The sequence below is a fragment of the Mycolicibacterium alvei genome (assembly GCF_010727325.1).
Taxonomy (GTDB): Bacteria; Actinomycetota; Actinomycetes; order Mycobacteriales; family Mycobacteriaceae; genus Mycobacterium; species Mycobacterium alvei.
The window spans coordinates 2397202-2451853 of the sequence record NZ_AP022565.1 but is presented as its reverse complement, the minus strand read 5'-3'; the positions used below and the strand labels follow the sequence as shown (position 1 = coordinate 2451853).

Genomic DNA, 54652 nt, shown 5'->3' with positions numbered 1-54652 from the left:
TGGTCGGTGTCGGCTACGGCAAGGCCAAGGAAGTTCCGGCCGCGATTGCCAAGGGTGTCGAGGAAGCTCGCAAGAACTTCTTCCGCGTCCCGCTGATCGGTGGCACCATCGTCCACCCGGTCCAGGGTGAGGCGGCCGCTGGTGTGGTCATGCTGCGCCCGGCCAGCCCTGGTACCGGCGTTATCGCCGGTGGTGCGTGCCGCGCGGTGCTGGAATGCGCCGGGGTGCACGACATCCTGGCCAAGTCGCTGGGCAGCGACAACGCGATCAACGTGGTGCACGCCACCGTTGCCGCGTTGAAGATGATCCAGCGTCCCGAAGAGGTTGCGGCCCGTCGCGGTCTGCCCCTCGAGGACGTGGCGCCGGCCGGCATGCTGAAGGCCCGGCGCGAGAGCGAAGCGCTGGCTGCCGCAGCAGCGCGTGAGGGATCGGCGTAACCATGGCAGAAGTCAAGATCACCCAGGTGCGCGGGACCATCGGCGCACGCTGGAAGCAGCGCGAAAGCCTGCGGTCCTTGGGACTGAAGAAGATTCGTCAGTCCGTGGTTCGTGAGGACAATGCGCAGACCCGCGGTCTGATCAAGGTCGTACATCACCTCGTCTCGGTTGAGGAGGTCTAGGAATCATGAGCGTTATCAAACTGCACGACCTGCGGCCCGCCCCAGGAGAGAAGAAAGCCAAGACCCGCGTTGGTCGTGGTGAGGGCTCCAAGGGTAAGACCTCCGGTCGTGGTACCAAGGGCACCAAGGCGCGCAAGAACGTCCCCGTGACGTTCGAGGGTGGCCAGATGCCGATCCACATGCGGCTGCCGAAGCTCAAGGGCTTCAAGAACCGCTTCCGGACCGAGTACGAGCCCGTCAACGTCGGCGACATCGCCAAGGCGTTCCCGAAGGGCGGCACCATCGGTGTCGACGAGCTGGTTGCCAAGGGTCTGGTTCGCAAGAACCGCCTGGTGAAGGTGCTCGGCGACGGCAAGCTGGCCGTCAAGGCTGACGTCACCGCCAACAAGTTCAGCGGTAGCGCCCGTGAGGCGATCACCGCTGCCGGCGGTACGGCCACCGAGCTGTAATTTCTCTGCGCGAGCAGACACAAAAGTGCCCCTTTTCTCTTGAAAAGGGGCACTTTTACGTCTGCTCGCCAATGTTGGGTGACCGGTAGGCTCGGTCCATGTTCGCCTTTCTCCCCGGGCTTCCCGGCCAGGACGATCTCAGGGCATTGGCCCGGCGGGTAGACACCGCCCGGCACAACGGCGTTCCCATTGGGTGCGTGCTGGAGTTGGATCTGACCTCGCTACCGCCGGAGACCACCGGGTTCGACCCGCTGGCGGTGATCGCCGGAGGCGGCCGCCCGCTGGTGTTGCGCCAAGCCGTCGCGGCGATCTACCGGGCCGCCGAAGATGATCGGGTGGCCGGGCTGATCGCGCGGGTGCAGTTGCCCGCCGCCGCACCCGGCCCGGTACAGGAACTGCGTGACGCCATCGCGGCGTTCAGCGATGTCAAGCCGACGGTGGCCTGGGCTGAGACCTACCCCGGCACGCTGTCCTACTACCTGGCATCGGCCTTCCGCGAAGTGTGGATGCAGCCGTCGGGCACGGTCGGGCTGGTCGGTTTCGCCACCAACGCGATGTTCCTGCGCGACGCGCTCGACAAGGCAGGTATCGAAGCGCAGTTCGTCGCGCGTGGTGAATACAAGTCCGCAGCAAACGTTTTCACCGAGGACCGCTATACCGACGCGCAACGTGAGGCCGACGGTCGGATGATCGAAAGCCTGCAATCGCAGGTCTGGCAGGCCATCGCCGAATCCCGAAGCCTGACCGTCGAGGCGGTCAACGCACTGGCCGACACGGCGCCGGTGCTACGAGACGACGCCGTCACCGCCGGTCTGATCGACCGTATCGGGTTTCGTGACCAGGCCTATTCACGCATCGGGGAACTGTCCGGCGGGCCGGCCGGGCCGGATGCGGATGCCGACAGCCACCCTGATGCCCTACCGCGGCTTTATCTTTCGCGCTATGCGCGGACCACCCCGAAGGTTCCTGTACCACCGATACCGGGCCGCAAATCCAAGCCGACGGTCGCGGTGGTGACCCTGCACGGCTCGATCGTCAGCGGCCGTGGCGGGCCACAGGTGCTGCCACTGGGTAATTCCAGTGCGGGCGGCGACACCATTGCCGCGGCGCTGCGTGAAGCCGCCGCTGACGATGAGGTGTCGGCGATCGTGCTGCGCGTAGACAGCCCCGGCGGTTCGGTGACCGGATCGGAAACCATTTGGCGCGAAGTGGTTCGCATCCGTGAGCGCGGCAAGCCCATCGTTGCCTCGATGGGTGCGGTGGCCGCCTCGGGGGGCTACTACGTGTCGATGGCCGCAGACGAGATCGTGGCCAACTCCGGCACCCTCACCGGATCCATCGGGGTGATCACCGGCAAGTTGATCTCACGCGAACTCAAGGACAAGTTGGGAGTCGGATCGGATTCCTTGCGTACCAACCCCAATGCCGATGCCTGGTCGTCGAACGCACCGTTCACCGATGAACAGCACGCCCACATCGAAGCCGAGACCGACCTGTTCTACACCGATTTCATTTCACGGGTGGCCGAGGGGCGCAAGCTCACGGTCGAACAGGTGGACGCGGTGGCACGCGGACGGATCTGGACGGGTGCCGATGCCTTGGACCGCGGCCTCGTCGACGAACTCGGTGGACTCCGTACCGCAATCACCCGGGCCAAGGTCCTGGCCGGGCTGGATCCCGACACCAAGGTGCGGGTGCTGAACTATCCGGGCTCGTCCTGGCTGGACATGTTGCGACCCAAACCTTCCTCGCAACCGGCAGCGGCTTCGTTGCCGCAGGCAGTGGGCGGTCTGCTCGGCCAGTCGGTGCTGTCGATCCTTGATCAGGCCGAACGCACCGTGACCGGCGCGAATGCACTTTGGCTGGGGGAGCACCGGTTCTGAGGCAGACCCGCCGGTGGCGGCGGTGGTATTTCGCGTCGTGGGTGCGGCACGGTAACGTCGGCCGAGGAGCAAAGGTAGCCGATAAAACTACGTTCTGGCCCTGCGGTGTTGATCTGAATCAGCCGACGTCGACGATGTGATTCGACGGGAGCAGTGTCGTCAGACACGAGGAGGGTCCTGTGGGCACCACGCACTCGGACAGTACGAGCAGTTCCGGCAAGACGTCGGATTCGCCGGAAACGGCTGAGCCGGTAAACGTCGAGGAAACGCCGCCCGAAGTGCAACGGCGTGCCGTCGCCGCATCGGCGATCGGCAACGCCACCGAATGGTTCGACTACGGTATCTACGCCTACGGCGTGACCTACATATCTGCGGCGATATTCCCCGGTAGCGCGCAGCACGCGACGCTGTTGGCGCTCATGACCTTCGCGGTGTCCTTCCTGGTGCGGCCACTCGGCGGTTTCGTCTGGGGTCCGCTCGGAGACCGGATCGGCCGAAAACAGGTCCTGGCTTTGACGATTCTGTTGATGGCCGGCTCCACCCTGTGTGTCGGGCTGGTTCCGACCTACGCCTCGATCGGTGTCTGGGCGCCGGTGCTGATGGTGCTGCTGCGAATGGTTCAGGGCTTCTCGACGGGCGGGGAATACGGCGGCGCAGCAACTTTCATGGCCGAGTACGCCCCGTCGCGACGGCGCGGATTCCTCGGCAGCTTCCTTGAGTTCGGCACGCTGGCCGGGTTCTCGCTGGGTGCGTTGATGATGTTGGGCTTCTCGACGGTCCTCACCGAGGCCCAGATGGGTTCGTGGGGTTGGCGATTGCCGTTCCTGGTCGCCGCACCACTGGGGCTGATCGGTGTCTACCTGCGCACCCGGCTGGCAGAGACCCCGGTGTTCCGTGAGCTCGCTGAGGCAGGGGAGGAGGAACAGCAACCCTCCACCGAACTCAAGGATCTGCTGCTGCAGTACTGGGGGCCGGTGCTGCGGTTGGGCGGTCTGGTGGTAGCGCTCAACGTAGTGAACTACACCCTGCTGACCTATATGCCGACGTACCTCAAGACCACCATCGGCCTGTCCACCGATATGTCGCTCGTGGTGCCGATCATCGGGATGCTGGCGATGATGGTGTTCCTGCCATTTGCCGGGCACCTCTCGGATCGTGTTGGGCGTAAACCGATGTGGTGGTTCTCGCTCATCGGCCTGTTCGTGGCGGGCATACCGATGTTTCTCCTGATGGGTACCAACGTCATCGGTGCCATCGTCGGCTTCGCCGTGCTCGGGTTGCTGTACGTACCCCAGTTGGCCACCATCTCGGCGACCTTCCCGGCCATGTTCCCCACCCACGTCCGGTACGCGGGATTCGCGATCGCCTACAACGTGTCGACGTCGATATTCGGCGGCACCGCGCCGGCGGTCAACGACTGGTTGGTCAACCTGACCGGCGACGGCCTGGTGCCGGCCTACTACATGATGGTGGCGTGTGTGATCGGCGCGGTGGCACTGGTGAAAATCCCGGAGACCGCTCGATGTCCGATCAACGGTACCGAGATTCCCGGCACGCCCGAGGCCCCGCCGCCCGTCGAATACGACCCTGAGGGGGAGAACTCGACGGACAAGGCGGCCTGACCTAAGGTCCGAGGATCAGTCCAGAGTGCCACTGACGTAGACGATTTCACCCATCGGGTCGTTCTCGTCGCGGTCCGGAACCGGCAGACCGTGTCGGGCGAACAGTTCTGATCGGGCGACCCCTTTCATCTGCCAACCCTTGGCGCTCAGATACTCGGCGGCCGAACGCCTCTCGCCGTGGTAGATCAGCGACGGCATGTCCATGTTCAGACCCATCTGGCTGAACACCGCGGTGGCGGCCTGGGCCTTCTCCGGGTCGAAATCCTTGAGCCCGGGCACGAACTCGGTGGCCACCGCGCTGCCGGGCGCGCTTAGTGCGGCAATGTTGTCGAACAGCCGGTCCTGCGCCTCGGGCGGTAGGTAGATCAGCAGCCCCTCGGCGCACCATGCGGTCGGCTTTGCCGGGTCGAACCCGGCCGCCTTGAGTGCGGCTGGCCAGTCGTTACGCAGATCGATCGGCACCGTGCGACGTACCGTGGTCGGCTCTGCGCCCAGATCGGCCAGCGTGCGCGTCTTGAATTCGATCACCTCGGGCTGGTCGATCTCGTAGACCACCGTGCCCTCGGGCCAGGGCAGTCGGTAGGCGCGCGAGTCCAGACCGGAGGCCAGGATCACCGCCTGCCGGATGCCGGCCTTGCCTGAGTCGATGAAGAAGTCGTCGAAGAACCGTGTGCGCACGGCCATCTCGTCGATGTTGGAGCGAGCGCGCTCGGCCGCATCCGGTGCAAGCTGGGCCAGCGTATCCAGACTCAGCTCACCATCGACCATCTTGGTGAACACCTCGATGCCCACCGCGCGCACCAACGGCGCAGCGAACGGATCGTCGATCAGCCCGTGGGAATCCTGGCTGGCGATCGCCCGCCCAGTCGCCACCAGCGTTGCGGTGGCGCCGACGCTGGAGGCCAGATCCCAACTGTCGTCATCAGTACGTGCCATGGCGTGGCCTTCCGGGTCGTCTAGTTCGATGTATTCAGGATCGCAGAAAGATAACCAGAATCACCTGCCAGATCGGCAAGCTCGTCGGGATACGGGAAGCCGTGGGACTCGTAGGCCGCCCGGGTGGGTTGCACCGTGGCGTCCCATCCCAGCGCAGTGAGGTGATCGCGGGCCGCGGTGCGCTCACCCGAGTAGAACAAGTCCATCAGATCCACATCGGACCCGACCTTCTTGGACCATTCGGTGACCCGCTCGGACCACTTCCCGGTGAGCGAGGCGGCGTCCATGTGTTCGGTGGCCAGTCGGCTGCCCGGGGCGCTGAGTGCGGTGATGTTGTCGAGCAACCGGTCCTGGGCTTCCGGCGGAAGGTAGATCAGCAGACCCTCGGCAATCCAGGCGGTCGGGGCCTGCGGATCGAAGCCATTGTCACGCAGGGCTTTCGGCCAGTCGTCGCGAAGGTCGACCGGCACCGTGTGCAGCTCGGCGGCCGGCTCCGCCCCGAGCCCGGTCAGGGTGCGGGTCTTGAACTCCAGTACCGCAGGCTGGTCCACCTCGAACACCACGCTGCCGGCCGGCCAATCCAGCCGGTAGGCGCGGGTGTCCAGCCCGGACGCCAGGATCACCGCCTGGCGGATCCCGTCTCCGACCGCGGTGGTGGAATTGCCGTCTCCGACGGCGGTGGCGAAGAAGTCGTCGAAAAACCGGGTACGGACCGCGATCTGTTCGCACATCCGCTGCTTGTCGAGCATCAGATCGCCCTCGACGCACACGTCGCCGTCGGCGAGCCGGATGCTGTGTTCCAGGCCCACCGCCCGAACCAGCGCGTCGGCGAACGGGTCATCGATGAGCGGTTCGGGTTGTTTGGTGGCCAGCGCGCGGGACGCGGCGACCCCGGTCGCGGTGGCCCCGACGCTGTTGGCCAGATCCCAACTGTCGCCTTCGGTGCGTGTCATGGACGGTTCCTAGTCTCGTATGGCGATGACGGCCAGTGAATTACGTTGCGGCGCGGCGGCTTCTCCGGTGGGGAAGGCGCGGCCGTATTCGGCGAACAGTTCGGGCCGGGTCCGTGCCGTCACCGACCATCCGCTGCCGGAGAGATACTCGACCACTGAGTTGCGCTCGCCGTCGTACCACAGGTTGGCCAGGTCGAGGTCGAGTCCGTGTTGGCGCCACTGCTCGCTCATCGCGTCGCCGCGCTCGCGCAGGTTTGCCGCGATATCGGGATGGAACTCGGTGGCCAGCCGGCTGCCCGGGGCGCTGAGTGCGGTGATGTTGTCGAACAACCGATCCTGGGCGTCCGGCGGCAGGTAGGCGAGCAGTCCCTCGGCGCTCCACGCGCTCGGCGCCGTCGGATCGAAGCCGGCCCCCCGCAGTGCTGCGGGCCAGTCGTCGCGCAGATCGACCGCGACGGTGCGGCGCTCGGCCGTGGGGGCGGCCCCGATCTGCGTCATGGTGGCGGTCTTCGCGCCGATCACCTCGGGCTGGTCGATCTCGTAGACCACGGTGCCGTCCGGCCACGGCAGCCGGTAGGCGCGCGAGTCCAAGCCGGAGGCCAGGATGACCGCCTGCCGGATACCGGCGTCGCCGGTCGAGGTGAAGAAGTCGTCGAAGAACTTCGTCCGCACCGCCATGATCCCGATCATCAGCTCGGCGCCGGCCGCCAGCTCACCGTCGAGCGCGATCTCACCGTCGACGAGCTTGGTGAAGAACTCCACCCCGACCGCGCGCACCAGGTCCGCCGCATACGGGTCGTTGATCAGCGGCTCGGGTTCGGCGCTGGCGATCGCGCGGGCCGCGGCAACCATCGTCGCCGTCGCGCCCACGCTGGAGGCCAGATCCCAACTGTCCGCGTCGGTCCGTGCCATGGCGCCCCTACCTCACTTCTCGGCGCTGATGTAGAGCACCGACGCCGCGTGGGCCGCATCCTCGACCGGAGGCAGGCCCGTCCGGATCAGCAGGTCATTCGACGAGATGCCGGTGGTCTCCCAGTCATGCCCTTCCAGGTACGTCGTCACGTCGGCACGGTCGCCGAAAAAGATCAGCTCGTTGAGGTCCATGTCCAGGCCGTGCGCGCGCCACCGGTCGGTGAACTCCTGCATCTTGGCCCGGATGGTCTCTTCGTCGTTGGACTCGGTGGCGGGTACCCCCTCGACACCGAAGCGGCTGCCGGGCGCGCTGAGCGCGGTGACCTGGTCGAGCAAACGGTCCTGGGCATCACCGGGCAGGTAGCCCAGCAATCCCTCGGCGATCCACGCCGTCGGCACCGACGGGTCGAAGCCGGCCTCGGTCAGCGCCGAGGGCCAGTCGAAGCGCAGGTCGATGGCCACGGTGCGGCGATCGGTGGTCGGCACCGCGCCCAGGCCGGCCAGGGTGGCGCTCTTGAACTCGATCACCTCGGGTTGATCGACCTCGTAGACGACAGTGCCGGCCGGCCACGGCAGCCGGTAGGCGCGCGAGTCCAGCCCGGCCGCGAGGATCACCACCTGCCGGATACCGGACCGACAGGCATTCAGGAAGAAATCGTCGAAGAAGCGGGTGCGGGCGGCCATGCCGTTGGCGAATCGGATCAGACCGGTCGCGGCCTCGTCGTCGAGCCCGTCGGTGGTGAAGTTCTCGTCGGCCAGCTTGGTGAAGAAATCCATCCCGACGGCGCGGACCAGCGGAGCGGCGAAGGGGTCGTCGATCACCGGATCATCGGCATGGGAGGCCATTGCGCGGGCTGCCGCGACCATCGTCGCCGTGGCACCCACACTGGAAGCCAGATCCCACGAATCGTCAGCAGTGCGGGCCATGCATCCCCCTTGGTGGTCAGTCTTTTCAACCTGTTAGTTAGGTGGTGTAACGAGCTGTCGCCGACTGTACGCTCCGATTCTGAAGGGAGGCTCTGCCCGCAGGCCTGCCGGATCGAGGCGGGCCGCCGCGGGTGCATGGCGAGGGTGTCAGGCGGCAACTGTTACTCTCGTAGACTGATTTGACGGCTGAGTTCGCAGGCTGCGCGCCTGCAGGGCGGCCGGACATGACTTGACCATTGACGCTGGCTCCACCAGCCCGTTTGGCACGCCGCGCTGAGAGGTCGGCTGCGCAGGAGGAAGAGTGCTTTCGGCTTTCATCTCATCGCTGCGGACGGCCGACCTCAGACGCAAGATTCTGTTCACTCTCGCAATGGTGATCTTGTATCGGGTCGGCGCAACGATCCCGTCCCCGGGCGTCAACTATCCAAATGTGCAGAAATGCATCGAGCAGGTCAGCGGTGGCGATTCGGCGCAGGTCTACTCGCTGATCAACTTGTTCTCCGGTGGTGCACTACTGCAATTGAGCGTGTTCGCGGTGGGTGTCATGCCCTACATCACCGCCAGCATCATCGTGCAGCTGTTGGTCGTGGTGATCCCGCGTTTCGAGCAGCTGCAGAAGGAAGGCCAGGCAGGTCAGGCCAAGATGACGCAGTACACGCGTTATCTGTCGATCGCCCTGGCCATCCTGCAGGCCACCAGCATCGTGGCGTTGGCCGCCAACGGCGGCTTGATGCAGGGCTGCAGCCTGGACGTCATCCAGGACACCTCGATCTTCGGCCTGATCGTTCTCGTGCTGGTGATGACCGCGGGCGCAGCACTCGTGATGTGGATGGGTGAGCTGGTCACCGAGCGCGGTATCGGCAACGGTATGTCGCTGCTGATCTTCGCGGGTATCGCTGCCCGCATCCCCTCCGAGGGCCAGATGATTCTGGAGTCCCGCGGTGGATTGGTGTTCACCCTGGTCTGCGGTGCTGCGCTGCTGATCCTGATCGGCGTCACATTCGTCGAGCAGGGCCAACGCCGTATTCCGGTCCAGTACGCCAAGCGCATGGTGGGCCGCAAGATGTACGGCGGCACGTCGACCTACCTGCCACTGAAGGTCAACCAGGCCGGCGTCATCCCGGTGATCTTCGCGTCATCGCTGATGTACATCCCGATGCTGATCACCCAGCTGATCCGGAGCGGCAGCTCCAACCCGGGCACCGGCTGGTGGGACACCTTCGTGGCCGAACACCTGACCAACCCGGCCGATGCCGTCTACATCGCCATCTATTTCGGTTTGATCATTTTCTTCACGTACTTCTACGTGTCGATCACGTTCAATCCCGACGAGCGTGCCGACGAGATGAAGAAGTTCGGCGGGTTCATCCCGGGCATCCGCCCCGGTAAACCGACCGCCGATTATCTCCGGTACGTGCTCAGCCGCATCACCCTGCCGGGGTCGATCTACCTCGGTGTGATCGCGGTGATGCCGAACGTCTTCCTGCAGATGGGCAGTGGGGCCACACTACAGAATCTGCCATTTGGCGGCGTGGCCGTTCTCATCATGATCGGTGTCGGTTTGGACACCGTCAAACAGATCGAGAGCCAGCTCATGCAACGTAACTACGAAGGGTTCCTGAAGTGAGAATCGTTCTACTCGGACCTCCCGGTGCGGGCAAAGGGACGCAGGCAGAGAAGCTGTCCGAGAAGCTCGGCATCCCGCAAATCTCCACCGGGGACCTGTTCCGCAAGAACATCGGTGAGGGCACCCCGCTCGGACTGGAGGCCAAGGGCTACCTGGACGCCGGCGACCTGGTGCCCGCCGAGCTGACGAACCGTCTGGTCGAGGACCGTATCGACCAGGCGGATGCGGCTGCTGGTTTCATCCTGGACGGGTACCCGCGCTCGGTCGAGCAGGCCGGTGCGCTCAAGGACATGCTTGCCGCCCGCAACACCCAGCTCGATGCGGTGGTGGAGTTCCAGGTGTCCGAGGACGAGCTGCTGACCCGGCTCAAGGGCCGTGGCCGCGCCGACGACACCGACGAGGTCATCCGCAACCGCATGAAGGTCTACCGCGAGGAGACCGAGCCGCTGCTGGAGTACTACCGCGACGACGTGAAGACCGTGGATGCGGTGGGCGCCCTCGACGAGGTGTTCGCCCGCGCATTGCAGGCACTGGGTAAGTGATCAGATTGCCGGGGTTGCGCAAGCGCAAGGTCGTTTCGCAGCGCAGCGCCGGAGAGCTGGACGCGATGGCCGTGGCCGGGGCGCTCGTCGCCTCGGCGCTGCGTGCGGTGCGCGTAGCCGCCGCCCCTGGCGTGTCCACCTTGGAGTTGGATCAGATCGCCGAAGCCGTCATCCGTGACGGTGGCGGTACCCCGTCATTCCTCGGCTACCACGGATTCCCGGCCAGCATCTGCGCGTCGGTCAATGACCGTGTGGTGCATGGCATTCCCGCGGCCGGCGAAGTGCTGGCCGCCGGCGACCTGGTGTCCATCGACTGCGGAGCGATCGTCGACGGATGGCACGGCGACTCGGCCGTCACCTTCGGGGTCGGCACGCTGATCGCCGCCGATGAAGCCCTTTCTGCGGCAACCAAATCGGCCATGGAGGCCGGCATCGCCGCGATGCTGCCCGGAAATCGGCTCACCGACGTCTCACACGCGATCGAGGTCGAGACCCACGCCGCCGAGGCCCGCCACGACCGCAAGTACGGCATCGTCGACGGCTACGGCGGCCACGGTATCGGCCGCCAGATGCACATGGACCCGTTCCTGCCCAACGAGGGCTCGCCCGGTCGCGGTCCGTACCTGGAGCCGGGCTCGGTACTGGCGATCGAACCCATGCTGACCCTGGGCACCACCGCGACCAAGATTCTCGACGACGAGTGGACCGTCGTCACCGCCGACGGAACCCGTGCGGCGCACTGGGAGCACACCGTCGCCGTCACCGAGGACGGGCCCCGAATCCTCACGCAGTAATTAACGCCAGCAATCACTATTCGAATCGCGCGCCGTCGCTGGCGTCAGTCCGCGCGCAAAGGTAGTAATTGAACCGGATCGCCTCCAACGCCGTATCACAGACGGAGGTGGGAAGTGGATGATCCGGAGGCCGCCATGATGCGGGTGCTCTACGACGAGCATGCCGCCGCGCTGTGGCGCTACGCCCTGCGGCTCACGGGTGACCGGGCCCGGGCCGAAGACGTGGTGCAGGAAACGTTGCTACGTGCGTGGCGTCACCCCGAAGTCACCGCCGACACCGAACGTTCGGCACGGGCATGGTTGTTTACGGTGGCGCGAAACATGATCATTGATGAACGTCGGAGTGCCCGTTTTCGGAACGAAACCGGGGTGTCCGACCCCGAACAGGTGGCAGAGCATTCCAAGGCTGCCGCCACTCCCGACCAAGTGGACAACGCGTTGGATCGAATCCTACTGACCACGGCACTGAGCCAACTCTCCGACGAACACCGGGCGGTGGTCCGCCGGGCGTACTACCAGGGCTGGACCACCGGGCGGATCGCCGACGACCTGCAGATACCCGAGGGCACCGTGAAATCACGGCTGCACTACGCGGTACGCGCACTGAGACTGAACTTGCAAGAAATGGGGGTGACACGATGACGCAGTTCGGTGGGCCCCACACTCCTGATCCGGTGGAACTCGACAAGTACCGGGCCTGGGATGCGGCCTATGTGCTCGGTTCGCTGGAAAGCAGCGAGCGACGCGAGTACGAGGCGCATCTGGAGGGTTGTGCGCAATGCCGTTCGGCGGTGTCCGAGCTGACCGGCATGCCCGCGCTGCTGGCGATGCTCGAGCTCGACGACGTACTTGCCCTCGAAACCGAACAGCCCGATCCGCCGCTGCGACCCGAGGTGCTGCAGTCCGTGCTGGCCAAGGTCAGCTCGGGTCGGCGCCGGTCGCGGTGGGTGACCACGGCCGCGGTGGGCATGGCCGCTGCGCTGCTGGCGCTGGGGGTGGTGGTCGGCGTTCGTCCCGAGGTGTTCGGCCTACACAGTGGCTCCGAGCAGCAGAGCGCGCAGATGATGGCGATGAGCAAGGTCTCGGATACACCCATCAACGCCAGCATCGCGATGACCAGTTACGCCTGGGGTACCCGCATCGACATGGCCTGCAGTTACGGGAGCTGGGGCAAGCAGGATGCGCCCCCGCAGAACCTCGGCATGGTGGTGGTCGGCCGGGACGGCAGCCGCGACGAGATCGCGACGTGGCTCGGGTTGTCCGGCGCCACCGCGCTGCCGAGCGGCAACACCCAGATGCCGATGTCGGATATCGCTACGGTGCAACTGGTTACCTCGCCCGAGGGCAAGGTGCTGCTGGAAAAGCAGCTGTGAGGACCGCGGGCTCAGTCACCCTTGTGGGCGCTCAGCAGGAAGCCGGACATCACGATGTGGCCGGCACCGTCGCGCTCGACGCCGGGCACTGAGGCCGGCCCGGCGGCTCTGGCCGCGGGACTGTCGTTGCCGTACAGCTTGGCCGGGCGTACCTCATCCACGGTCCACCGGGTGGCGACGGTGTCGTGCAGCTCGTCGGCGGTGAAGCCGTTGGGGCCGGGAGCGCCATCCCCGAACGGCCTTGTCGCAAACGCCAGGATGTACAGACGCGCCTCCGGCGCCGATGCCCGGTGGATGGCCTCCAAGTAGGCCTGGCGTCCGTCGATCGGCAGCGCGTGTAGAAGGCCACTGTCGAGCACGGTGTCGAACCTGCCGTCGTAACCGGTGAAGGTGGTCATGTCGGCCTGCGCGAAACTCACTGTGGTCAAGCCACGTTCGACCGCGCCGGCGGACGCCGCTGCGATTGCCGTCGGGCTGGCATCCAGCCCGACAACGGTGTACCCCCGCTCCGCCAGTGCCAACGAGAGTGCGGCATGGCCACACCCGGAGTCGAGGACCTCCCCGTGCACCTTGCCCTGCTCGATGAGTCGGACGAACTCGGGCTGTGGGGCACCGATGCTCCACGGCGGCGGGCTTTCCTGCCGATATGCGTCGTCCCAGTCGATACCCGGCTGTGTCATCTGATGCCCTCCGATCACGGGGTCCCCGAGATCGTCGGTGAGGACGACCTCTGCCTCCACTATGCCCAGTTCGGGTTGATCTTGATCGTGCCTGGGCATTTCCTGCGCTTCGGCGGTGAGGTTGCACGAATCGGTTGCGAAGGTGAACCACCGTCGTCCACGCGTCGTGTCACTGGCAGAGCACGGAAGTAGGTGACACATGGTCAAGGCGCACCGGGTGGTGGACCACATCGTCGGCTATCTGGCCGCGCATGGGATCTCGCACATCTTCGGCGTGGACGGCGCCAACATCGAGGATCTCTATGACGCGGCCTACTTTTGTGACGACATCACCGCAGTGCTGGCCAAGCACGAATTCTCCGCTGCCACAATGGCCGACGGCTACAGCCGCAGCGGCGCGGGGATCGGCGTGGTGGCGGCGACCTCCGGCGGCGGCTGCCTGAACACCGTGCCCGGCCTGGGGGAGTCCCTGGCCAGCCGGGTTCCGGTGCTGGCACTGATCGGCCAGGCACCGATGACGCTCGACGGCCGCGGCGCCTTCCAGGACACCAGCGGCGACAACGGGAGCCTGGACGCGCATGCCCTTTTCTCGGCGGTCTCGGTGTACTGCCGCAGGGTGTTGAAACCCGAAGACATCCTCACCGCGCTGCCCGAGGCGCTGGCGGCCGCCCGAACTGGCGGACCCGCGGTCCTGTTGCTGCCCAAGGATGTTCAGCAGGCCGAGGTGCATGCCGCGGCCGCAGGATCGGTCAACGGGCGAGTGAACGGGACCGTCCGCAGGGCCGGGGCGGGCGTAGGCTTCGGCGATCCTCAGGTGCTGGAGCGGGCGTTGCGGCGGGCCGACGGGCCGATCACGATCATCGCCGGTGAGCAGGTGGCCCGCGACGACGCTCGCGCCGAACTGGAGCGGCTTCGAGCCACCTTGCGCGCGCGGGTGGCCACGGTGCCCGATGCCAAAGACGTGGCCGGCACTCCGGGACTCGGCTCGTCCTCCGCACTGGGGGTCACCGGTGTGATGGGGCATCCCGGGGTCCCCGTCGTCGCAGGCCAGAGCGCATTGTGTCTGTTGGTGGGAACCCGCATGACGGTGACCGCCCGGGCCGGTCTCGACGGCGTGCTGGGCACGGTGGCGACCTATTCGATCGGCGCTCAGGTGCCCTATCCGTCGTGCACTCACGTCCACTCGGGTGACCTGCGGGAATCGTTGACGCAGCTGGCCCGCGCATTGTCCGGGCCGGGCCGTCCGCCCCGGGTTCGGGTGCCCGATCACCTGCCGCGCACCCAACTGCGGCCACCGGACCATCACGGGCCGGGTATCCGGTACCGCGATGCGATGTCCGCGCTCGACGCGGTGTTGACCGACGGAACCGACATCGTCGTCGATGCCGGCAATGTGGGGGCCTCGGCGATCCACTACCTGCCCGCCCGGCGTGACGGCCGCTTCATGGTGGCGCTGGGAATGGGCGGCATGGGCTACAGCTTCGGTGCGGGGATAGGCATGGCGTTTCACCGGGCTGCGTCCGGCTCTGGCCGACGCACGGTGGTGATCGCCGGTGACGGCTCATTCTTCATGCACGGCATGGAGATTCACACTGCGCTGCAGTACCGGCTGCCGATCACCTTCGTACTGTTCGACAATCACGCGCACGCCATGTGCGTCACCCGTGAGCAGCTGTTCTACGAGGACCGCTACTCCTACAACAGGTTCGGCCCGAGCCGGCTGGGCGCCGGACTGGCCGCGATGTTTCCCGGCCTGCCAGCCTATGACGTCGCCGATGTCCGGCAACTGCCCCGGGCGCTGGGCATGGCCCTGGACAACGACGGACCGTCGGTGCTCAGCATCGAATGTTCGGCCGACGAAATACCCCCGTTCGCAGCATTTCTCACCACCACAGACAGCGTCCCTTCCGATACAGAGGAGAACAGGTCCCATGTCACTGCCCGCGCTTGAAGACATCACGGTCCATCGGGGTACCCGTGCCCCGATGGACGGACTCATCCGGATCGAGACCTCGCCCAGGGAGCAGGCCACCCCGATCATCATGGACATGATGCGGTCGGTCTACCCGCACGACCAGGTGTTCGGTCAGTACTGCACTGTCAACGACTACATCGAGTGCCCACCCGACGAGTTGTTCGACTACCTTTCCGACACCCGCTGCCTCGAGGAATGGACCTACAGCCTGCGCGGTTTCACCCAGACCGAGGAGCCCGGGCTGTGGCTGGCCCATGACCGGCTCGGCGCCGGCCCGTCGGGGCCGGGCAGCGAGATCTACACCCGCACCGTGGCCAACCGCGACGCGCTCACCGTGGACTACCACTGCGCCTGGGACCAGGGCAAGCACCTGTGGATGGTCTACCTGATGCGGATCGTCGACGCACAGGTGGTCCTGGACAAGCCGGGATCGGTTGTGCTGTGGACGAATTGCCACCATCCGTTCTACGACGAGAACCCCTACCCGGAGACCGCACCCCCGGCGCGACCGGTCTGGGTGGGGGACTTCTGGGACATGTTCGGTCCTGGCCACCTCCTGGAATTGCGAAACCTCAAGGCAATCGCCGAGTACCGGCACCGCAACGGCCTGTCGGTCACCCCGGCCTGGATGAAGTGAGGCCCGGCCATGACTGAGCAGCTACCCGTCAGCCTCGTCGACTTGTCGACCTATCTGCCCGGTGACCCGATCACCGCCGACTACTACGCCGGGTTCGCCGAAACCGACGAGCTCGCCGAGAACGTGATGTTCCGGGCGCCGCGGTTCCGTCATCACGTGGCGCCCGAGGAAACCGCGATCGACATGGTCGAGCGGGCCGCCGCAGGGTTGATCGAGCGGCACGGTTGCGACGTCATCACCGGGGCCGACGTGTTGATCACCCACACTCAACTGCCGGATATGCCGTTCTACGGCGGCGGTGGCGGCATGGCCCACCGGCTGGGGATGAAACCCAACTGGGTGATCGACCTGCACAACGGCGGGTGTGCGGCATTCGTGCTCGGGCTCAAGGTGGCTCGCACTCTGTTGAGCGCGGGGGAGGGCCGGACCGCGGTGATCGCGATCGCCCAGAATGCCGCGGGTACGGTCTTCGACCAGCCGACCGTCCGGCGCAAAGCCCAGGCCGCGGTCCCCGGTGACGGTGCGGCGGTCGCGCTGGTGACGCTGTCGGACTCCTCGCCCATCCTGGACATCGAATGCCGCACCTACGGCGAGTATGCGGGTGATATGACCCTGGCAATCGACCCGCCGGCCAAATGGTGGCAGGCCCGCACAGGGGAGGCCAGCATCGGGTTCACCGAGAGCAAGATCACCAAGGTGCTGGCCCGGGGCAACCGACAGGTTCCCGAGGTGTCCTATGCGGTCTGCGACCGGATCGGTGTGCAGCCCAAGGACATCGACCTGTTCGTGACCAATCAGCCCAACCGGGTTTTCCTGCGGAACTGGCGCGAGGCCCTGGAGTTGCCTCCCGAACGTCACGTCGACACCTTTGAGGACTGTGGAAACCTGTTCGCCGCAGGTATTCCGGTCAATTTCGACCGGGCCGTCACCGACGGGCGGGTGAAGGCCGGCGATACCGTGCTGATGGCCGCCTTCGCCCACGCCGGTGATTTCGCCGGGGCCGCCGCGGTGCGGTGGGGTGGCCGCGGCGACTCGGGGAACGTGTGATGGTGGCTCCCCGAACGGCTCTGCCCGACGCCGTCGGTGCGCTTCCGCAGGCGGTCAACCCGTTGGCGTTGTCGCTCAACGAATGCCCCTTTCCGCCACTGCCCGCGGTGCGTTCGGCATTGCGGGCGTGCGATGAGGCTGCCAACCGGTACCCGGAATTCCTGCCCCAGCGGTTGCGTTCGCTGATCGCCGATCACGACGGGGTGGCCGAGGGGCAGGTGATCGTCGGTGCCGGCGCCACCGGGGTCATCATGCAGGTGCTCCATGCCGTCACCAGTCCCGGCGACACCATGGTGACGGCGGACCCCACGTTCGACGGGTATCCGATCTTCGCGCAGATGGCACGGTTGCGGACGGTCACCGTTGCGCTCGACGAACACGGCAGGCACGATCTCGACGCGATGGCCGAGGCCGCGAAGACCGCGAGGGTTGTCGCGGTCTGCCGGCCGCACAACCCGACGGGCACCATCGAACCGGCCATCGAGATCGAGCGGTTCCTGACCCGGTTACCCGAGGACACCGTCGTACTCCTCGACGAGGCGTACGTGGAGTTCCTGGCCGCCGAGCAGCGTATCGACGGGCCGCGCCTGGTGGCCCGGTTCGGCAATGTCGTGGTGGTGCGCACCTTTTCGAAGGCCTACGGCCTGGCCGGACTGCGGATCGGCTATGGGTTCTGCGCCCCAGATCTGGGCGGTCAGCTGTGGCGGATGCAGCTGCCGTTCGGAGTCGGGCTCAGTGCCCAGGTGGCCGTGGCGGCCTCCTATGATGCTGAAAGTCAACTGCGCCAACGTATTCGGATGATCGCAGCGGAGCGGCGCTACCTGCAGATGCGGTTGCGGGCGCTGGGTGTCTACAGCACGGACGGGCAGGCCAACTTCCTCTACCTTCCCGCCGGGTCCTCGCCGTGGCCGGAGGTGTTCGACGGCACCGGCCTTCAGCTCCGCTACTACGCCGACGGCGGGGTGCGGATCACCATCGGATCGCGTCAATCCACCCGGGCAGTCTTGAGTGCGGTGACGGCGGCGGGCTGAACCGCAGATTGCGCGCAGAATTCACGGGGGTGCGCGCTGATGCGGTAAGAAGAGGCGTGCCCTCGCCACCGGACAAACGTGACCCCATCGCGCAGGCCCGCGCGAACTGGGAGTCCGCCGGTTGGGGTGACGTGGCCGGCGGCATGGTCGCGGTGACGTCGGTGATGCGGGCCCACCAGATTCTGCTGGCCCGGGTGGAGTCCGCGCTGCGACCCTACGATCTGAGCTTCTCGCGGTTCGAACTGTTGCGCCTGTTGGCTTTCAGCCGGGCCGGTGCACTGCCGATCACGAAGGCCTCCGATCGCCTCCAGGTGCATGTCACCAGCGTCACGCACGCCATCCGGCGACTGGAAGCCAGTGGGCTGGTGGAGCGCATCCCCCATCCCACCGACGGGCGCACCACGCTGGTGCAGATCACGAAGCTCGGACGCTCGACGGTCGAGGACGCCACAGTGACCCTGAACGAGCAGGTGTTCGCCGACGTCGGGATGTCGGAGGAGCAGTCCCAGGCTCTGGTGGCATCGATCGAGACCCTGCGCCGACACTCCGGTGATTTCTGAGACCGGTTTCCGCGGTCAAACCCGCCTACCCTCGAACCCAGTTGAGGGGAGTGTCGATGAATGCCAAACGGGTGGGTGCGGCGCTCGGCGCCGTCGCTGTCGTGTTGACGGCGGCCTGCAGCACCACGACCACCGGGGTGGCCACCGCCCCCGATGACGTCACGCCGTTCACGACGACGTCCAAGGCGCCCAACCGGATTCCGACAAGGAGCCCCAAACCACCCGCCGGATCGCCGCGCGGTTCGGCGGGGTTGCCGCCGCAAGCGTTCGCCGAGGTCCGCGCCGCCGGCATCCAGGGCGCCGACAATGCCATCGGGGTTCAGCTGATGATGGCCTGCATCATGGCCGGCGGCAGCTTCAACAAGACCAAGCAGGATGTCGTCGACGTGCTGACCAAGATGGGCAGCAAGCTCCCACCCGACGCGCTCATGACGATCGTGAACGTGGCGTTGAAATACGAGTGCCCTGAACTTGCCGGGAAACTCGGCGGCTAATCCGCAAAACGGAGGCTGAGGAACTCGGGAGCCTTGATCACCCGGCGCAGCATGAAGCGGATGAACGCGGGCATGTCCGTGGCCTCTTCGTCGCGGTATACCTCGGGCGCGACCAGACGGTAGGTATGGCGTCGCGCTTCCAATTCGCATCCGCCGGCGGCCAGTACATTGCGCACCCAGTCGGCCTGTGGGCCGTAGGTCAACGCGATGACGTAGCCGTGCTGCCGCCGGAACGCCCACAGCGGTGTGCGGAAGGTCCGACCCGACTTGCGTCCCCGGTGGATGACAACCGCCCATCCCGGTGCCCATGGGGCGATGAAGCGGGTGAGCTTGTTCAGGCTGATCTTGTTGGCGTGTGCGACCCATCGCGGAGCGGGCATCGGATAACTCCTCGTTTGTGGAATTAATGATCTCGAGCGTAATCCCGGCCTCGGAAAGAAGTCAACGACTGTAGAATTTCGGAACTATGCCGCCACGTGGACGTCGACCGGGACAGCCCGGAACCCGCGACGAGCTGGTGGCCACCGCCAGGCGGATGTTCGCCGAGGGCGGCTACGACAAGACCTCACTGCGCGACATCGCGGCGGCGGCGCGGGTGGACCCGGCCCTGATCCGGCACTATTTCGGCAGCAAGGCCGACCTGTTTCGGACCACCGTCGGCTGGCCGTTCGATCCCGAACAGTTCAGCCGACTGCTCCTCGACGACGGCACCGCCGACCTGGCCGAACGCCTCACCGCGGCCTTCTTCGAGTTCTGGGAGCAACCCGACACCCGCTCGCCCCTGTTGGCGATCCTGCGCGGCGCGGCCACCCATGAGGAATCGGCGAGCCTGGTTCGTCAGTTCATCGAGCAACGGCTCTATCCGCAGATCGCCACGGCCTTGGGTGGTGCCGACGCCGAACTGCGGGTGGACCTGGCCATGGGGCAACTACTGGGGATCGCCTATCTACGCCACATCCTGCGAATCGAGCCGATCGCATCGCAATCGACCGAGGAGCTGATCGCCCGTGCGGTGCCCGCCGTCCGGGCGCACCTGGTGGAAAGCTGAGGACTCGATCTCCTACTCGATCACAGAAGGCAGCGGGATCGACGCGGTCACCGTGGTACCCGCACCCGGTCTCGACCGGATATGCAACCGGCCGCCGACGATCTCGGCCCGCTCGGCCATGGACAACAGCCCGTAACCGCCCATCTCGTCACCGCCCAACGGATGCTCGAAGGTATCGAATCCCTTTCCGTCATCGACGATTTCGAGCCGGGCCACTCCTTCGCCGACCGAGAAGGTGAGCCGCGCCCGGTCCGCCTCGGCGTGTTTGACCACGTTCTGCAGGCATTCCTGGGCGATGCGGTACAGCGCCAGCTCGATGTGGTCGGGCACTCGCGTCTCGGCCAGGTCGACGTCGATCGGGATCCGCGGGATCGAGCGGGCCAGGCTGGCCAGCCCGCCCGACAGGCCGAGATCGTCGAGCACCGGAGGGCGTAGCCCGCTGATCGCAGCCCTGGCCTCCTGCAGCGTCAGCGCAACCAGCTCACGTGCCGCCGCCAGCTGTTCGGCCACCGTCTCCTGATCGACCGCCCGCGCCGCGGCGTCGAGCCGGTACGACAGCGTCACCAGCCGCTGCGAGATGCCGTCGTGAATGTCGCCGGCCAGCCGACGCCGCTCGAGCTCCTGCGCCTCGATCACCTGCTCGACGAAATTCTCGTGTGCGCGCTCGCGCGCCACCAGCTGGCGGTGCAGCCGGGCCTGGTGCAACGCGCCGGCGATGAGCCGGCCGATCACCAACAGCAACTCCACGTCGCGCGGTGTGAACTCACGGCGGTCGACGGTGTGCACGTTGAGCACTCCGACCAGCCCGCCCGGCCCGGTCTCCATCGGGACCGACACCATCGAGGTGAAGTCACGTCCGCGCAGCGATTCGAAGGGCATGTAGCGGGGATCGGACTCCTTGTCGTGGCTGATCACCACGGGCTGACGATGGCTGGCCACCCAACCCGAGATGCCCTGTCCGAGTGGCAGCCGGATCTTGCCGATCTCGGCGTCGAACGGTGGCGTGGCCCCGGCCAGTGTCAGGGCCCGCTCGGAATCGTCGAGCACGTGCACGAAGCACACATCGGTGGCGGTCGACGCAGTGATCATCCGGGCCGCCGCAGCGGCCAGCGGCTCCACCCCCGGACCACTCGATGCGGCCCTGATGAGCTCGCGCAGCAGCGCCAGTTCCCCCTCGGCGGTCAGCTCGATGGGGCCCGGTTCGGAAGCCACGTCGCGTCCGGCTTTCTCTGGCTTGGCACTCACTGGTAGATCCCCTCCCGCAGTGCAGTGGCCACCGCCCCCGCCCGGTCGCTCACCCCGAGCTTGCGGTAGATGGAGCGCAGGTGGGTCTTCACGGTTTCCTCGCCGATCACCAGCTTGTTGGCGATCCCGCGGTTGGACAGGCCCGCGACCACGAAGGACAGGATTTCGCTCTCGCGCTGGGTCAGCCCCTGCCGCACCCCGGGCCAGAACTCGTCGCGTTGCAGGCGGGCGGCGGTACCCGCCGCCCGGGCCGCCATCCCCGGATCGATCGCGGTCTGTCCGCTGTGGGCGAATTCGATCTGACGGACCAGCTCGTCACTGCTGATGCTCTTGAGCAGATACCCGGACGCGCCCACTCGCAGCGCCTGGAACAGGTATTGCTCATCGTCGTAGACCGACAGCATGACCACCTTGCGGTCCGGATCGCGCTCACGCAGTACCCGGCACAGATCCAGTCCGCTGGAACCCGCCATGCGGACGTCGCACAACACGATGTCGGGGTCCAGCGTCTCGATGACGCCCAACGCCCGCTCGGCGCCGACGGCCTGCCCGACCACCTCGACCCGGTCGTTGAACGCAGCAAGCATGGCCTTGAGACCCTCGATGACCATTTCATGGTCGTCGACCAGCACAAGGCGCACTGGATTGGAGGGCGCCATGGCATCACCCTAGAGGTGGTACCGGGTGCCGAGGGTGGGAGCAGACGAACATCAACTCGCCCAATCCCCCGTACGGGGGACGCGCAACGCCTGTGACGTGGGCCACTGTCATGGGGTGTCGTCAACACAAGAGAAGTCATGGCGGGCCGGACGGTTCTGGTGGGACTGTTCGCAGCCTGAAACGAGTGCCCATCCGCTGCGTGCGGTAATCCTGGACCTCGATGCGTTGTCGGATCTGGACGTCGACGGTCATCGGGTCGTCTTCAACGCCGCCTTCGCCGCGCACGGTCTGCCCATCGAATGGGGTGTTGCGCGTTATCAGCAGCTTCTCGCGCTGCACGACGAGCACCAGCGGGTCACCGCCGAGCTGCGCAAGCGGTGTGTCGGGCCGGACTGCGATGTGCTGACCGCTGTGCTTGCCGACGAGATCTGCATGACCAAGGACCTGATGTTCGACGAGATGATCCTCGACGCCGGCCTGACGCCGCGGTCGGGTCTGGAGGATCTGATGAACGACGCATTCCTGGCCGGGCTGCCGGTCGGGGTGGTCGCGGCCGGCCGTCGGCGCTGGGCCGAACCGCTGGTGCGCCAGCTGGTCGGGGACGGTCTGGTGGAAACCGTCGTCACCACCGATGACGTGAGTGCCGCCGGTGCCGACCTGTACCGGCATGCCTTGGCCGAGCTTGGCGTGGCGGGCCACGACGCATTGGCCATGGTGGGCTCGGCCAAGGGTCTGCGCGCCGCCAACGCAGCCGGAATGGCCGGCGTGTTGATCGACCCCGACGCCGGTGCAGTGTCACCCGGTGCGGTCGCGGTACGCCCCGACTTCGCCGGTGCCGACGCGCTGCGTCTGCCGGTATGTCAGCGCCTGCACACCCAGTGGTGGATGCAGCGCAGCCCGTCGGCCGCGTAGGTCATCTGTCATGCCGCGTTCGTGACCCGGTGGCGGCGCAACTCGAATTCCGGCGCCACCGGAGTTACGAATGTGAGCCCGTCAGCTCCGGAGCGTCTCGATCACGGCGCTGAAGTCCTTGTCGGCGTTGGAGGCCGCGAACTTTGCGTAGATCTCGGCCGCGTGTGTGCCTAGCGGGGCCGACGAACCGGTGGATTCCACCGCGGCCATCGCCAGCCCGAGATCCTTGTTCATCAGCGCGGTGGCGAACCCCGGCTTGAAATCGTTGTTCGCCGGAGAGGTCGGAACCGGGCCGGGCACCGGGCAATTCGTGTGAACGGCCCAGCAGTTTCCGGTCGCGCCGGTGATCACGTCGAACAGTGCCTGCTTGTCCAGGCCGAGATGCTCGGCCAGCACGAATGCCTCACCGACGGCGATCTGCTGCACGGCCAGCACCATGTTGTTGCACACCTTGGCGGCCTGGCCCGCGCCCGCGGCACCGCAGTGAATGATCTTGCCCGCCATGGGTTCCAGCACTACGCGGGCCGCATCGACCGCATCATCGGAGCCGCCGACCATGAAGGCCAGCGTGCCGGCCACCGCGCCCTTGACCCCACCGGACACCGGGGCGTCGAGCTGGGAGAAGCCGTGCTCGAGCGCGATCTTGTGCACCTCACGCGCATCGTCGACCGAGATCGTCGAGCTGTCGATGAACAGGGCCCCGTCGGTGGCTGCGGGCAGCACCTCGGCGTAGCAGCTCTTCACCAATGCGCCGTTGGGCAGCATGGTGATCACCACGTCGGCGCCGGTGACCGCCTCGGCGCCGGTATCGAACACGTTGATGCCGTTGGTCTTTGCCGCTTCCTGCGCGGCCGGCACCGGGTCGAAACCGCGTACGGTGTGCCCGGCCTTGACCAGATTCGCGGCCATCGGCCCGCCCATGTGTCCAAGACCCAAGAACGCGATCGTGCTCACGTACATCTCCTATGCAGAGTTGCGGGCGCGTGCTGATTCGGAGCGTCCGATCACCACACGCATGATTTCGTTGGTTCCCTCAAGGATGCGGTGCACCCGCAGATCCCGGACGATTTTCTCCAGACCGTACTCGGTCAGATAGCCGTAGCCGCCGTGCAACTGCAGCGCCTGATCGGCCACCTCGAAACACGTGTCGGTGACATACCGCTTGGCCATCGCACACAGTGTCACCTTGTCGGGGTGATCCGCGTCAAGGGCGGAGGCCGCCCGCCACAACATGATTCGTGACGTCTCCAAACCGGTGGCCATATCGGCCAGGGTGAATCGGATGGTGGGCTCGTCGATCAGGGCGCCACCGAAGGCCTGACGGTCGGCCAGATAGCCCAACGTCTTGGCGTAGGCGGCCTGAGCTCCGCCCAGTGAACAGGCAGCGATATTGATGCGCCCGCCGTTGAGGCCGTTCATCGCGATCCCGAACCCGGTGCCCTCGGTGCCGCCGAGTAGGGCGTCGGCCGGGACACGCACCCCTTCGAAGATCACCTGTGCGGTGGGCTGGGCGTTCCAGCCCATCTTCTGCTCCTGTGCACCGAAACTCAGCCCGGGCGTGTCCTTCTCGACGACGAAGGCCGAGATGCCCTTCGGGCCGTCGGCGCCGGTGCGGGCCATCACGACGTACATATCCGAACTGCCCGCGCCGGAGATGAACTGCTTGACCCCGTCGAGGACGTAATGATCGCCGTCACGAACGGCCCGGGTCCGCAGTGCTGCCGCGTCCGAACCGGCGCCCGGTTCGGTCAGGCAGTAGCTGGCGATGGCCTCCATCGAGGCCAGCTTCGGCACCCAGGTCTTGCGCTGCTCCTCGGTGCCGAAGCTGTCCACCATCCACGCACACATGTTGTGGATGGACAGGAATGCCGCCAGCGTGGGGTCGGCGGCCGCGAGCTGCTCGAAGATGCGTACCGCGTCCAGTCGGCGCAGCCCGCTACCGCCGGCGTCCTCACCGCAGTAGATCGCGCCCATGCCGAGTTCGGCAGCCTCGCGCAACACATCGGTGGGGAAGTGGTGCTTCTCGTCCCACTCCAACGCGTATGGAGCGATGCGCTTTTCGGCGAACGCAGCCGCCGTGTCGGCGATCACGCGTTCGTCGTCATCCATCTCGAACATGGTGGTGAACGTCCCTACTTGAAGGTCGGGATGACGAACTCGGCGCCATCCTTGATGCCCGACGGCCAGCGCTCGGTCACGGTCTTGACCTTGGTGTAGAACTGGATCGACGCGGTCCCGTACTGGTTCAGATCGCCGAAACCGGAACGCTTCCAGCCACCGAAGCTGTGGTAGGACACCGGAACCGGGATCGGCACGTTGACGCCCACCATGCCGACCTGCACCCGCGAGACGAAGTCGCGGGCAGCGTCGCCGTCGCGGGTGAACACCGCCACGCCGTTGCCGTACTCGTGCTCCGACGGCAGCCGCAGGGCTTCCTCGTAGTCGTGCGCACGCACGATGCACAGCACCGGTCCGAAGATCTCGTCGGTGTAGATCGACATGTCGGTGGTGACGTTGTCGAACAGGGTGGGGCCGATGAAGTAGCCCTTGGACAGATCGTGATCGCCGAAGGCCAGATCGTCGCTCGCCCGCTCGCGACCGTCGACCACCAGCTCGGCGCCGGACTCGACACCCTGGCCGATGTAGTCGCGGACCCGCTCGAGGGCGGCGCCGGTGACCAGTGGGCCGTAGTCGGCCTTGGGGTCCAGGCTGTGCCCGACCCGCAGCTGGTTGATCCGCTCGACCAGCTTGTTGCGCAACCGGTTCGCTGTCTCTTCGCCCACCGGCACGGCGACACTGATCGCCATGCAGCGTTCGCCGGCACTGCCGTAGCCGGCGCCGATCAACGCGTCGACGGCCTGATCGAGATCGGCATCGGGCAGAACCACCATGTGGTTCTTGGCGCCACCGAAGCACTGGGCGCGCTTACCGTGGGCGGCCGCACCGGAATAGATGTACTGCGCGATGTCCGAGGATCCGACGAAGCCGATGGCCTTGATGTCAGGGTGCTCGATGATGGCGTCGACGGCTTCCTTGTCGCCCTGCACCACCTGCAGTACGCCCGGCGGCAGGCCGGCCTCGGTGAACAGCTCGGCCAGCCGCAGCGGAACCGAGGGATCCCGCTCGGAAGGCTTGAGGATCAGGGCGTTACCGCACGCGAGTGCCGGGCCGGCCTTCCACAGCGGGATCATCGCCGGGAAGTTGAACGGGGTGATGCCGGCGACCACACCCAGTGGCTGACGGATCGAGTAGACGTCGATGCCGGTGCCCGCGCCCTCGGTGAACTCGCCCTTCATCAGGTGCGGGATGCCGACGGCGAACTCGATGACCTCGATGCCGCGCTGGATGTCGCCGAGTGAGTCGGGGACGGTCTTGCCGTGCTCCTTGGAGAGCAACTCGGCGAGCTCATCGGCATTGGCGTTGACCAGCTCGATGAACTTCATCAGGACGCGGGAGCGGCGCTGGGGGTTCCAGGCGGCCCATTCCTTCTGGGCTTTGACGGCCGAGGCGACCGCGGCATCGACATCGGCGGCCGAGGCCAGCACTACCTGCGCCTGTACCTCACCGGTGCTGGGGTAGAGCACGTCGGCTGTGCGGGTCGATCCGGCGTTGGTGCGCCGGCCGTCGATGTAGTGCTGAATTTGTGTGGTCATGACATCCATCCAAGAGATATGCGCGTGGTGAGGACCCGGAAGCGCCCGAGATACTTGCATATCCTAGTAATTGGCCGGAGGCTTTGGCAAGGGGGTTCGGTAGTGACCTTTTTCGCGCTTGGTCTTTCTTTGCGAATCCGCCGTCTACCGGCGGGTCGGGCTGCTGCCCTGGCTCTTCTGTTGCTGCCAGCGATCCAGCAGGGTGGGGATCTCGGCCATCAGGAACGCGTAGAAGTCGCGCATCTGGGTCAGGCGGTGGTGGGCCGGGCCGTTGCCGCCGGTGTCCGCGATGCCGGTGTCGGCGGCCGCCTGCATGGCCGCGATCGTCTCGTTCTGGCTGGTGAACAGAACCGCCCAGGCGTCGTCACGTAACCGGAAGTGGTCGCGTCGGCTCGTCGGGGCGGGGACCCGCTCGGCGAGGCCGACGGACGTGAGCATCTTGAGCGAGCCCGAGATCGATCCGGCGCTGGCCTGCAGGGTCTCGGCCAGATCGGCCATCGTGACGCTGGGCTGATCGCTGAACAGCAGGGTGGCCAGCACGCGCGCGGTCATCTTCTGCATGCCGTGACTGCTGAGCACCAGGGCCAACTGCTCGGCTCCGTGTTGTAAAGCTGCGGACTTCGGCACCGCGAATCCCTCTCGCCGGGAATAACCTTCAATAATTTCTGAAAGTTTAGTATAGTCGTTGCCGGTGTTCCGGGAAGCCTGGTCGGAGAAATGATTTTCGTCTGCACGGAAGGGCACTGATGAGCACAACGGCCGATGTCATCGACGTTCGGGGTTTGACTTTCACCTACCCCAAGACGATCGAACCGGCCGTGCGTGGCATGGACTTCAGCGTCGCGCCCGGAGAGATCTTCGGTTTCCTCGGGCCCAGCGGTGCCGGGAAATCCACCACTCAGAAGCTGCTCATCGGCCTGCTGCGCGGGCACGGCGGCCAGGCCACGGTATGGGGCCGCGACCCCGTGGACTGGGGGCCGGACTACTACCAACGCGTGGGCGTGTCCTTCGAACTGCCCAACCACTATCACAAGCTCACCGGACTGGAGAACCTCCGGTTCTTCGGTTCGCTGTACGACGGCCCGACGGCCGACCCGATGGAGCTACTGGAGTCGGTCGGTCTGGCTGACGCCGCCGACACTCGAGTTGCCCAGTACTCCAAGGGAATGCAGATGCGACTGACGTTCGCGCGGTCGCTGATCAACAACCCGGAGCTGCTGTTCCTCGACGAGCCCACCTCAGGGCTCGATCCTGTCACCGCCCGCAAGGTCAAGGACATCATCCTGGACCTCAAGGCGCGGGGTCGCACGATCTTCCTCACCACACACGACATGTCCACCGCCGACGAGTTGTGCGACCGGGTGGCTTTCGTCGTCGACGGTGCCATCGTCGCGCTCGATACCCCGGCCGAACTCAAGATCGCCCGTAGTCAACGCCGTGTGCGGTTGCAGTACCGCACTCCGGGCGGGCTCGCCACCGCGGAGTACGGGATGGACGGCCTGGCCGAGGATCCGGAATTCCATGCGATTCTGCGTAATCACCACGTCGAGACGATCCACAGTCGCGAAGCCAGCCTCAATGACGTCTTCGTCGAGCTCACCGGGCGGCGGCTGTCATGACCCGGTTGCTCACCGCGATCCGGCTGGAACTGACCGTCGCGAACCGGCAGAAGTTCCTGCGCGCGGGTGTCTTCTCCGGCCTCATCTGGTTGGCGGTGCTGCTGCCGATGCCGCGCGACCTGCGCCCGGTGGCCGAACCCTACGTCCTCGTCGGTGACATCGCGATCATCGGGTTCTTCTTCATCGGCGGCTCGGTGTTCTTCGAAAAGCAGGAGCGCACGCTCAGCGCCATCATCTCCACCCCGCTGCGGTTCTGGGAATATCTGACCGCCAAACTCTCTGTGCTGCTGGCCATCTCGCTGTTCGTGGCGATCGTGATATCGACCATCGCCGATGGCCTCGGCCACCATCCGGTGCCGCTGGTTCTGGGGGTTGCGCTCGGAACGCTGCTGATGCTGTTGGTCGGGTTCATCACGTCGCTGCCGTTCGCCTCGGTCACCGACTGGTTTCTGGCCGCCACCATCCCGCTTGCGGTGATGCTGGTGCCGCCACTGATCTACTACTCGGGGCTCTGGCCGAACCCGGTGCTGTACATCGTGCCCACCCAGGGGCCGTTGTTGCTCCTTGGCGCGGCGTTCGACCAGGTGGCCTTGACGAACTGGCAGCTGCTCTATTCGGTGCTCTATCCCGTGCTGTCGCTGGTCTTCCTATGGCGGGCCGCCCGGGTGCTGTTCGGCCGACACATCGTCGAGAGGTCGGGTGTGCTGTGACGGCCGTATTGAGTTCTGCCACCGGTAGGGCCCTGGCTACCTTCGGCCGCAACGATATTCGTGGCACCTACCGAGATCCGTTGCTGGTCATGGTGGTGCTCGCACCCGTGATCTGGACTTCGCTTGTGGCGATCCTGACGCCCACGATCACCGAGATGCTGGCGCAACGTTACGAATTCGACCTCGTGCCGTACTACCCGCTGGTGCTCACCGCGTTTCTCCTGTTGACGAGCATCATCATCGCCGGGGGCCTGGGCGCGTTCCTGATGCTCGACGAGGTCGACGCCGGCACGATGACCGCACTGCGGGTGACGCCGGTCCCGATGGTGACGTTCTTCGGGTATCGCGCGGGCACGGTCATGGTGGTCACGACGATCTACGTGATCACGACGCTGTCGTTCAGCGGCATCCTGGAGCCGGGGCTGACCGGGGCGCTCATCCCGATCGGGTTGGTCTCCGGATTGTCGGCCGTGGTGACGTTGCTCCTCATTGTCACCATGGCGAGCAACAAGATTCAGGGTATTGCGATGCTGCGCGCGCTGGGCATGCTGATCGCGGGGCTGCCGTGCCTGCCCTGGTTCATCGACTCGCCGTGGAACCTGGCCTTCGGAGTGCTGCCGCCGTACTGGGCGGCCAAGGCGTTCTGGGTCGCCTGCGCGCATGGCGCCTGGTGGCCGTATCTCGTTGGCGGAGTGGCATACAACCTCGCGATTGCCTGGCCGTTGTTCCGTCGCTTCCTCGCCAGGAACAGCTGACCGGACCCGCGCAGCCGATTTCCCTGGTGCGAGCAAAACGCTCCCACTGTGCCGACCGCGGCGGATGGTCACACCGTCACCGGAAGCTGCGCCCCCGTCGCGAGTTCGGCATAGCCCCGCATCAGCCGCAGCGCGGTGGCCCGGTCGAGGTCGGGATCTCGTGCCACGATGCGGTATCCGAGATAGTCCTCCATCGCCATCAGGGTCATGGCGATATCACGTGCAGCCGATGTCAGCGTGAAAGATCCTGCGGCCGAGCCGGACTCAAGTATCTGGATGTAGAGGTCAACCTGCCGGTGGTAGATGTGCTGGACATCGGGTCGTTGATCGAGCACGAACCCGGCCGCCAGTACCGCCCGCCAGATCGCCCGCCACTCGGCGTCCTCCGGTCCGGACGGCAGTCCGGCGGCGATCATGAACGCGATCTGATCGCGCGGATCCTCGGTGCGCTGCACCACGGCGAGTCGGTCGTCGACGAACTTGCGGTCGGAGCGCTGCGCCAGCGCCGACAGCAGATGATCCATCTCCCGGAAGTAATAGCGCACCGCATTGGGGGTCAGCTTGAGCTCAGCGGCCACATCCGCGATCCGCAGGCCGGTCAGATCCCTGCGTTCGACCAGTGTGATCGCAGCGTCGAGGATCTCCTCGCGTCGCTGAGCTTGTCGATTCGGCCGTCCCACGGGTCACATCCTTACCGGTTTTCGCCGGTTCGGTTGCATCGAGCGGCGTCTGCGGTCATTATTTTCCAATCTTGAAAATAATATCGTCACCATCTTCCGGGGGATGCATGCCCGAGTGCTCCTCACGGCCCCGCGCCCGCGCCCGCGACATCGGCGTCGTCATCGGTGAACACCCGACCGGTCCGAAGAACGCCATCACCGACGTGGCCGGTGTGTCCGTCGGGCACCATACGATCCAGCGGTCCGGCCCCAACCCGGTGAACACCGGCGTCACGGTCGTGGTTCCGCACCCGGGGATCTTCAACGAGCCGGTATTCGCCGGCGCGCACCGACTCAATGGCAACAGCGAGCTCACCGGCCTGGAATGGATCCGTGAATCCGGCGAGCTCACCACTCCTATCGGGCTGACCAATACCCACAGCGTCGGTGTCGTTCGCGATGCACTGGTCAAGGCGCAGGTGCAGGCCCGCGGCGATGGGTTGTACTGGTCTCTGCCGGTGGTCGGGGAGACCTACGACGGATTGCTCAACGACAGCAACGGCTACCACGTCCAGGCCGAGCATGTGTTCGCCGCACTCGACGATGCCACGGACGGGCCGGTCAGCGAGGGCAATGTCGGTGGCGGGACCGGCATGATCTGCCACGGCTTCAAGGGCGGCATCGGCACCGCCTCGCGGGTGACCGACACCGTGGCGGGGCAGTACACCGTCGGCGTGCTGGTGCAGGCCAATCAAGGCCGGCGGGAACGTCTTCGGGTCAACGGCGTGCCCGTCGGCGAGATGGTGGGCCCCGAACTGGTGCCGACGCCTGATCTGCCGATGCTCTATCCGGCCGGAGCCGGCTCGATCATCGTCGTCGTCGCCACCGACGCGCCGCTGCTGCCGCATCAATGCACCCGGCTCGCCCAACGGTCCGCCCTGGCCGTCGGCCGGGTGGGCGGAACCGGTGAGCAGTACAGCGGCGACATGATGCTGGCCTTCTCCACCGGGAACCGGGGAATTCCGCCGTACGGACCGGATGAGAACCCCGATGCCAACCGGCCCGAGATCGGGGTGCGCATGGTGGCGCCGCAACTGATGACCCGGCTGTTCGACCTGGCGATCGAAGCCACCGAGGAGGCCATCGTCAACGCGCTGGTCGCCGCCGAGACCATGATCGGCCGGGACGGACTGACCGCCCATGCCCTCGACCACAACCTGCTGCACGCTGCGCTGCTGATGGAAGGTCACTGATCCGATCCGTCGCGCGTCAGCCCGGGTGGTCCTTCAGCCGACGACGCGGACGCGCAACTCATCCACGAAGGTGCGGGTTGCGTCCCACGTCGGCAGGAGTCCGGCGGCGCGCACCTGCTCCAGCGTCGGGGCGGCCGCGTCGCGCTCGGACAGCACCGGCTCGCTGACCGGCCAGTCGATCCCCAGCTCGGTGGCCAGGATGGTGTGCTCGCGCTCCGGGCTGTACGGCGCCGAACACAGGTACATCACCGTCGAGCCGTCGTCGATCGACAGGAAGGCGTGGCCGAGGCCCTCGGACAGGTAGATCGAACGGCGACTGTGTTCGTCGAGCAGTACCGAGTCCCACTGTCCGTAGGTCGGGGACCCCACCCGGATGTCGACCACCACGTCGAGCACGGCACCACGCACGCAGGTCACGTACTTGGCCTGGCTGGGGGGCAGCTGAGCGAAATGTACGCCGCGCAGCACGCCCGCGGCCGACACCGAGCAGTTGGCCTGCCGCAAGTCGAAGTGGTGTCCGGTCATCTCGGCGAACCCGGAGTCGGTGAACCATTCGAAGAACAGCCCGCGCGCGTCGCCGTGCAGCCTGGGGGTGATCTCCCAGGCGCCCGGAATCGCCAGCTCCCGCGCGGTCACTGGCCGCGCTCCGAGTAGCTGGTTTCCACCGTGTCTTTCAAAGGGCCCCACCATGATTCGTTCTCCCGGTACCACTCGATCGTGGCGGCGAGCCCCTCGTCGAAATCGGTGTGCTTGGGCGCCCAGCCCAGTTCGTCGTGCAGGGCCGACGGGTCGATGGCGTAGCGCAGGTCATGTCCGGCCCGGTCGGTGACATGGTCGAAGTCGTCGGAATCGCGCCCCATCAGTCGCAGCAGGGTGCGCATCACCGTGAGGTTGTCGCGCTCGCATTCGGCACCGATCAGGTACGTCCGCCCGGCGCGCCCATTGGTGAGGATCTCCCACACCGCACGGTTGTGGTCGTCGACGTGGATCCAGTCGCGGACGTTGGCGCCGGTGCCGTAGAGCTTGGGGCGCCGGCCGGTCAGCACATTGGTGATCTGGCGCGGAATGAACTTCTCCACATGTTGATACGGGCCGTAGTTGTTGGAGCAGTTCGAGATCGTCGCGCGCACACCGTAGGACCGCACCCAGGCCCGTACCAGCAGATCGGCGGCGGCCTTGGTGGACGAGTACGGGCTCGAGGGGTTGTAGGGCGTGCCCTCGGTGAACCGGACCGGGCTGTCGAGCTCGAGGTCGCCGTACACCTCGTCGGTGGAGATGTGATGCAACCGGACCCCGTGTGTGCGGACCGCTTCCAGGATCGTGAACGTACCGATGACATTGCTGTGCAGGAACGGTTGCGGATTCGCCACCGAGTTGTCGACGTGGGTCTCGGCCGCGAAGTGGACGACGGCGTCGGCCTCGCCGACAAGCTGATCCACCAGCGTGGCGTCGGCGACATCGCCCTGCACCACGCGGATCTGATCGGCTACCGGTACCAGCGATTCGCGGCTACCCGCGTAGGTCATCGCGTCGAGCACCGTCACCGAGGTGGTCAGTGCCTCGCCGACCGCGAGGCGCACGAAATTCGCCCCGATGAACCCGGCGCCGCCGGTGACCAGTAACCGCATGGCGCCAACCCTAACCGGCCGCGTCAGCCTTTCAGGCCCAGCGGCCCGGCCAATTCGGCCAGGGTCGGGATGAGCTTGTCCGGACCGCCCAGGACCTGGATCGTGACGTGGTCGGCACCGCTGGCGACGTGTTGTTGCAGACGTGCGGCGATGTTCTCGGCAGTGCCGTGCGCCACGACCGCGTCGATCAGCTTGTCGCTGCCGGGTTTGGCGATGTCGTCCTCGGTGAAGCCGAGCCGACGCCAGTTGTTGAGGTAGTTGCTCAGGTTCAGATAGAAGTTGACCGTATCGCGTCCGATCGCGCGAGCCGCCGAACCGTCGGTGGTCAAGACCACCTTGTGCTCAGGGGCCAAAAACACCGAGTCGCCCAACACATCTCGGGCATGGGCGGTGTGTTCGGGTGTGGTCAGGTACGGGTGTGCGCCGGCGCTGCGGCGGGCCGAGAGCTTCAGCACCTTGTCGCCCAGCGCGGCGATCACCAGCCGACTTGTCGGCACCTTGGCGGCATCCAGCGCATCGAGGTACTCCACCAACGCGTCATAGGGTTTGCGGTATTCCTCGGTGTGTTCGGGATGACCCACGCCGACGCCGAGCACGAACCGGCCCGGGTGGGCGGCCTCGATGCGGTGGAACGACTCGGCGACCGCGTTGGCGTCGGCCGTCCAGATGTTGACGATCCCGGTGGCCAACTGGAGAGTCTGGGTGCGTTCCAGGATCGGTTCGGCGAATGCCAGGTCGGCCGCCGGAGAACCACCCACCCACAGCGCGCCATAGCCCAGCTTCTCGATCTCGACGGCGTGCTCCGGCTGCACCGCCCCGAACGTCCACACCCCGTAGCGACCCAGATCCGGCTTCAGTGAGAGTGATTCGGTCATCTGCGAGTCCTGTCTGTGGTCCTCTAAGCCAAGCCGAGCGGCCCGGCGAGTTCGGCCAGTGCGGGTACCAGTTTGTCGGGTGAGGTCAGTACTTGTACAGGCACGTGGTCGGCGCCGGCGTCGCGATGCTGCCGCAGCCGGGCGGCCACCTCGTCGACCGTGCCATGTGCGACGACGGCGTCGATGAACCGGTCACTGCCCGGTTTGGCCAGATCCTCATCGGTGAAGCCGAGCCGCTTGAAGTTGTTGAGGTAGTTGCTCAGTCCGAGGTAGATGTCGAGTGCCTTGCGGCCGGTGGCGCGTGCCTTCTCGGTGTCGGTGGTGAGCACCGCTTTGTGCTCGGGAGCCAGAAATGCGTCAGGACCGATCAACTCACGTGCCTGCGCGGTGTGCTCCGGCGTGGTCAGGTACGGATGCGCTCCGGCCGAACGGTCCGCCGACAGTTGCAGCACCCTGGGGCCCAGCGCTGCGATGACCCGACGGTGCTGCGGTACGCCGTACTCGTCGAGCTTGTCGAGGTAATCGGTGAGCGCGTCGAGCGGCTTGCGGTACTCGCCGATCGCCTCGCGGTGCCCGACCCCGATGCCCAACAGGAACCGGCCCGGGTAGGCCGCATCGATGCGGTGGAACGACTCGGCGACCGGGCCGGCGGCCGCGCTCCAGATGTTCACGATGCCGGTGGCCAACTGCAAGGTCTCGGTGGCGGCCAGGATCGGATCGATCCACTCCAACTCGGCGGGTGGCGACCCGCCGGCCCAGATCGCGCCGTAGCCCAGCGCCTCGATGTCCCGCAGTTGCCGCGGCGACAGCTGCTGGAACTGTGCGTAGTGGCCGAACGCGCCGTACGCGCCGAGATCGGGCTTGGTGCCGGTGCTGGTCTGGGTCATGAATCTCTCAACCCGGGTGCGTCCGGCGACTATTCCTGGTGAATCACGCTGATTCTGGATCTGGCGCACTGTCCGGTGCCGGCGCCTGCAAGGGCAACAGCACGATGAAGCGAGTGTCGCCCGGCTTGGACTGCACCCGCAGATCTCCGTGGTGTTTCTCCACCACGAGGCGCCAGGCCAGGTCCAGGCCCAGGCCGGTACCCTCACCGAACGGTTTGGTGGTGAAGAACGGCGTGAAGATCCGGCTGAGGTTCTCCTCGGAGATGCCCGGCCCGTCGTCACCGATCTCGACGCGGATCATGTCGTCGTTCTCCCGGCAGGTGCGGATGGTCAGCGTGCCCCGACCGCCCATCGCCTGGATGGCGTTGTCGATGATGTTGGTCCACACCTGATTCAGATCGCCTGGGTAGCAATGTAATTCGGGCAGAGACTTGTCCATGTCCTTGACCAGGCTGACCGGCTTGTCCTTGCCGAGCTTGTCCCCGAACATCATCATGGTGCTGCGGAGCAGCTCGTGCACGTCGGCGCTCTGATAGTCGCCGCGGTCCATCTGTGAGTACAGCTTGGCACCGGCCAGCAGTGCCGAGATCCGCTTGCTCGCCTCGGCGACCTCGTTCATCCGCAGCTCGTTGTCGATGGTGTACTTCAGCCAGCCCAACGCTCCCGGCAGCGTGGCCGAGCAGTCAACGCTGTCGATCGACCCCTCGACGCGTTCCAGCCAGTCGATGTCGAGACCGGCCTCGACGAAGGTCGGGGCGTAGTCCCAGGCGGCGGCGATGCCGTGGGCTTCGAGCCAGTCGCCGATCTCGTCCTCGCGGTCAGCGGTCTCCATCGCGGTAAGCTCCAGCCCCGTGTTCTTGGCGACCTGTTCGGCGACTTCGTCCTGGATGGTTATCAGCATTTTCAGCGCCTGCGGGGTGAACTTGCCGTCCGCGAGCATGGCCAGCTTGTGGCGCATCTTGCCGACGCCTTCGCGCAAGTCGGCCACGGCGCGGGCGGTGGCCGCCGCGGGGTTGTTGAGCTGGTGGGTCAGGCCCGCGGTGATGTTGCCGAGGGCGAGCAGCTTCTCGCGCTGACCGATGAGCTGGCTCTGCCGTCGACCGCCTACCTTGTGGCCTTCGAGCAGGTGCACCGCCATCGGAAACTGGGACTGCATGAACCCCGCGAACGCATTGGCGTCCAGTACGAACACCCGCGACGGTGTGGTCAGGCGCACCGACGCCTCGTAGATGTGTTCCTCGCCGGGGATGTAGGCCGACCAGGCCCCGAAGTACACGCCGCGCATCGAGGTGCGGTTGGTCTGGATGTCGACACCTCCGGAGCGCTTCGACATCACCAGCTCACCGTCGAGCATCACGTAGAAGCACGTGGCCGGATCACCCTCGGTGACGATCGGGCCGGCCGGGAACATCTCGATGCTGCCCGCCTGACACAAGGTGTCGAGTTGCTCGTCGGACAGGTGCTCGAACAGGAACAGTGTCCGAAGTTCGTCCCGCACGCAGGTCTCGCCCATATCCGTCCTCAACTCCTCAGGCCTTACCGGCCATCACGCTTCTGCCAGGTACCGGTGCACCAGCATCACCGCCATCGACCCTTCGCCGACGGCCGCCGCCACCCGCTTGGCGGATTCGGCACGCACGTCTCCTGCAACAAACACACCGGGCACACTTGTTTCCAGGTGATGTGGTGGACGTTCGAGCGTCCAACCGCACACGTCGCGAAGGTCGGGGCCGGCGAGGATGAACCCGTGGTCGTCGCGGGCCACCACACCGTCGAGCCACTCGGTCCGCGGTGTCGCGCCGATGAAGCAGCACAGCCGCGTCGCACGCACCTCCTCGTGCTCGCCGGACTGCCTGTCCACGAGCTCCAGTCCCACCAGATGGTCGACTCCACCGAGATCGCTACCGATGGCGCCTGCCACCTCGGTGCAGGTGCGCACGAAGATGTTGGGGGTCTGCTCGATCTGCTGGATCAGGTAGTAAGACATCGACGCTTCCAGCGAAGGTCCGCGCACCAGCAGCGTCACCGACTTGGCCTCGCGTGACATGAACATCGCGGCTTGCCCGGCCGAGTTCGCACCGCCCACGATGTAGACGTCCTCGCCCCTGCATTCGGAGGCATCGGCCACCGACGCGCCGTAATACACGCCGCGGCCCACATAGTTGCTCGGGTTATCGGGGTCGGTGAAGCAGCCCGGTACCGGGAGTTGCCGGTACTCGACGCCGGTGGCCAGGATGACCGCACGGGCGCCGATGGTCTCGCCGTCGGCGAAGGTGATGGTGCGGGCCGCACCCGCGATGTCCAGGGCGACCGCCTCGCGGGTGGTGATCACCTCGGCGCCGAACCGCTCGGCCTGTCTGCGCGCCGAGGTCGCCAGTTCCGCCCCCGACACCCCGGTCGGGAAGCCCAGATAGTTCTCGATCCGCGAACTGCGGCCGGCCTGCCCGCCGGTCGCGGTGCCCTCGATCAGCACCGTGCGCAGCCCCTCGGAGGCCCCGTACACCGCGGCCGCCAGACCCGCCGGACCGCCGCCGATCACCGCGAGGTCGTACATGGTCAGCGAGGGCGTCGTCGACAGCCCCAGCATGTCGGCGAGCTCGCCGTCGCTGGGTTCGACCAGCGTCTCGCCGCCCTCGGTGATCACCACCGGGATCCGCATACCGTCCAGGCCGGCGGCGTCCAGCAGCTGACGGCCGGTTGGCTCATCGGTGGTGAACGCGCGGAAGTTGTGCTGGTTGCGGGCCAGGAACTGCCGCACTTCCCAGGACCGCGAACTCCACTGGTGACCGATCACCTTGGTGTGCGGGATGGCCCGGTCGCCCTCGGCGCGCCAGGCCTCCAGCAGTTCGTCAAGCACCGGGTAGAGCTTCTCCTGGGGCGGATCCCACGGCTTGAGCAGGTAGTGGTCGAGGTCGACGCGGTTGATCGCGTCGATGGCCGCGGTGGTGTCGGCGTACGCGGTCAGCAGCACGCGCCGGGCCATCGGATACAGATCCATCGCCGATTCGAGGAAGTCGATGCCATTCATCTGCGGCATCCGGAAGTCGGCGACGAACACCGCGACGGTGTCGCCGCGCAGCTTCAGCTGGTTGAGGGTCTCCAACGCGTCCTGCCCGGATTCGGCGCGCAGGATCCGGTACCGCTCGCCGTAGTGGCGGCGCAGGTCACGGGCGACGGCACGCGATACCGCGGGGTCGTCATCGACGGTGAGGATCACGGGATTACGGGGCTGGGGAGCGGGGCCGGTCATCGCTACCGATTATGCGCCCCGCCGCCAGCGTTTTCTCAGCTCGTGTGCGAGCTGTCCCCGTTGGTGGCATTGGACCCCTGGAGCATCGACGCCACGTCGATGCCCGAGGCCTTGAGCGACTCCAGCACGTTGGCCACTGCCAGCGGACTGATGCCGAGCAGCCCGCCGACGGCGTCCTGGGTGTCGCGGGACCCGCCGATGATCGACAGTCGGTCGATCTCGGCCAGCGGGGAGGCAGCCGCCTCGGTCGCCTTGACCACCGAGGCCAGCACATCGGGCAGCATCAGCAGGCGTGCGGCCTCGGCCGAGTAGCCGTTGAGCGCGGCGGCGATCTCCTTCTTGCCGTTGGCCTCGGCCAGCAGCTTGGCCTCGATACCGGCGGCCTCGGCCTGCTGCTCGACGCGCAGTGCATCGGCGAGTTCCTTCTTGCCCGCGGCCTCGGCGACCAGCTTGGCCTGCAGGCTGTCCGCCTCGGCCTGCTTCTCGACGCGCAGCGCGTCGGCAGCTGCCTTACGGGCATCGGCCTCGGCCTGACCCTTGCGGCGCTCGGACTCGGCTGCGGCCTCGGCGGCCAGGATCGTGGACTGGCGCTGACCTTCGGCGAGCGCGATGTCGGCCTGTCGTTTCGCCTCGGCGGGTGCGATCACGTCGGCCTGCAGAGCGGCCTGCGCCTGCTCGGCGCGTCGCTGCTCCACCTCGATGCGGGCCTGTACCCGGGCCGCTTCGGCCTGCTCGGTGGCGATGCCGACGTCCTTCTGGGCGCGGGCATTGGCCAGCGGTCCGGCCTGATCGGCCTGGGCGTTCTCGGCCTCGGTCTGTGCGCGCAACCGGGCCAGTTCCACATCACGCTTCTGGTTGGCCGTGGCGATCGCGGTGTCGGCCTCGGCCTGGGCGATGGACCCCTCCTGGCGGGCCTTGGCCGACCGGATCTGGGCGTCGCGCTCGGCCTCGGCGGTGCCGACCGTGGCGTCACGCTTGACCTCGGCGATACGACGCTGGCCGAGCGACTTCAGGTAGTCGTTCGCGTCGGAGATGCCGGCGATCTTGAGGACGTCGACCTCCATGCCGATCCGGGCCAGGTCGCCGCCCGCCTCTTCGACCACGCTGCGGGCCAGGCTGTCGCGGTTGGAGTTGAGGTCCTCGACCGTCATGGTCGCGGTGATGCCCCGCAGGCTGCCGGCCAGGATCTCGTTGATCTGGCGCTGCAGCTCGTTGAGGTCAGAGGTCAGGAAGCGTTGCACTGCGGTCTGCACGGCCTCGTCGGCCGAGCCGATGCGCACCAGTCCGACGGCTTCGACATTCACCGGCACACCGTTGTTGGACAGCGCGTTCTGCAGGTTGATGCTGACGTTGAACGGTTCCAGGCTCATGATGTCCACCCGTTCGATGCCGGGCATCCGGAACCGGGCCCCGCCGCGGACCACCTTGGGTGTGCCGCGGCCGGTGAACACGGCCACCTCGTTGGGCGGCACCTTGATGTAGTTCTTGACGTAGACCAGCGGCAGCACCACAAGGATGAGGATCGCGGCGATGGCGACCAGGACGACGATGAGCAGCAGGGACACTGTTGGGCCTCTTTCGGTGGGGCAGTGCTCGGGAAGAACTCAGATTTCTGGAACGGCTCAGGTTTCTGGAACGGCGACGACATGGACGAAGTCCGGATCGATATCGGCGATATAGACGCGGGTCGCCTTGGGCAGCGCATCGGTTTCGTCGCTCTTGGCGCGGGAGAACACGCGGTTGCCGTCGACATCGACGAAGGAGACCTCGCCCCAACCGCCCGGCGGGACCTCGAGGGTGACGGTGCCGAGCAGACCGACATAGGACGACCGGGCCCGGTGTGAGTTGGACTGTTGGCGGCGTAGATAGGGCAACAGCAGTCCGTTGAGGGTGAACACCAGCACCACGGCGCAGGCCGTGGCCAGGACTGCGGACCAGGCGGTGCCCAGGCCCAGCCAGGTGCCGATCAGGCCTCCGGTGCCGGCGCCGAGCAGGGCGACCGACAGGCCGGTCAGGCTCAGGAAGGGCATCCCGTCCCCGTGCCCGACATCGGCGAGCAGTAGGGCGGCCAGTACCGCGATACCACCGACGACGAACGCGGCCAGGTAGACAGCCATCACGGGCTCGTGGTCTCCGTTCTCGCGGACGCGGGTCAGTCCGTACCATTGTGGCCTGAGTTGCGGCCTCGCCGCGCACCAAAACTTGGGCGGAGATCGGGCCGCCAGAGCTGATCAGCCGTGATTTTGGCGCAGGCCGTCGAGCGGGTATTGTGGACCAACGGTGCGGCTATCGTGCCGACTTTTTGCGTGCCCCGTCTTGGAACTGCTGACTTTCTGCAATTTCGTCTCGATCCGGCTCACGTTGTGAAGTTGGTCGGCGGCAGCACCACCACGGGCTGCATTGCGACTGATGAAGCTACGAAACGAAAGCAAGGATCGCCGAAAAGTATGGCCAAGAAAGACGGTGCCATCGAGGTCGAGGGTCGTGTGGTCGAGCCTCTGCCCAATGCGATGTTCCGCATTGAGCTGGAGAACGGACACAAGGTCTTGGCCCACATCAGCGGCAAGATGCGGCAGCACTACATCCGCATCCTGCCCGAGGACCGGGTAGTGGTGGAGCTCTCTCCCTATGACCTGTCCCGGGGCCGCATCGTGTACCGGTACAAGTGACCCGATAGAAGCCCGACCAGTAACGACGAGAACGGCGGCGTGCGTACCTGCGCGCCACCAACAGAGCCAGAAGGATCGAACAGCCGTGAAGGTGAACCCGAGCGTCAAGCCCATCTGCGATAAGTGCAGGGTGATCCGCCGGCATGGGCGGGTCATGGTGATCTGCAGCGATCCCCGCCACAAGCAGCGGCAGGGCTGATGAGCGGCTGCGCGAAGTAGCTGTAGTCGCGCCGCCGCCCGTCTCACCACAACTGAATGATGAATCCCCAGCACCACTGAGCGGATCCGCCGCTCATAGCGATGAGCACTCATCCACGTCCGGCACGGAGGCCGGACCCCGGAGAGCCCTTAGGGGCTGATGGGAACGGGCTGGGACCAGACCTCCGCAGCGAAACAAGAGGAACAGCACACAATGGCAAGACTTGTGGGCGTAGATCTCCCGCGCGACAAGCGCATGGAGATCGCGCTGACCTACATTTTCGGCATCGGCCGGACCCGTTCGAACGAGATCCTCGCCGCGACGGGCATCGACAAGGACCTGCGCACCAAGGATCTGACTGACGATCAGGTGACGGTTCTGCGTGAGTACATCGAAGGCAACCTCAAGGTTGAGGGTGACCTGCGCCGCGAGGTGCAGGCCGACATTCGCCGCAAGATCGAGATCGGCTGCTACCAGGGCCTGCGGCACCGCCGTGGCCTGCCGGTGCGCGGCCAGCGGACCAAGACCAACGCGCGTACCCGCAAGGGCCCCAAGCGCACCATCGCCGGCAAGAAGAAGGCTAGGTAACCCCGATGGCACCACCGAAGAAGGCCGCGGGCGCCAAGCGCGGTAAGACCACCCGGCGCCGGGAAAAGAAGAACGTCCCGCACGGCGCGGCACACATCAAGAGCACGTTCAACAACACGATCGTCTCGATCACCGATCCCCAGGGCAACGTCATCGCCTGGGCGTCGTCGGGCCATGTCGGCTTCAAGGGTTCGCGTAAGTCGACCCCGTTCGCCGCACAGCTGGCTGCCGAGAACGCTGCCCGCAAGGCGCAGGAGCACGGCGTGAAGAAGGTCGACGTGTTCGTCAAGGGCCCGGGTTCGGGCCGCGAGACCGCCATCCGCTCGCTGCAGGCTGCCGGCCTCGAAGTGGGCGCGATTTCCGACGTCACACCGCAGCCGCACAACGGCTGCCGTCCGCCCAAGCGGCGCCGGGTCTAGGGAGGATTTAGAAAATGGCTCGTTATACCGGCCCCGCCACCCGCAAGTCGCGCCGTCTCGGCGTCGACCTCATCGGCGGAGATCAGTCGTTCGAGAAGCGCCCCTACCCGCCCGGCCAGCACGGTCGCGCGCGGATCAAGGAGAGCGAATACCGCACCCAGCTGCAGGAGAAGCAGAAGGCTCGCTTCACCTACGGGGTGATGGAGAAGCAGTTCCGCAAGTACTACGAAGAGGCCAACCGCAAGGCCGGCAAGACGGGTGAGAACCTGCTCCAGATCCTGGAGAGCCGTCTGGACAACGTGGTGTACCGCGCCGGCCTGGCGCGCACCCGCCGGATGGCCCGTCAGCTGGTCAGCCACGGCCACTTCACCGTCAACGGTGTCAAGGTGAACGTCCCGAGCTACCGGGTGTCGCAGTACGACATCATCGACGTCAAGGAAAAGTCGCTCAACACCCTGCCGTTCGAGGTTGCTCGGCAGACCGCGGGTGAGCGTCCGATCCCGTCGTGGCTGCAGGTCGTCGGGGAGCGCCAGCGCGTCCTCGTGCACCAGCTGCCCGAGCGCGCACAGATCCAGGTGCCGCTCGCCGAACAGCTCATCGTCGAGTTCTACTCGAAGTAATGACCCCCTCGGGGGGCTCCGCCCCCCGAGTACCCCCCGATGGCATCAAATAGCGGGTGCCGAGAAGGAGAAACAACCATGCTGATCTCTCAGCGACCCACACTGGCCGAGGAAACCCTCGCCGACAACCGCTCCAAGTTCGTCATCGAGCCGCTGGAGCCCGGTTTCGGTTACACGCTGGGTAACTCGCTGCGGCGCACGCTGCTGTCGTCCATTCCGGGCGCGGCGGTCACCAGCATCCGCATCGACGGTGTGCTGCACGAGTTCACCACCGTCCCCGGGGTGAAGGAAGACGTCACCGACATCATCCTGAACCTCAAGGGCCTGGTCGTGTCCTCCGAGGAGGACGAGCCGGTCACCATGTACCTGCGCAAGCAGGGCCCGGGTGCCGTCACCGCAGGTGACATCGTGCCCCCGGCCGGCGTGACGGTGCACAACCCGGAAATGCACATCGCCACCCTCAACGACAAGGGCAAGCTGGAGGTCGAGCTCATCGTCGAGCGCGGTCGCGGCTACGTCCCGGCCGTGCAGAACAAGGCCTCGGGCGCTGAGATCGGCCGCATCCCGGTCGATTCGATCTACTCGCCGGTCCTCAAGGTCACCTACAAGGTGGAGGCCACCCGTGTCGAGCAGCGCACCGACTTCGACAAGCTGATCCTCGACGTCGAGACCAAGAACTCGATCAGCCCGCGTGACGCCCTGGCGTCGGCCGGTAAGACCCTGGTCGAATTGTTCGGTCTGGCAAGGGAACTCAACGTCGAGGCCGAGGGCATCGAGATCGGGCCGTCGCCGGCCGAGGCAGACCACATCGCCTCGTTCGCGCTGCCCATCGACGATCTGGACCTGACCGTCCGCTCGTACAACTGCCTCAAGCGCGAGGGTGTGCACACGGTGGGCGAGCTCGTCGCCCGCACGGAGTCCGACCTGCTGGACATCCGTAACTTCGGCCAGAAGTCCATCGACGAGGTGAAGATCAAGCTGCACCAGCTGGGTCTCTCGCTCAAGGACAGCCCGGCCACGTTCGATCCGTCCGAGGTCGCCGGCTACGACGCCGCCACCGGCACCTGGACCAGCGACGCCGGCTACGACCTGGACGACACCCAGGACTACGCCGAGACCGAGCAGCTCTAAAGAATTCCGTCCCGGTCCTACCTGATACGGGGGCCGGCCCCATTTAGGAGATAGTCGCAATGCCCAAGCCCACAAAGGGTGCTCGCCTCGGCGGGTCGTCCTCACACCAGCAGGCGATGCTGGCCAACTTGGCCACCTCGCTGTTCGAGCACGGCCGCATCAAGACGACCGATGCGAAGGCGCGGGCATTGCGTCCGTACGCCGAGAAGCTGATCACCCACGCCAGGAAGGGTGAGCTGCACAACCGGCGCGAGGTGCTCAAGAAGATCCGCGACAAGGACGTCGTGCACGTTCTGTTCGCCGAGATCGGCCCGTTCTTCGCTGATCGCGAGGGTGGCTACACCCGCATCATCAAGGTCGAGAACCGTAAGGGCGACAACGCCCCCATGGCGGTCATCGAGCTGGTGCGGGAGAAGACCGTGACCTCCGAGGCGGACCGCGCTCGTCGCGCCGCCGCCGCGCAGGCCAAGGCCGAAGAAGCGCCCAAGGCTGAAGAGGCCGCTGCTGAAGAGGCTCCGGCCGAAGAGGCAGCTGCTGAAGAAGCCCCGGCTGACGAGGCTCCGGCCGAGGATGAAGCCAAGTCCTAACCAGGTATTGAACGACATGCCCGCCATCGATTCCGGTGGCGGGCATGTTCGTTTACGCCTGGACATCGCCTACGACGGCACCGATTTCGCGGGTTGGGCGGTGCAGATCGGTCAGCGGACCGTGGCCGGGGTGATCGACGAGGCGCTCTCGACCGTGTTCCGCACGGCAGTGGTGACGCGCACCGCGGGCCGTACCGACACCGGGGTGCATGCCACCGGTCAGGTCGCCCACGTCGACATCCCGACCGACGCGCTTCCCTGCGCCTACCCGCGGACTACTCGTGCCGGCGACGCCGAATTCGCACCGTTGGTGCGACGGTTGGCGCGGCTGTTGCCGACTGATGTGCGGATCCGCGACATCGTGCGGGCGCCTGCGGGTTTCGACGCGAGGTTCTCGGCGTTGCGCCGGCACTACACCTACCGGCTGAGCCTGGCCCCCTATGGGGCCGAGCCCGCCGAGACGCGGTTCGTCACCCCTTGGGCGAAACCCCTCGATCTCGACGCGATGGCCGCCGCATCTAGGGAACTGTTGGGGCTCAACGATTTTGCCGCGTTCTGCCGCCCCCGTCCCGGGGCCACCACGATCCGTGACCTGCAGCGGCTGGAGTGGGTCCGTGACGGTTGGTATGTGACGGCATATGTCACTGCGGATGCCTTCTGCTGGAACATGGTTCGCTCGGTTGTCGGCGCGGTGCTGGCAGTGGGGGAAGGTCGCCGGTCAGCCGAGTGGACCGCCGGGCTGCTGGGGGAGACGAGCCGGTCCAGTGATTTCGCCGCCGCGCCGGCGCGCGGGCTGACTCTCGTGCAGGTCGACTACCCGCCCGATGATCAGCTGGCCGGCCGGAACACGGTCACCCGGGACGTGCGCACACTCTGAGTCAGAGTCGCGCGGCGACGAACCTGGCTGCCTGCGCCACCATGCCCGAGCGGATGTATCCGGGGGCCAGGTGGTCCTGCCATCCGGCCCGCCAGTTGTACGGGCTGCTCGGATTGCAGATCGGGTCGTCGCTGTGGCACAGGTCGATGGTGCGACTCTGATACGTCGGGTTCAACAAGGTGATCGGTCCGGCCCAGTTTGCGCCGTTGCCGAACAACGCCACCGCCGCGATGTGGCGGTCGGTGCCACGTGGCAGCGGACTGTTGAAGGTGAATGCCGAAACCGGCATGGCGAGAACGAGATCGGTGGCAGCGGCGCCCAACGAATAACCGCCCAACACGAGCTTGGTGCTCGGACAGTTGCGGGTCATCCACTGCACGTGCCGGCTCATGTCGTTGGCGCCCACGTCGACCTGTGTATCCGCCGGGTATTTCACCGGATAGAAACCGATGTTCGGACCTCGGAGTGCTCGCAGTGTATTGATGAATGCGGTGCCGACCTGACCGGGGCCCGGGGGTTCCATCCGGCCGCGGGCGAACACCACTTCCGCCGGTGGACACACGACGCCATTGGCAACACCGATCATGCTGGGGGCCACCGCCATCGGCGTCACGACGGCAGACAGGGTGGTGATGAGCGCGGTGAACATCCGGCGGACAATCACGCGTTCGATGGTATTGACGGCCAAGTCGAGAATAGGTGCCGGTCAGGCAACGATCCGGCGACGAACGTCCGGCCCCACCGCTCGGTCGGCGTCAATTCAGACGGCCTGCCACGAAATCCGCGGCCTGGTTGACCATTCCGCCGTCGATGTAGGCACCGGCCATGTGATCGGGCCAGTTGTTCTTCCAGGTGTCGGGATCGGCCGGGTTGCAGATCGGATCGGCACCGTGACAGAGCTCGATGGTCCGATCGGCGTAGACCGGGCTGAAATTGGTGATGGGACCGACCCATGCGGCGCCGTTGCCGAACAGCGCGACGGCGGCGATGTGGCTGTCGGCGCCTGCGGGGAGTGGGCTCTTGAAGCCGAATCCGGTGAACGGGACGGCAAGCACGACGTCGGCGACCGCCGCGCCCAGCGAGTAGCCGCCGACCACGAGCCGGGTGTCCGGGCAGTTGTTCATCATGGACTGGATGTGCTGGCTCATGTCGTTGGCGCCGATGTCGACTTCGGTGTCCGCCGGGTACCGGACGGCATAGACGCCGATGTTCTTGTTGACCTTGGAGCGTAGAGCGCTCACGAATGCGTTGCCGAGAGTGCCGACGCCGGCCGGCTCGGTACGCCCACGGGCGAACACCACTTCGACCTGAGGACACGGGGCAGCATTGGCCACCGCTGGGGAGCCGGGCAGGACAGCCGATGCGGCGGGCAGGATGACAACCGCCGTCGCAATGATGGCAGCCACACTGAACCAGCGCCGAAGCAGTCGGCTGGCAGGAAGTTCGAACACCTCAGCGATCGTAGCGGACGCGGACTACAACAGACCGGCGACGAAGTTGGCGGCGTCGTTTGCCGGGCCCTCATAGGCCCGGTGTGCCTGAACGCTGTCGCCGTCGCCGCAGATCGGATCGCCGGGGTTGCACAGGTCGATGGCCCGTGATCCGTACACCGGGCTGGAGGTCAGCGGCAAACCGAGTTTGGCCGACGGGTTGCCGAAGACAGCGACCGCGGCGACGTGCTCGGGGACATTCGGCGGCAACGGTGCGTTGAAGCCGACGGCCGGGAACGGAACGGCGGCGATCACGTCGATCACTGCCGCACCCTGTGAGTAGCCACCGAGCACCAGTCGGGTGCCGGGGCAGTTGTCCACCATCCACTGGATGTGGCCGGACGCGTCGTTGGCGCCGCCGGCAGCGGCCAGGAAGTCGAAGGTGGCCGGATAGTTCACCGCGTAGGCGCCGACCGAACGGCCACCGACCTTGTTGCGCAGCGAGCCGACGAAAGCGTTGCCGATCCGGCCGAGACCGGGCGTGTCATTGGTGCCGCGGGCGAAGACCACCTGAATGTCCGGGCAGTCAGCGGCTTTGGCCATGGGGAGGCCTACGCCGAGTCCGGCGGTGGAGCCGGGCGTCAGGACAGGTGCGATGACGGCGGCGGCAGCGGTGAATGCTGCCGCCACGAACACGGTGCCACGACGAACAAGATCAAAGGCCACGCTGAATCCTAACTTCTGTTGCCGATCAGACGATTCCGGCGACGAAGTTGGCGGCCTGATCAGCCATGCCGACGTAGTCGCTGTGCGCGAACGGGTTGCGGCCGCGCGAGCAGATGGGATCCCCGTCCTTGCAGATGTCGATCGCCTTGCCCCCGAACACCGACGAGGTGATCGGAATGCCGAACTTCGCCGAGGGGTTGCCGAACACGGCAACCGCAGCGACCTGAGGCACGAGATCGCCCGCGAGCGGCGGTGCGGATCCGACCTCCCCGACCTTGTTGCCGAGCGGGGGGATGCCGGCCAGCATGTCCACGACTGCGGCGCCCTGCGAGTAGCCGCCGAGCACGACCTTGGTGGACGGGCAGGAGGACGCCAGCGTGGCGATGCGGTTGGCGGCGTCGTTGGCGCCGTCGGCGGCGGCCAGGAAGTCGTAGCTGGCCGGGTAGTTCACCGCGTAGGTGGAGAACGTGCGGCCGCCGAGTCGCGAGCTCAGCTGGTCGGCAAAGGCCTGACCGGGCCGGCCCAGTCCGGGTGCGTCATTGGTACCGCGGGCGAAGATGACCTCGACATCGGAACACGGTTCGGCCGTGGCGGGCGCGGCGAGCGTCAGTGGCAAAGCGGCGCTGACCAGGGTTGAGGCAATCGCGGCCACCCGGGCCGACTTCCGGAAGAGACTCACGGGGGACATCGTCACATAAAATGCTTAGCCGCGGCTAATCGTTTGCCCGTTCGGATGTCTCCTGCAGGGCCATATCGGGCCAGGTCGCCAGCTCGACCTGGGTCGGCGTCTCGGGGTCCACCCGCTCGCCCCGATCGCCCTGACGAGCCACCGCCAGGCCCACGAGCACCACCAGTCCGCCGATGGCCTGGCTCATCGACATGGCCTCACCGAGCATGATCCAGGCGATCAGCACCGCGAACAACACCTCGGACAGTCCGACCAGGGAGGCGAAGCGCGGCTTGAGCCGGGCGATCCCGACGATGCCGAGGGTGTAGGCCAGGGCGGTGGGGATCAGGCCCAGGGCGATCACCGGCACCAGCCACGCGGTGGTGTGCCCGGCGATGGTCACGGCATTGGTGGCGAAGGTCAGGGGCATGACGCCGGTGACGCCGAGGAGGGCCACCGCGGCGGTGCCGACGACGAGGCCGCCCGCGGCCAGGCTGATCGGGCTGAGCCCGTCGCCGTCGGTGCTGGCCCTGCCCGACATCATGAAGTAGCAGGCCGCGCAGACGGCGGCGGCCAGTCCCCAACTCACGCCGATGAGGTTGATCTGGGCGCCGCTGAACACGTCGAGCACCAGGACGATGCCGGCGATGGCGACTGCCACGCCACCGAAGGTCATGGCGCTGGGGCGGCGGCGCGTGGTGGCCCAGACCCAGCCGACGACGAGGATCGGCGCGGTGTACTCCAAGAGCAGGGCAACGCCGACCGACAGATGTGCGACGGCGTTGTAGTAGCAGAGTTGCGCCCCGGCGATGGGGATCAGGCCGTAGCCGACGACGGTCTTGGCGTGGTCGAGCACCTCGCGGACCCAGCCGGGTCGGACGACGCCGGCGAACGCGGCCATGATGAGTGCGCCACCGGCGAGTCGGGCCGTGACGGCCGCGGTGGGGCTCCAGCCGGATTCCATCAGGGCTTTGGCGAACGGGCCCGATGAGCCGAACGCCAGCGCAGAGCTGACGGCGAACAAGAGTCCGAGCCGGAAGTGGTTGTCGGCGGTCGTGCGGTCGAGCTGGGATTCGGCAGTCATCGGTACACCTCCCCGGGGGTATGTCATGAGTGAAATGAATTATGGTAATGACCGTAGCGTCGACGCTACGGCGACAGGGGGTCATGAGTCAAATGCTTTTCACCTATGACACGGAGCTCACGCTCCGGGCCGCGATGGTGCTGGTCAACACCGATCGGGTGGACGGCGAACAGCTCACCGACCAGGCCGCGCTGAACGCCTACCTGGACGAGTTCGGTTGGACCGGGCGGCGTGACCGCGACGACGCCGAACTGGCGGCAGTGCGCAGCCTGCGCGGGCGCCTCGGGGATATCTGGGCGGTGGCCGACGACGAGGAGGAGACGGTCCGTCAGGTCAACGCCCTGTTGAGTGATACCAAGGCGGCGCCGTGGCTGACCCGGCACGCAGAGATGCCGGAATGGCACCTGCACCTGGCGTCGGTCGACGATCCGCTGGCGCAGCGTATGGGCGCGGAGATGGCGATGGCCTTGGCCGACCTGATTCGTGGCGGTGAACTGCGCCGCCTCAAGATCTGTGCCGCGCCGGACTGTGCGGCGGTGCTGACCGACCTGTCGCGCAACCGCTCACGCATCTTCTGCGACACCGGCAACTGCGGTAACCGTCAGCATGTCGCGGCCTATCGGCAGCGTCAGCGCGCCGACTAGTGACTGGGTAAATCAGTGTAATTCCGCCGTCCCCGGCCGGGTTAGGGTTGCCGACGGGGGACATATGGCACGGCGATCGGCCACTCGGCTACAGCTCAACGGGCATCGATTCCTGTTGCGGCGCATGGTTCATGCGCTGGTTCGCGGTGACGCCCGCATGCTCGACGATCCATTGCGCGCACAGGCAGTCGCCTACGGCGCGGGTTGTGCACTGGCGGTCGTCGCGATCGCGATGTGTGTGGTGCTCGCGCTGGTGCGTCCCGGCTCGGTGCGCGGCGATGCGCCGATCCTGATGGTGCGCGACACCGGCGCGCTGTATGTGCGGATGGACGACACCGTGCATCCCGTGCTCAATCTCGCCTCGGCCCGGCTCATCGTCGGTACACCGGCGAATCCGGTTGTGGTCAACGATGCTGTGATTGCGAAGTTCCGCCGCGGGCCGCTGGTCGGAATACCGGGTGCTCCCACCCAGCTCGGCCGGCCGCTGAGCCTCGACGAATCGGACTGGGCCGTCTGCGACAGCACCGAACCCGCTGAGACGGTACTGCTGGCCGGCCGTCCCGACCGCGGGTTGGTGGCGCTGGGTAGCGGTCAGGCGCTGTTGGTCTCAGCACGCACGGTGGGAGGGTCGACCTACCTGATCACCGACGGGTGGCGGGCACGGGTGGATCTTCGCGACATCGCCGTCGTGCGGGCGTTGCATCTGGAAGGTGTTTTCGCCCAACCTGTTTCGCAAGCCTTCCTGGACTCCGTACCCGAGGCTCCCGCCCTGCAGGCGCCCGCTATCGCGGGGGTGGGCACTCCCGGACCGGCCGCGCTGGGTGGACTCACGGTGGGCACCGTGATCCGCGTGGTCCGTGCCGGTCCTGCCGAGTTCTACGTCGTACTCGCCGACGGGCTCCAACGCATCGACCGGGTGGCAGCCGACGTCATCCGGTTCAGCGTGGCGCAGCCACATGACGAACCGCCCGCCGTTCCCGCCGACGTGGTGGCCGACGTGCCGGTCGCTGCCGGACTCGCTGTGGCCCGGTTTCCGGAGCGGGTACTGCTTCGCGGAAAAGCGGTGGTGTGCGCCCGCTGGGATCCGAGGCAGGCTGGGCTCGATACGAATACGACTGTGGCCATGGCTGACTCGCTGCCGGGTGGTGGCGTGCAACTCGCGCAGGCCGATGGCGAGGGACCGAACATCGACCGCGCGCAGATCCCGGCGGGCCGTGGCGCGCTGCTGGAGGCAGGCAGTGTCATCCACGAGGTGGCTGCCGGTGGACCGCTGTACCTGTTGAACGATCTCGGTGTGCTGTTCGGGATCCGCGACCGGCAGACCGCCGAACAACTCGGTCTGGGGACCAGCGCTGTCCCCGCGCCGTGGCCGATGTTGGCCATGCTGCCGCGTGGCCCAGAACTCAACCGTGATGCGGCCTCAGTCGCTCGCGACGCGCTGTCCGGTGTCCGGATAGCGCCGGCGTAACCGCTTGGCCGCCAGCATCAGCGCGGTCAGGACCGTCACGCCGACACACACGGCGGCGCCGCCGAAGGCGATGCGCTGGGGCCGGGAATCGATCGACGCCGGGGCGCTCGGCGCCACCGAGACCGGGACGGCCGGCGCGGACACAGACGGCGGAGTGCCGCCGCTGACGGCGGCGAGGGCGTCGACGACACCGTGCCCGACCAACGGATTCCAGCCGTCGGTCGGGGTACGTGCGGTGTCCTCGATGCGGCGCATCACCTCGCGTGCGCTCAGTTGCGGGAACCGGGCCCGCACCAGTGCGGCAACCCCGGCCACCACGGGCGCGGCGTAGTTGGTCCCAGAAATCGGAGCAGCACGGCCGATCGCGTCGATCAACCGCTCACCGTCGGGGTGCAGGGATACGAGATTCTCACCCGGTGCGGCCACGTCGACCCACGGGCCGGCCAGGCTGAAAACCGATGCTGTGCTGTCGGGTCCGACCGAACCCACACACAACACCAGGGCGTCGTACCACCCCGGGCTGGATACCGACTGGACGCTGTCCCAGTCCTGTCCTGTGGGCGGGTTCTGCCGCGTGCAGCCCGCGCCGACATTGCCTGCCGCGGCCACCACCACCACGTTGCGGATATCGACGGCGTAGCTCAACGCGGCGCCCAGAGCACGGTCATCGGGTGCGGCGGTGGCTGATACGCAGGCAGGAGAGGAGATGTTGATGACGGTGGCACCGAGGTCGGCAGCGGTGCGCACGGCCATGGCCAGGGTGTTGACGTCACCGACACCGGTCGAGCCACCGGCGGCGACGAACTTGTTGCTGGACTGCCGGATGGCCAGGATGACGGCGTCTGGTGCCACCCCGCTGAAGCCGGCACTCGGTGCGGCACCGACGATTCCGGCAACGATCGTGCCGTGGCCGTCGCAATCGGCGGTGCCGTCGCCGCGAGACACATAGTCGCCGCCGCCGATCAGGTGCGGCAACAACCGGTGCCGCGTGACACCGGTGTCGATCACCGCGACCTTCTGGCCCGCGCCGCGGGTGAGCGGCCATACCGCCTCCAGACCCAGACGATTTCCCGGCGCAGTGGTGGTGCCGCCCGGGGATTGGTAGCAGGGTTGGCGCTGTTCGGTTCGTTCGACGGGCCCCGGCGGCGCCGGTCGGGGGAGCAAGGTCGCATCGACGGCAGGCGGTACGACAGCTGCGGCCGGAGCGGCGGGCAGCAAAGGAAGCCCGACGATCAGCGCCGCGGCCAACCGGCCTGACCGGTTCACCGCTGACCGGTTCACCCCTGACCGGTTCAACTCAGTGCCAGGTCGCGAACGACGTCGAAGGCGCCGGCGAGCCAACACGCCAGCGGCACCACCGCGGCCAGCGCGCCGTACTCGAGGGCGTCGGCGACGCGGGCTGCCACGGGACTCTGAATCGTGATCGGCCAGACCACGGCGATTCCGGTGCCGACCGCGACTATTGCGGTCCAACCGCCCTGCGCGGGAAGCCAGGCCACCACAAGAATGAAAGACGCAGTGATCGAGAGGAATCCGGCGCTACTCACCGCGATGCGGCAGCGACCCGACGCATAGCTGCGTGAGCGCAGCAGCAGCGCCACACCGACGGCTGCGGCGAACGCGACCTCGACGGGGGTGATCCGCTTGGGACCCGCGAACGCAAGGATGGCGGTTCCCAGCGCGGCCGCGGCCGAGCAACCGGTAACCAGGCTCACCAGGTGTCGATGCCCGATACGGGCACGCGCGTCTGCGTCGAAGGTGGAGCCGTTCGAGTCGTCCTCGGCACCAAGATAATCGGGCACCGGCGGCGTCAGACCGGCCAGGGCAATGGACAGCCGTGGGGCCAGCGGTAGCAGGCCCACTCCGAGCGCGCTCAGCACCGAGCCCACTGCCGGTGTGGCGACCGGCCACAACGCGGCGAAACCAGTCGCCGCGGCGACCACCCAGGCGACCGTCACGACCGCGAGGAGAATCTCCGTGCCGCAACCGGATACCCGCATCAGCACCACGCCCAGCGAGCCGGCAGCCGTCGCGGCGAGAAAGAAGTTCGCGGGAGCGGGCCCGGCCGGAACGACGAGGAAGCCGAGCACCGCCGCGTGTACCAGGGCGACGACGTTGAGCGTCGTCACCGCGACCGAACTCAGACCGAGACGTGGCGCGGCCACGGCCACGGCGGTGACCGCCGCCGCCACCCCCGCGGCCGCTGCGATACGGTCCAGTCCCTGACCCGCGAGCCCCGCCCACATCAACGCCGCGGCACCCGACCCGCAGGCCCACAGACCGGCGGCCACCCGAAGTCCGGCAGGCCGAATGTTCTCGGTGGGGGCGATGGTCAGTGCGGCGGTCGGCGACCGATCAGGTGTGGGATTGTCGTCGGCCGTGGTGAGCACCAGCAGATCACCGTCGTGAACAGCGTTCTGCGCCAGGCTTTCTGACTCCTCCAGGCGGCGTCCATCCAGGTACGTCAACCGCCAGCATCGCGGCGTACCGTCGCCGGCGCCGAGCGCATCGACGATCCACGGCAGCAGGTCGCCGACGGTCATCGCGGCGGGCAAGGACAGGTCGACGGTGGCGCCGTGCCCCGACTCGCCCGGCGCGCCACCGTGAATCGACACGTGGCGCAACAGATCCGGCATCGCATCACCCCCCGGTTGACGCCGATACCAGTCACGCTAACCGATCCGACGGGCCCGCGTGCGCACCAATTTTTCCGGTGCACGCAGGGAACCCGACGGGGCCCGCGCGCGTCCAAATACCGATGGAACCAATCCGCACACCGCAGGCCGCGCGTGAGCTCGCCGTACCGGAGTCGCCGACTACCGAGGTGGTGATCGACGCGCCGCCTGCGCTGCCGCGTCACAACCCGGTCAGTCCGCTGACCAGGTTGTTGCCGCTGTTGGTCGTGGTCGCGATGGGTGGCATGGTCGCGGTGTACCTCACCTCCGGTGCGGCGGCCACCCGTGGTCCGGCCACCATGATGTTCCCGGTCATGATGGCCATGTCGGCGATCGGCACCGCCGCCTACAGCCTGCGGAGCAACGGCCGGGCCCAGCAGCTGCACCGGGACCGCGGTGAGTACCTGCGATACCTGGACGGGATCGACACCGCGGCCGGTGAATCCGCCCGCGTCCAATGGCTGGGCCTGCACGCCGCGCATCCCGAGCCGGGGCGCTTGTGGACGCTGGCCGGTGGCGAGCAGATGTGGCGACGCAGTCCTGGTGCCCCAGGGTTCTGCGAGGTGCGGATCGGCGTGGGGGAGAGGCCACCGTCGACCAGGTTGATCGCCGGTGGCACCGAACCCGGTCGGGAAGCCGATCCCGTTACGGTA

61 protein-coding genes (2 of these 61 running past the window's edge) are annotated in these 54652 nt (G+C 66.7%); 33 read left to right on the top strand and 28 right to left on the bottom strand.

Translation table 11 applies throughout. The features are described 5' to 3' along the window. From rpsE to G6N44_RS11810, 5 genes are all read left to right on the top strand, one after another. On the top strand, positions 1 to 437 hold the 3' portion of the coding sequence (gene rpsE, locus G6N44_RS11830) for a 30S ribosomal protein S5 (RefSeq protein ID WP_163664167.1). It extends 220 nt beyond the left edge of the window; the window shows 437 of its 657 coding nt (coding positions 221-657); the start codon falls outside the window, past its left edge; the stop codon is at positions 435 to 437. Between the two features lie 2 nt (positions 438 to 439). Further along, on the top strand, positions 440 to 619 hold the full coding sequence (rpmD, locus tag G6N44_RS11825) for a 50S ribosomal protein L30 (protein ID WP_163664165.1): 180 nt from the start codon (positions 440 to 442) through the stop codon (positions 617 to 619). A 5-nt stretch (positions 620 to 624) separates the two neighbouring features. After that, a complete protein-coding gene (gene rplO / locus G6N44_RS11820) occupies positions 625 to 1068 on the top strand; it encodes a 50S ribosomal protein L15 (RefSeq protein ID WP_163664163.1) in 444 nt (147 codons plus the stop codon). A gap of 98 nt (positions 1069 to 1166) precedes the next feature. Then, positions 1167 to 2951 carry a signal peptide peptidase SppA gene (sppA, locus tag G6N44_RS11815; RefSeq protein WP_163664160.1) on the top strand — a complete coding sequence of 595 codons (1785 nt, stop codon included), beginning with the start codon at positions 1167 to 1169 and terminating at the stop codon, positions 2949 to 2951. A gap of 278 nt (positions 2952 to 3229) precedes the next feature. Beyond that, positions 3230 to 4573 (top strand): MFS transporter, encoded by a 1344-nt coding sequence (locus G6N44_RS11810; protein WP_163669857.1) that lies wholly within the window; start codon positions 3230 to 3232, stop codon positions 4571 to 4573. A gap of 15 nt (positions 4574 to 4588) precedes the next feature. On the opposite strand, the gene G6N44_RS11805 is transcribed toward G6N44_RS11810, so the two are convergent. The 4 genes from G6N44_RS11805 to G6N44_RS11790 are packed head-to-tail and all read right to left on the bottom strand — an operon-like array spanning position 4589 to position 8301. Continuing rightward, on the bottom strand, positions 4589 to 5509 hold the full coding sequence (locus G6N44_RS11805; protein WP_163664159.1) for a class I SAM-dependent methyltransferase: 921 nt from the start codon (positions 5507 to 5509) through the stop codon (positions 4589 to 4591). Between the two features lie 20 nt (positions 5510 to 5529). After that, positions 5530 to 6462: a class I SAM-dependent methyltransferase gene (locus G6N44_RS11800; protein WP_163664157.1), complete on the bottom strand. Its 933-nt coding sequence runs from the start codon at positions 6460 to 6462 to the stop codon at positions 5530 to 5532. Positions 6463 to 6471: 9 nt separating this feature from the next. Beyond that, the gene (locus tag G6N44_RS11795; RefSeq protein ID WP_163664155.1) at positions 6472 to 7374 is read right to left on the bottom strand and encodes a class I SAM-dependent methyltransferase; all 903 of its coding nucleotides are present in this window, start codon (positions 7372 to 7374) and stop codon (positions 6472 to 6474) included. A 12-nt stretch (positions 7375 to 7386) separates the two neighbouring features. Continuing rightward, the gene (locus G6N44_RS11790) at positions 7387 to 8301 is read right to left on the bottom strand and encodes a class I SAM-dependent methyltransferase (RefSeq protein WP_163664153.1); all 915 of its coding nucleotides are present in this window, start codon (positions 8299 to 8301) and stop codon (positions 7387 to 7389) included. A gap of 301 nt (positions 8302 to 8602) precedes the next feature. Here G6N44_RS11790 and secY point away from each other — a divergent pair, with 301 nt between their 5' ends. The 5 genes from secY to G6N44_RS11765 all read left to right on the top strand — a co-directional run bounded on the left by secY (position 8603) and on the right by G6N44_RS11765 (position 12637). Next, entirely contained in the window at positions 8603 to 9928 is a 1326-nt protein-coding gene (secY, locus tag G6N44_RS11785; protein WP_163664151.1) for a preprotein translocase subunit SecY, read from the top strand. Next, positions 9925 to 10470: an adenylate kinase gene (locus G6N44_RS11780; protein ID WP_163664149.1), complete on the top strand. Its 546-nt coding sequence runs from the start codon at positions 9925 to 9927 to the stop codon at positions 10468 to 10470. The genes secY and G6N44_RS11780 overlap by 4 nt, the downstream gene beginning before the upstream one ends. Then, the gene (map, locus tag G6N44_RS11775) at positions 10467 to 11264 is read left to right on the top strand and encodes a type I methionyl aminopeptidase (protein WP_163664147.1); all 798 of its coding nucleotides are present in this window, start codon (positions 10467 to 10469) and stop codon (positions 11262 to 11264) included. The genes G6N44_RS11780 and map overlap by 4 nt, the downstream gene beginning before the upstream one ends. Before the next feature lie 114 nt (positions 11265 to 11378). Then, positions 11379 to 11906, top strand: a complete 528-nt coding sequence (locus G6N44_RS11770; protein WP_163664145.1) for a sigma-70 family RNA polymerase sigma factor — start codon at positions 11379 to 11381, stop codon at positions 11904 to 11906. After that, positions 11903 to 12637: a zf-HC2 domain-containing protein gene (locus G6N44_RS11765; protein WP_163664143.1), complete on the top strand. Its 735-nt coding sequence runs from the start codon at positions 11903 to 11905 to the stop codon at positions 12635 to 12637. Before G6N44_RS11770 ends, G6N44_RS11765 begins: the two co-directional genes overlap by 4 nt. An 11-nt stretch (positions 12638 to 12648) precedes the next feature. Here the strand turns inward: G6N44_RS11765 and G6N44_RS11760 are convergent, their stop codons facing one another. Next, on the bottom strand, positions 12649 to 13317 hold the full coding sequence (locus tag G6N44_RS11760) for a class I SAM-dependent methyltransferase (protein ID WP_163669856.1): 669 nt from the start codon (positions 13315 to 13317) through the stop codon (positions 12649 to 12651). 199 nt (positions 13318 to 13516) lie between these two features. Between G6N44_RS11760 and G6N44_RS11755 the strand changes: the two genes are divergently transcribed. Genes G6N44_RS11755 through G6N44_RS11730 form a run of 6 tightly spaced genes read left to right on the top strand, consistent with a single transcriptional unit; the run spans position 13517 to position 19061 of the window. Continuing rightward, on the top strand, positions 13517 to 15268 hold the full coding sequence (locus G6N44_RS11755; protein WP_163664141.1) for a thiamine pyrophosphate-binding protein: 1752 nt from the start codon (positions 13517 to 13519) through the stop codon (positions 15266 to 15268). Next, the gene (locus G6N44_RS11750; RefSeq protein WP_163664139.1) at positions 15249 to 15929 is read left to right on the top strand and encodes an SRPBCC family protein; all 681 of its coding nucleotides are present in this window, start codon (positions 15249 to 15251) and stop codon (positions 15927 to 15929) included. Before G6N44_RS11755 ends, G6N44_RS11750 begins: the two co-directional genes overlap by 20 nt. Before the next feature lie 9 nt (positions 15930 to 15938). Continuing rightward, a complete protein-coding gene (locus tag G6N44_RS11745; protein ID WP_163664137.1) occupies positions 15939 to 16976 on the top strand; it encodes a 3-oxoacyl-ACP synthase III family protein in 1038 nt (345 codons plus the stop codon). Beyond that, positions 16976 to 18007 carry a pyridoxal phosphate-dependent aminotransferase gene (locus G6N44_RS11740; RefSeq protein WP_163664135.1) on the top strand — a complete coding sequence of 344 codons (1032 nt, stop codon included), beginning with the start codon at positions 16976 to 16978 and terminating at the stop codon, positions 18005 to 18007. Before G6N44_RS11745 ends, G6N44_RS11740 begins: the two co-directional genes overlap by 1 nt. Before the next feature lie 56 nt (positions 18008 to 18063). Further along, positions 18064 to 18567, top strand: coding sequence for a MarR family winged helix-turn-helix transcriptional regulator (locus G6N44_RS11735; protein WP_163664133.1), 504 nt, complete (start codon positions 18064 to 18066; stop codon positions 18565 to 18567). 56 nt (positions 18568 to 18623) lie between these two features. Then, the gene (locus tag G6N44_RS11730; protein WP_163664131.1) at positions 18624 to 19061 is read left to right on the top strand and encodes a hypothetical protein; all 438 of its coding nucleotides are present in this window, start codon (positions 18624 to 18626) and stop codon (positions 19059 to 19061) included. Here G6N44_RS11730 and G6N44_RS11725 read toward each other — a convergent pair. Further along, positions 19058 to 19441, bottom strand: a complete 384-nt coding sequence (locus G6N44_RS11725; protein ID WP_163664129.1) for a nitroreductase family deazaflavin-dependent oxidoreductase — start codon at positions 19439 to 19441, stop codon at positions 19058 to 19060. The genes G6N44_RS11730 and G6N44_RS11725 overlap by 4 nt on opposite strands. An 86-nt stretch (positions 19442 to 19527) precedes the next feature. On the opposite strand from G6N44_RS11725, the gene G6N44_RS11720 reads away from it, so the two are divergent. After that, positions 19528 to 20109, top strand: a complete 582-nt coding sequence (locus G6N44_RS11720) for a TetR/AcrR family transcriptional regulator (protein ID WP_163664127.1) — start codon at positions 19528 to 19530, stop codon at positions 20107 to 20109. 12 nt (positions 20110 to 20121) lie between these two features. Here G6N44_RS11720 and G6N44_RS11715 read toward each other — a convergent pair whose 3' ends face one another. Beyond that, entirely contained in the window at positions 20122 to 21300 is a 1179-nt protein-coding gene (locus tag G6N44_RS11715) for a GAF domain-containing sensor histidine kinase (RefSeq protein ID WP_163669855.1), read from the bottom strand. A 50-nt stretch (positions 21301 to 21350) separates the two neighbouring features. Then, positions 21351 to 22013 (bottom strand): response regulator, encoded by a 663-nt coding sequence (locus tag G6N44_RS11710; protein ID WP_163664125.1) that lies wholly within the window; start codon positions 22011 to 22013, stop codon positions 21351 to 21353. Between the two features lie 115 nt (positions 22014 to 22128). Between G6N44_RS11710 and G6N44_RS11705 the strand changes: the two genes are divergently transcribed. Then, complete coding sequence (locus tag G6N44_RS11705) at positions 22129 to 22926, top strand: HAD family hydrolase (protein ID WP_163664123.1); 798 nt, start codon at positions 22129 to 22131, stop codon at positions 22924 to 22926. An 81-nt stretch (positions 22927 to 23007) separates the two neighbouring features. Here G6N44_RS11705 and mmsB read toward each other — a convergent pair whose 3' ends face one another. From mmsB to G6N44_RS11685, 4 genes are all read right to left on the bottom strand, one after another. Next, on the bottom strand, positions 23008 to 23880 hold the full coding sequence (mmsB, locus tag G6N44_RS11700) for a 3-hydroxyisobutyrate dehydrogenase (protein WP_170309392.1): 873 nt from the start codon (positions 23878 to 23880) through the stop codon (positions 23008 to 23010). 9 nt (positions 23881 to 23889) lie between these two features. Beyond that, positions 23890 to 25044, bottom strand: a complete 1155-nt coding sequence (locus G6N44_RS11695; RefSeq protein WP_163664119.1) for an isobutyryl-CoA dehydrogenase — start codon at positions 25042 to 25044, stop codon at positions 23890 to 23892. 14 nt (positions 25045 to 25058) lie between these two features. Then, positions 25059 to 26579 carry a CoA-acylating methylmalonate-semialdehyde dehydrogenase gene (locus tag G6N44_RS11690; protein ID WP_163664117.1) on the bottom strand — a complete coding sequence of 507 codons (1521 nt, stop codon included), beginning with the start codon at positions 26577 to 26579 and terminating at the stop codon, positions 25059 to 25061. A gap of 144 nt (positions 26580 to 26723) precedes the next feature. Then, positions 26724 to 27140, bottom strand: a complete 417-nt coding sequence (locus G6N44_RS11685; RefSeq protein WP_163669854.1) for a GbsR/MarR family transcriptional regulator — start codon at positions 27138 to 27140, stop codon at positions 26724 to 26726. A gap of 185 nt (positions 27141 to 27325) precedes the next feature. Between G6N44_RS11685 and G6N44_RS11680 the strand changes: the two genes are divergently transcribed. The 3 genes from G6N44_RS11680 to G6N44_RS11670 are packed head-to-tail and all read left to right on the top strand — an operon-like array spanning position 27326 to position 29663. Next, a complete protein-coding gene (locus tag G6N44_RS11680) occupies positions 27326 to 28198 on the top strand; it encodes an ABC transporter ATP-binding protein (RefSeq protein WP_163664115.1) in 873 nt (290 codons plus the stop codon). Further along, complete coding sequence (locus G6N44_RS11675; protein WP_163664112.1) at positions 28195 to 28908, top strand: fluoroquinolone export ABC transporter permease subunit; 714 nt, start codon at positions 28195 to 28197, stop codon at positions 28906 to 28908. The genes G6N44_RS11680 and G6N44_RS11675 overlap by 4 nt, the downstream gene beginning before the upstream one ends. Continuing rightward, positions 28905 to 29663: an Rv2686c family ABC transporter permease subunit gene (locus tag G6N44_RS11670; protein WP_163664110.1), complete on the top strand. Its 759-nt coding sequence runs from the start codon at positions 28905 to 28907 to the stop codon at positions 29661 to 29663. The genes G6N44_RS11675 and G6N44_RS11670 overlap by 4 nt, the downstream gene beginning before the upstream one ends. Positions 29664 to 29731: 68 nt before the next feature. Here the strand turns inward: G6N44_RS11670 and G6N44_RS11665 are convergent, their stop codons facing one another. Further along, positions 29732 to 30343, bottom strand: coding sequence for a TetR/AcrR family transcriptional regulator (locus G6N44_RS11665; RefSeq protein ID WP_163664108.1), 612 nt, complete (start codon positions 30341 to 30343; stop codon positions 29732 to 29734). A 107-nt stretch (positions 30344 to 30450) separates the two neighbouring features. On the opposite strand from G6N44_RS11665, the gene G6N44_RS11660 reads away from it, so the two are divergent. Continuing rightward, the gene (locus G6N44_RS11660; RefSeq protein WP_163664106.1) at positions 30451 to 31575 is read left to right on the top strand and encodes a DmpA family aminopeptidase; all 1125 of its coding nucleotides are present in this window, start codon (positions 30451 to 30453) and stop codon (positions 31573 to 31575) included. A 33-nt stretch (positions 31576 to 31608) separates the two neighbouring features. Here G6N44_RS11660 and G6N44_RS11655 read toward each other — a convergent pair whose 3' ends face one another. From G6N44_RS11655 to G6N44_RS11620, 8 genes are read right to left on the bottom strand one after another with little or no spacing between them, the layout of a single operon-like run. Beyond that, positions 31609 to 32211, bottom strand: coding sequence for a dTDP-4-dehydrorhamnose 3,5-epimerase family protein (locus G6N44_RS11655; RefSeq protein WP_163664104.1), 603 nt, complete (start codon positions 32209 to 32211; stop codon positions 31609 to 31611). Then, positions 32208 to 33203 carry a dTDP-glucose 4,6-dehydratase gene (gene rfbB, locus G6N44_RS11650; RefSeq protein WP_163664102.1) on the bottom strand — a complete coding sequence of 332 codons (996 nt, stop codon included), beginning with the start codon at positions 33201 to 33203 and terminating at the stop codon, positions 32208 to 32210. The genes G6N44_RS11655 and rfbB overlap by 4 nt, the downstream gene beginning before the upstream one ends. Positions 33204 to 33226: 23 nt before the next feature. Continuing rightward, complete coding sequence (locus G6N44_RS11645) at positions 33227 to 34078, bottom strand: LLM class F420-dependent oxidoreductase (protein ID WP_163664100.1); 852 nt, start codon at positions 34076 to 34078, stop codon at positions 33227 to 33229. A gap of 23 nt (positions 34079 to 34101) precedes the next feature. Then, positions 34102 to 34965: an LLM class F420-dependent oxidoreductase gene (locus G6N44_RS11640; protein WP_163664098.1), complete on the bottom strand. Its 864-nt coding sequence runs from the start codon at positions 34963 to 34965 to the stop codon at positions 34102 to 34104. 43 nt (positions 34966 to 35008) lie between these two features. Then, a complete protein-coding gene (locus G6N44_RS11635) occupies positions 35009 to 36478 on the bottom strand; it encodes an ATP-binding protein (protein ID WP_163664095.1) in 1470 nt (489 codons plus the stop codon). Positions 36479 to 36511: 33 nt separating this feature from the next. Beyond that, the gene (locus G6N44_RS11630; RefSeq protein ID WP_163664093.1) at positions 36512 to 38215 is read right to left on the bottom strand and encodes an NAD(P)/FAD-dependent oxidoreductase; all 1704 of its coding nucleotides are present in this window, start codon (positions 38213 to 38215) and stop codon (positions 36512 to 36514) included. 35 nt (positions 38216 to 38250) lie between these two features. After that, on the bottom strand, positions 38251 to 39780 hold the full coding sequence (locus tag G6N44_RS11625; RefSeq protein ID WP_163664091.1) for a flotillin family protein: 1530 nt from the start codon (positions 39778 to 39780) through the stop codon (positions 38251 to 38253). A 57-nt stretch (positions 39781 to 39837) separates the two neighbouring features. Then, complete coding sequence (locus tag G6N44_RS11620) at positions 39838 to 40332, bottom strand: NfeD family protein (RefSeq protein WP_179964515.1); 495 nt, start codon at positions 40330 to 40332, stop codon at positions 39838 to 39840. 330 nt (positions 40333 to 40662) lie between these two features. On the opposite strand from G6N44_RS11620, the gene infA reads away from it, so the two are divergent. From infA to truA, 8 genes are all read left to right on the top strand, one after another. Next, on the top strand, positions 40663 to 40884 hold the full coding sequence (gene infA, locus G6N44_RS11615) for a translation initiation factor IF-1 (protein ID WP_003418601.1): 222 nt from the start codon (positions 40663 to 40665) through the stop codon (positions 40882 to 40884). Between the two features lie 85 nt (positions 40885 to 40969). Continuing rightward, positions 40970 to 41083 (top strand): 50S ribosomal protein L36, encoded by a 114-nt coding sequence (gene rpmJ, locus G6N44_RS11610; protein WP_003879483.1) that lies wholly within the window; start codon positions 40970 to 40972, stop codon positions 41081 to 41083. Between the two features lie 213 nt (positions 41084 to 41296). Beyond that, positions 41297 to 41671, top strand: coding sequence for a 30S ribosomal protein S13 (rpsM, locus tag G6N44_RS11605; RefSeq protein ID WP_163664087.1), 375 nt, complete (start codon positions 41297 to 41299; stop codon positions 41669 to 41671). A 5-nt stretch (positions 41672 to 41676) separates the two neighbouring features. Further along, positions 41677 to 42090 carry a 30S ribosomal protein S11 gene (rpsK, locus tag G6N44_RS11600; RefSeq protein ID WP_004571524.1) on the top strand — a complete coding sequence of 138 codons (414 nt, stop codon included), beginning with the start codon at positions 41677 to 41679 and terminating at the stop codon, positions 42088 to 42090. Between the two features lie 14 nt (positions 42091 to 42104). After that, a complete protein-coding gene (rpsD, locus tag G6N44_RS11595; RefSeq protein WP_163664085.1) occupies positions 42105 to 42710 on the top strand; it encodes a 30S ribosomal protein S4 in 606 nt (201 codons plus the stop codon). 78 nt (positions 42711 to 42788) lie between these two features. After that, positions 42789 to 43841 (top strand): DNA-directed RNA polymerase subunit alpha, encoded by a 1053-nt coding sequence (locus tag G6N44_RS11590; RefSeq protein WP_163664083.1) that lies wholly within the window; start codon positions 42789 to 42791, stop codon positions 43839 to 43841. A gap of 59 nt (positions 43842 to 43900) precedes the next feature. Continuing rightward, complete coding sequence (gene rplQ, locus G6N44_RS11585) at positions 43901 to 44428, top strand: 50S ribosomal protein L17 (RefSeq protein WP_163664081.1); 528 nt, start codon at positions 43901 to 43903, stop codon at positions 44426 to 44428. A 16-nt stretch (positions 44429 to 44444) separates the two neighbouring features. Then, on the top strand, positions 44445 to 45305 hold the full coding sequence (gene truA, locus G6N44_RS11580; protein ID WP_163664080.1) for a tRNA pseudouridine(38-40) synthase TruA: 861 nt from the start codon (positions 44445 to 44447) through the stop codon (positions 45303 to 45305). 1 nt (position 45306) lies between these two features. On the opposite strand, the gene G6N44_RS11575 is transcribed toward truA, so the two are convergent. The 5 genes from G6N44_RS11575 to G6N44_RS11555 form a co-directional block, all read right to left on the bottom strand. Continuing rightward, positions 45307 to 45978 (bottom strand): cutinase family protein, encoded by a 672-nt coding sequence (locus G6N44_RS11575; protein ID WP_372508183.1) that lies wholly within the window; start codon positions 45976 to 45978, stop codon positions 45307 to 45309. 82 nt (positions 45979 to 46060) lie between these two features. After that, positions 46061 to 46711 carry a cutinase family protein gene (locus G6N44_RS11570; protein WP_372508182.1) on the bottom strand — a complete coding sequence of 217 codons (651 nt, stop codon included), beginning with the start codon at positions 46709 to 46711 and terminating at the stop codon, positions 46061 to 46063. A 69-nt stretch (positions 46712 to 46780) separates the two neighbouring features. Continuing rightward, positions 46781 to 47461: a cutinase family protein gene (locus tag G6N44_RS11565; protein ID WP_163664078.1), complete on the bottom strand. Its 681-nt coding sequence runs from the start codon at positions 47459 to 47461 to the stop codon at positions 46781 to 46783. A gap of 25 nt (positions 47462 to 47486) precedes the next feature. Further along, complete coding sequence (locus G6N44_RS11560; protein ID WP_170309391.1) at positions 47487 to 48149, bottom strand: cutinase family protein; 663 nt, start codon at positions 48147 to 48149, stop codon at positions 47487 to 47489. 25 nt (positions 48150 to 48174) lie between these two features. Then, positions 48175 to 49212 (bottom strand): EamA family transporter, encoded by a 1038-nt coding sequence (locus tag G6N44_RS11555; protein ID WP_163664077.1) that lies wholly within the window; start codon positions 49210 to 49212, stop codon positions 48175 to 48177. A gap of 92 nt (positions 49213 to 49304) precedes the next feature. Between G6N44_RS11555 and G6N44_RS11550 the strand changes: the two genes are divergently transcribed. Both G6N44_RS11550 and eccB read left to right on the top strand, forming a co-directional pair. After that, positions 49305 to 49856, top strand: a complete 552-nt coding sequence (locus G6N44_RS11550) for a CGNR zinc finger domain-containing protein (RefSeq protein WP_163669849.1) — start codon at positions 49305 to 49307, stop codon at positions 49854 to 49856. A gap of 64 nt (positions 49857 to 49920) precedes the next feature. Next, a complete protein-coding gene (eccB, locus tag G6N44_RS11545; protein ID WP_163664076.1) occupies positions 49921 to 51324 on the top strand; it encodes a type VII secretion protein EccB in 1404 nt (467 codons plus the stop codon). On the opposite strand, the gene mycP is transcribed toward eccB, so the two are convergent. Next, the gene (gene mycP, locus G6N44_RS11540) at positions 51277 to 52590 is read right to left on the bottom strand and encodes a type VII secretion-associated serine protease mycosin (RefSeq protein ID WP_163664074.1); all 1314 of its coding nucleotides are present in this window, start codon (positions 52588 to 52590) and stop codon (positions 51277 to 51279) included. The genes eccB and mycP overlap by 48 nt on opposite strands. 26 nt (positions 52591 to 52616) lie before the next feature. After that, on the bottom strand, positions 52617 to 53960 hold the full coding sequence (eccD, locus tag G6N44_RS11535; RefSeq protein WP_163664072.1) for a type VII secretion integral membrane protein EccD: 1344 nt from the start codon (positions 53958 to 53960) through the stop codon (positions 52617 to 52619). 122 nt (positions 53961 to 54082) lie between these two features. Between eccD and eccCb the strand changes: the two genes are divergently transcribed. After that, on the top strand, positions 54083 to 54652 hold the 5' end (the start) of the coding sequence (gene eccCb, locus G6N44_RS11530; protein WP_163664071.1) for a type VII secretion protein EccCb. Its footprint extends 3150 nt past the window's final position; 570 of the gene's 3720 nt are visible here — the first part of the coding sequence; its start codon is at positions 54083 to 54085; its stop codon lies beyond the right edge, outside the window.

Coding starts and splice junctions, on each gene's coding strand:
- rpmD (WP_163664165.1), top strand. CDS start 440: ATGGCAGAAGTCAAGATCACCCAGGTGCGCGGGACCATCGGCGCACGC.
- rplO (WP_163664163.1), top strand. CDS start 625: ATGAGCGTTATCAAACTGCACGACCTGCGGCCCGCCCCAGGAGAGAAG.
- sppA (WP_163664160.1), top strand. CDS start 1,167: ATGTTCGCCTTTCTCCCCGGGCTTCCCGGCCAGGACGATCTCAGGGCA.
- G6N44_RS11805 (WP_163664159.1), bottom strand. CDS start 5,509: ATGGCACGTACTGATGACGACAGTTGGGATCTGGCCTCCAGCGTCGGC.
- G6N44_RS11800 (WP_163664157.1), bottom strand. CDS start 6,462: ATGACACGCACCGAAGGCGACAGTTGGGATCTGGCCAACAGCGTCGGG.
- G6N44_RS11795 (WP_163664155.1), bottom strand. CDS start 7,374: ATGGCACGGACCGACGCGGACAGTTGGGATCTGGCCTCCAGCGTGGGC.
- G6N44_RS11790 (WP_163664153.1), bottom strand. CDS start 8,301: ATGGCCCGCACTGCTGACGATTCGTGGGATCTGGCTTCCAGTGTGGGT.
- G6N44_RS11765 (WP_163664143.1), top strand. CDS start 11,903: ATGACGCAGTTCGGTGGGCCCCACACTCCTGATCCGGTGGAACTCGAC.
- G6N44_RS11760 (WP_163669856.1), bottom strand. CDS start 13,317: ATGACACAGCCGGGTATCGACTGGGACGACGCATATCGGCAGGAAAGC.
- G6N44_RS11755 (WP_163664141.1), top strand. CDS start 13,517: ATGGTCAAGGCGCACCGGGTGGTGGACCACATCGTCGGCTATCTGGCC.
- G6N44_RS11750 (WP_163664139.1), top strand. CDS start 15,249: ATGTCACTGCCCGCGCTTGAAGACATCACGGTCCATCGGGGTACCCGT.
- G6N44_RS11745 (WP_163664137.1), top strand. CDS start 15,939: ATGACTGAGCAGCTACCCGTCAGCCTCGTCGACTTGTCGACCTATCTG.
- G6N44_RS11740 (WP_163664135.1), top strand. CDS start 16,976: ATGGTGGCTCCCCGAACGGCTCTGCCCGACGCCGTCGGTGCGCTTCCG.
- G6N44_RS11730 (WP_163664131.1), top strand. CDS start 18,624: ATGAATGCCAAACGGGTGGGTGCGGCGCTCGGCGCCGTCGCTGTCGTG.
- G6N44_RS11725 (WP_163664129.1), bottom strand. CDS start 19,441: ATGCCCGCTCCGCGATGGGTCGCACACGCCAACAAGATCAGCCTGAAC.
- G6N44_RS11720 (WP_163664127.1), top strand. CDS start 19,528: ATGCCGCCACGTGGACGTCGACCGGGACAGCCCGGAACCCGCGACGAG.
- G6N44_RS11710 (WP_163664125.1), bottom strand. CDS start 22,013: ATGGCGCCCTCCAATCCAGTGCGCCTTGTGCTGGTCGACGACCATGAA.
- G6N44_RS11695 (WP_163664119.1), bottom strand. CDS start 25,044: ATGTTCGAGATGGATGACGACGAACGCGTGATCGCCGACACGGCGGCT.
- G6N44_RS11690 (WP_163664117.1), bottom strand. CDS start 26,579: ATGACCACACAAATTCAGCACTACATCGACGGCCGGCGCACCAACGCC.
- G6N44_RS11685 (WP_163669854.1), bottom strand. CDS start 27,140: ATGCAGAAGATGACCGCGCGCGTGCTGGCCACCCTGCTGTTCAGCGAT.
- G6N44_RS11680 (WP_163664115.1), top strand. CDS start 27,326: ATGAGCACAACGGCCGATGTCATCGACGTTCGGGGTTTGACTTTCACC.
- G6N44_RS11675 (WP_163664112.1), top strand. CDS start 28,195: ATGACCCGGTTGCTCACCGCGATCCGGCTGGAACTGACCGTCGCGAAC.
- G6N44_RS11660 (WP_163664106.1), top strand. CDS start 30,451: ATGCCCGAGTGCTCCTCACGGCCCCGCGCCCGCGCCCGCGACATCGGC.
- rfbB (WP_163664102.1), bottom strand. CDS start 33,203: ATGCGGTTACTGGTCACCGGCGGCGCCGGGTTCATCGGGGCGAATTTC.
- G6N44_RS11645 (WP_163664100.1), bottom strand. CDS start 34,078: ATGACCGAATCACTCTCACTGAAGCCGGATCTGGGTCGCTACGGGGTG.
- G6N44_RS11640 (WP_163664098.1), bottom strand. CDS start 34,965: ATGACCCAGACCAGCACCGGCACCAAGCCCGATCTCGGCGCGTACGGC.
- G6N44_RS11635 (WP_163664095.1), bottom strand. CDS start 36,478: ATGGGCGAGACCTGCGTGCGGGACGAACTTCGGACACTGTTCCTGTTC.
- G6N44_RS11630 (WP_163664093.1), bottom strand. CDS start 38,215: ATGACCGGCCCCGCTCCCCAGCCCCGTAATCCCGTGATCCTCACCGTC.
- G6N44_RS11620 (WP_179964515.1), bottom strand. CDS start 40,332: ATGGCTGTCTACCTGGCCGCGTTCGTCGTCGGTGGTATCGCGGTACTG.
- infA (WP_003418601.1), top strand. CDS start 40,663: ATGGCCAAGAAAGACGGTGCCATCGAGGTCGAGGGTCGTGTGGTCGAG.
- rpsM (WP_163664087.1), top strand. CDS start 41,297: ATGGCAAGACTTGTGGGCGTAGATCTCCCGCGCGACAAGCGCATGGAG.
- rpsK (WP_004571524.1), top strand. CDS start 41,677: ATGGCACCACCGAAGAAGGCCGCGGGCGCCAAGCGCGGTAAGACCACC.
- rpsD (WP_163664085.1), top strand. CDS start 42,105: ATGGCTCGTTATACCGGCCCCGCCACCCGCAAGTCGCGCCGTCTCGGC.
- G6N44_RS11590 (WP_163664083.1), top strand. CDS start 42,789: ATGCTGATCTCTCAGCGACCCACACTGGCCGAGGAAACCCTCGCCGAC.
- rplQ (WP_163664081.1), top strand. CDS start 43,901: ATGCCCAAGCCCACAAAGGGTGCTCGCCTCGGCGGGTCGTCCTCACAC.
- truA (WP_163664080.1), top strand. CDS start 44,445: ATGCCCGCCATCGATTCCGGTGGCGGGCATGTTCGTTTACGCCTGGAC.
- G6N44_RS11560 (WP_170309391.1), bottom strand. CDS start 48,149: ATGTCCCCCGTGAGTCTCTTCCGGAAGTCGGCCCGGGTGGCCGCGATT.
- G6N44_RS11555 (WP_163664077.1), bottom strand. CDS start 49,212: ATGACTGCCGAATCCCAGCTCGACCGCACGACCGCCGACAACCACTTC.
- G6N44_RS11550 (WP_163669849.1), top strand. CDS start 49,305: ATGCTTTTCACCTATGACACGGAGCTCACGCTCCGGGCCGCGATGGTG.
- eccB (WP_163664076.1), top strand. CDS start 49,921: ATGGCACGGCGATCGGCCACTCGGCTACAGCTCAACGGGCATCGATTC.
- eccD (WP_163664072.1), bottom strand. CDS start 53,960: ATGCCGGATCTGTTGCGCCACGTGTCGATTCACGGTGGCGCGCCGGGC.